Below are 57671 nucleotides of genomic sequence, written 5' to 3'. Positions count from 1 at the left end.
TATCACCAACGTGCTGCGCGTGGAGCGGGCACTGGATAAATGTGTGGTGCAGCCGGTGCCGCAAAAGGTCTATGACGCGGTGGTGTCGTTTGCTTTCAACGTGGGCACCGGCAACGCCTGCAGCTCCACGCTGGTTAAGTTGCTGAACCAGCGGCGCTGGGCGGATGCCTGCCATCAGCTGCCGCGCTGGGTATATGTCAAAGGTGTGTTTAATCAGGGGCTGGACAACCGCCGCGCGCGGGAAATGGCCTGGTGCTTAAAAGGAGTATAGCGAAATGAAATGGTTAAAAAGTTACTGGCTGCCGCTCTCGGTTCTGGCGCTCCTTGTGATGGTTGATGTGAATTTCCCGGCATCTCATGCGCTTTTCCCGCTGGCGCTGGTTATGTGGTTTGAGTATGCCGCTTTTTCACTGGTTTGTTTTGCTGGTTTGTACTCCTGCACCCTGACGGGGAGTGATCGGCTACGCGTCCGTCAGTTGCTCAGCAGGGTGCTGGGGCTAATGGATAAAGTACCTCTCACCTGGTATCAGCGTCTCGCTCTTGCCTTTGTCATGTTGCTTGCCGGATGGAAGCTCACGGGGATGGTGTGTGTTTTTACAGTAGCCATGAGCTTAGCAATAAAAGATGAGCTAAAGGCACTGCGGGAATGAATCGTTTACTGGCAGTGGTTCTGGCGCTGGTACTTGCGGCGCTGGGCTGGCAGTCGTGGCGGCTTAACAATGCCAGCCACACCATCGAGACGCAGGGCGCGGTGCTGAAAAGCAAAACGCAGGAGCTGACGAAGAAAAACAGCCAGCTGATCGGCCTGTCCATTCTGACCGAAACCAACAGCCGGGAGCAGACGCGGCTTTATGCGGCAGCGGAACAGACCACCGCACTGCTGCGAAGCCGTCAGCGCCGGATCGAGGAACTGAAACGTGAAAACGAGGATTTGCGCCGCTGGGCTGACACTCCTTTGCCTGCTGACATTATCCGGCTGCGGGAGCGTCCGGCCCTCGCCGGAGGTGCAGCTTACCGTGAGTGGCTGTCCCAGAGTGACGCAGTGCCGCCTGGAAAGGTCAGCGCCGAGCAGTAACGGCGATCTGAATGCGGTGCTGGATGAAACCGAGGCCGCCTGGGCGGTCTGTGCTGACAAAGTGGACACAATTATTGCGTGTCAGGAGCGAGACAGTGAACAAACCGCAGTCCTTACGCAGCGCCCTGAATAAAGCGGTTGCCTATGTCCGGGACAACCCGGACAAGCTGCACCTTTTCGTTGATAACGGCTCACTGGTGGCAACAGGAGCCAGTTCCATGTCATGGGAATACCGCTACACCCTGAACGTGGTGATCGAGGATTTCAGCGGCGACCAGAATCTGCTGATGGCCCCAGTCCTGCTGTGGCTCAGTACCAGCCAGCCGGACGCCATCAACAACCCGGATCTGCGCGAAAAACTGTTCACCTTTGAAGTGGATATTCTGCGAAACGATGTGTGCGATATCAGCATGAACCTGCAACTGACTGAGCGTGTGCTGGTCAGCACTGACGGCAGCGTATCGAGCGTTGAAGCGGTGCCGGAGCCGGACGAACCCGAAGAAATGTGGACGGTGAAACGTGGATGAGCTGCAGAAGGTGGATGACTGGCTGACGGCGTTGCTGGCGAATCTGGAGCCTGCCGCACGCAACCGTATGTTGCGGCAACTGGCGCAACAGCTGCGCCGGACGCAGCAGCAGAACATCAGGCTGCAGCGTAATCCTGACGGCAGCGGCTATGAGCCGCGCAGGGTGACAGCCCGTAGCAAGAAGGGACGTATCAAACGCCAGATGTTTGCAAAGCTTCGCACCACAAAATACCTGAAAACCGCCGCCAGTGCGGACTCCGCCAGCGTGCAATTTGATGGCAAGGTGCAGCGCATTGCCCGTGTTCACCATTACGGCCTGCGTGATCGCGTCAGCCGCAAAGGCCCGGAGATTCGATACGCAGAGCGCCGCCTGCTGGGCGTGAATGATGAGGTGGAAACCGTTACCCGTGACACTCTGTTGCGCTGGCTGGCGGGGTGATATTTGTTTCATCGCTGGTACAAGCGCCAGAACTGCCTACCTTTTCCCACTGATGGCAACCTTTCGTTATGAATGCACAACTGACCGAAATTATGCGCCTTATCACCAATCTGATCCGCACCGGCACTGTGACCGAAGTGGATCGGAAGAAATGGCTGTGCCGGGTGAAAGTGGGCGAGCTTGAAACTAACTGGATTAACTGGCTGACGCTGCGTGCCGGTGGTGCCCGTACATGGTGGTGCCCGTCGCCGGATGAGCAGGTGGTGGTGCTGAGCATGGGCGGCAATCTGGAAACCGCTTTTGTGCTGCCTGCCATCTACTCCAATCAGTTTCCGCCGCCGTCGGATTCCGTGGACGGCTGCGTGACGGAGTACCCGGACGGGGGCTGGTTTGAGTACGAACCCGCCACCGGGCGGTGGCATGTTCGGGGTATCAAATCCATGGTGATCGAGGCGGCGGACAATATCACCCTCAAAACCGGTGAGTTTGTGGTGGAGGCTGACACAACACGCATTAACAGCGAGGTGGTGATCAACGGCGGCGTCACCCAGGGCGGCGGCGCAATGAGTTCTAACGGGGTCGTGATGGATAAACACGGTCACACTGGCGTTAAGTCAGGCGGGGATACATCGGGAGGTCCGGTATGACGTTGTATATCGGTATGAGCAGGAATGACGGGCAGGTCATTGCAGATACCGACCATCTGCGCCAGTCGGTGCGGGATATTCTGCTGACGCCGCAGGGCAGTCGTCTTGCCCGCCGGGAATATGGCTCCCTACTGTCAGCCCTGATTGACCAGCCGCAGAACCCGGCACTGCGCCTGCAGATTATGTCTGCAGTCTATGTGGCGCTGAACCGCTGGGAGCCGCGCCTTACGCTGGACTCCATCATCATCAACGGCAATTTTGACGGCTCTATGGTGGTTGAGCTTACCGGGCAGCGCAACAACGGCGCGCCGGTTTCACTTTCGGTAACTACAGGAGCAGACAATGGCAGTCATTGACCTTTCCCGGTTACCGCCGCCGCAGATAGTGGACGTGCCGGATTTTGAGACGCTGCTGGCTGGGCGCAAGGCCGCTTTTGTGGCTCTTTATCCTGTGGATGAACAGGACGCGGTGCGGCGCACGCTGGCGCTGGAATCTGAACCCGTCACCAAGCTGCTGCAGGAAAGCACATACCGCGAAATCCTGCTGCGCCAGCGTATTAACGAGGCTGCGCGGGCGGTGATGGTGGCCTATTCGATAGGAAATGATCTTGAGCAGCTGGCAGCCAACTGCAACGTGAAACGCCTGACGGTAGTGCCTGCTGATAATGATGCAGTACCGCCGGTCGCCGCAGTGATGGAAGATGATGAGGCGCTGCGCCAGCGCATCCCTGCAGCATTTGAGGGACTGTCCGTTGCTGGCCCTACGGGAGCCTATGAATTTCACGCCAGAAGTGCGGACGGACGTGTGGCAGATGCCAGCGCAACCAGTCCGGCCCCTGCAGAGGTGGTACTTACCGTACTGAGCCGGGAGGGTGACGGTACAGCAGTAAAAGACCTGCTGGATGTGGTTGAAAAAGCCCTGAACAGTGAGAGTGTACGCCCGGTGGCTGACCGTCTGATGGTTCGTAGTGCGGAGATCATACCGTACCGGGTGGAGGCTACCATTTTTCTTTATCCGGGGCCGGAAGCGGAGCCTGTTATGGCGGCGGCAAAAGCCAGCCTGCAGAAGTACATCGCCAGTCAGACGAGGCTGGGACGTGATATCCGCCGCAGCGCCATTTATGCCGCGTTGCACGTGGAGGGCGTCCAGCGTGTGGAGCTGACGTCCCCTCTGGAGGATGTGGTGCTGGATAAGACGCAGGCGGCATCCTGTACTGAATGGAGCGTTACCAACGGGGGCACGGATGAATAGTCTGTTGCCGCCGGGTTCGTCGCCGCTTGAGCGCCGACTGGCGCAGACCTGCAGCGGGATTTCCGATCTGCAGGTATCGCTGCGTGATTTGTGGAACCCGGCAACCTGCCCGATCAGATTCCTGCCTTATCTGGCCTGGGCGTTTTCTGTTGACCGCTGGGATGAGAGCTGGACAGAAAGCGTCAAGCGCCGCGTTGTGCAGGACGCTTTTTATATCCATCAGCACAAGGGGACAACCAGCGCCGTGCGGCGCGTGGTGGAGCCGTTCGGCTTCCTGATCCGCATCATTGAGTGGTGGCAGACCGGCGAAACGCCGGGGACGTTCCGTCTGGATATTGGCGTACAGGATCATGGTATCACCGAAGACACCTATCTGGAGCTGGAGCGCCTGATAAGCGATGCCAAACCATGCAGCCGCCACATGACAGGTATGTCTATTAATATGCAGACCAGCGGCCCTTACTGGGTTGGCGCAGCCAGCTACCTTGGCGAAGAAATCACGGTGTATCCGTATATCAATGAAACGATTGTTTCCGGCGGCACCGCACATGAAGGCGGGGCAGTCCATGTTATTGACACAATGAGAGTGAATCCATGAGCGCAAAATTTTATACCCTGCTGACGGAGATCGGCGCGGCGAAACTGGCAAGCGCCGCCGCGCTCGGTGTCCCGCTGAAAATTACCCATATGGCGGTGGGCGACGGTGGCGGTGTGCTGCCCACACCCAGCGCGCAACAGACCGCGTTAGTTGCTGAGAAGCGTCGAGCAGCGCTGAATATGCTGTATATCGACCCGCAGAACAGCAGCCAGATTATTGCTGAGCAAGTGATCCCGGAAACTGAGGGGGGATGGTGGATTCGTGAGGTCGGCCTGTTTGATGAAACCGGCGCACTGATCGCCGTGGGTAACTGCCCTGAGAGCTACAAGCCGCAACTGACAGAAGGGAGCGGACGTACGCAGACCGTGCGCATGGTACTGATTACCAGTAGCACCGATAACATCACCCTGAAAATTGACCCTGCAGTAGTGCTGGCAACCCGTAAATATGTAGATGATAAGGCGCTGGAGCTGAAGGTATATGTAGACGACCTGATGGCAAGGCATCTTGCTGCGCCGGACCCGCATTCACAGTATGCGCAGAAGGACAGCCCGACACTCACAGGGATTCCAAAGGTACCGACGCCAGCGGCGGGTAACAGCACTAAACAGATTGCAAACACGGAATTTGTGGCATCGTCTATCGCGGCAATAGTGGATTCTGCGCCTGCAGCACTGGATACGCTGAACGAGCTGGCAGCGGCTCTGGGGAATGACCCGAACTTTGCCACGACGATGATAAACGCTCTGGCTGGAAAGCAACCGCTGGACAATACACTGACGAATTTAAGCGGAAAAGATGTCGCCGGCCTTCTCGCATATCTTGGTTTAGGCGAAACGATAAATCTGGCCACTGGCGCCATGCAAAAAAACCAGAACGGCGCGGATATCCAGAATACGCCGCTGTTTGTACAAAATATCGGAGCGCTTCCTGCCAACGGTACGGCTGTTGCAGCGAACAGACTGGTATCACGCGGCACGCTTCCCGCACTGACTGGCACAACGAGGGGCAGTGATGGCGGCCTGATAATGGGCGAGGTTTACAACAACGGCTATCCAACGGAATACGGGAATATTTTGCGTCTGACCGGAACCGGTGATGGAGAGATATTAATCGGATGGAGTGGGGTTAATGGTGCTCCTGCGCCTGCATATATCCGTAGCCACCGAGATACCCCTGACGCTGAGTGGTCAGAATGGGCGATGCTCTATACCTCCCTGAATCCACCTCCAGTACCCCCAGATTTGAATCCTGTCGGCGCGGCTATTGCGTGGCCGTCTGACACCATCCATGCTGGTTACGCCCTGATGCAGGGGCAGACGTTTGATAAATCTGCTTACCCGTTACTGGCTATAGCGTATCCGTCTGGCGTTATCCCTGACATGCGAGGCTGGACAATAAAGGGTAAGCCCATCAGTGGACGTGCTGTACTGTCGCAAGAAATGGACGGCAACAAATCGCACAGCCACGGCGCGCGGGCACTGGATACCGATCTGGGAACGAAAGGTACGTCGTCATTTGATTACGGAACGAAGAGCTCTAATACAACAGGCGGTCATAACCATTCGGCGGGCGGCACATACGGTGGTGATTCAATCGGTGGAAAAATTCGCGTCCAGCATGATGGCAATGACCAGTTAACAAGCTGGAATGGCGATCACGCACATACCACATGGATTGGTCCGCATGACCACACTGTATATATCGGCCCACACGGCCACGTCGTTATTGTGGACGCAGACGGTAATGAGGAAACAACGGTTAAAAACATTGCATTTAATTACATAGTGAGGCTTGCATAATGACTTTTAAAATGAGCAGCAAAGCGCGGACAATTACGATTTATAACCTGCGTTCAGATACGAATGAATTTATTGGGGCAGGTGATGCGTATATACCGCCACACACGGGATTACCGGCAAACTGTACGGATATTGCCCCCCCTGATATTCCCGCCAGTCATATTGCTGTATTTGACGCTGAAACCGAAATGTGGAGTCTGCATGAGGACCACCGTGGCGAGACGGTTTACGACACAACAACCGGCAATCAGGTTTATATCTCCTCTCCCGGTCCGCTACCTGACAACGTCACATCAGTTTCACCTGATGGTAAATATCAGAAATGGAATGGTAAGGCGTGGGTAAAAGACGAAGTGGCTGAAACAGCGGCCAGACTTCGTGAAGCTGAAGGGATCAAAAGCCGTCTTTTGCAAACAGCAGCGGAGAAAATCGCGCCATTACAGGATGCTGTTGATCTTGAAATCGCAACAGATGATGAGAAAGTGCAGCTCGACGAGTGGAAAAAATACAGGGTGTTGGTAAACCGGGTGGATACCACGAATCCTGACTGGCCTGATGTGCCTGCAAGCCAGTAATATGACGTTGTGAAAAGACAGGCTGACGTTAATAAAATACGTCAGCCTGAAGTAATATTAAGTTCATCAGGAACTGATGAAACTTAATGACCAGATATACCATCAGTCCTGATATGGTTGTTATAGTTTTCTGTAAAAAATTAACAACCACAAATCTGGCACCACTCCGGTGGCTTAAGAATATCTGGTGGCCATTTGTCACACCATGGTGGGCGAATATATGGGGCAGGCGTTGGCGGCCAGCCACTGGAGGAGTGTTTTGTATTATCTGGTGGGGGTTTTGAATCACTGGCAGCCATCGCCGATGCCGAAAAGGCTGTAGCCGACAACACCAGAAGCAATGGGAAAAATATACGATGTCTCATAATGTCACCCGTGAATATTCAGATTATCCATACTGTTGACTTCCTTCATTTCCAGCATAGTTCACGCTGTATCATCATTGAATAAACAATTAAGTTTATTGAGCGAAAATTTACCTAAAGAAAAAAATAATAAGCTTTGATATTTTTTTTGCAATATTTTAACTCGTACCAAAATAAATGTGTGTAGATGGCCTAAGAAACTGATGAGCAGGAATATTGATAGCCAGTAAATCACTCCCGTGGTAATGAAGGCCACCTGATTGCTGTGAAAGTGGCATCGTCTGAAACGCCAGTTAAGTCCAGCGATTTAAGAATATTGATATAATTCATCCACAGAATTAAAGCTGCTTTATTTTCATCACTGATAATTCCCAACGTTAATTCTGTGCGCCAGTCCTTAATAGCATTACCTGCATTGTTAAGTAATTTCTGTCGGGTGGTTTCGGCCTTAGCCTGACAATCCACCGAAACGGGTAAAATCTTACCATCCCTGTATCACCAGGAGCCATCACCATGGCAACCATCAGGGCAGTCTGCAGCGTCCACTTCCGCGCCGGACTTGCCGCAGCGAGGGCGCAAGGGCGAATCGGTGGCAGGCGTCCAAAGCTCACTCCGGGGCAATGGGAGCAGGCCGGAAGGTTGCTTGCCGCCGGTGAAACTCGTCATCGTGTTGGATTACTTTTTGATGTTAGCATTTCCACTCTTTACAAGAAATTCCCTGTAAATCAGTCGCGTTGAAAGTGGCGATATTGTACCAGCACTGACACATCGTGAAATACGTGCGCCGCACGCCTGGCAACCAGAACATAAGGTATCCCTGTCAACCGGAGAGACTGCCTTATGGCTCAGGATTACCACCACGGGGTGCGCGTTGTTGAAATCAACGAGGGCACCCGACCTATTACCACGGTGAGCACTGCCATCGTGGGCATGGTCTGCACCGGCGATGATGCTGATGCGTCCGTGTTTCCCCTCAATAAGCCGGTCCTGCTGACTGATGTGCTTACCGCCAGCGGTAAAGCGGGGGAGTCCGGCACGCTGGCCCGCTCGCTGGACGCGATTGCAGATCAGGCAAAACCCGTGACTGTCGTTGTGCGTGTGGCGCAGGGCGAAACCGAAGCGGAAACCACCTCCAATATTATCGGCGGCGTAACTTCCGACGGTAAGAAAACGGGCATGAAAGCGCTACTGTCGGCGCAGTCGCAGCTCGGTATCAAGCCACGCATTCTTGGGGTGCCGGGACATGACACTCAGGCCGTTGCTACTGAACTGCTGGGCGTGGCGCAAAGCTTGCGCGGGTTTGCCTACCTTGCTGCTAATGGCTGCAAAACGGTGGAGGAAGCTATTGCCTATCGCGAGAATTTCAGTCAGCGCGAGGGAATGCTGATCTGGCCTGACTTCATCAACTTTGACACCGTGCTGAAAGCAGACGCGACGGCTTACGCCTCCGCCCGTGCGCTCGGCCTGCGTGCCAAAATCGACGAGCAGATCGGCTGGCATAAAACCCTGTCCAATGTGGGTGTGAACGGTGTCACCGGCATTTCCGCTGATGTGTTCTGGGATCTGCAGGACCCGGCAACCGATGCGGGACTGCTGAACAAAAATGACGTCACCACATTGATCCGCCAAGACGGCTTCCGCTTCTGGGGTTCCCGTTGTCTCAGTGACGATCCGCTGTTTGCCTTTGAGAACTACACCCGCACGGCGCAGGTGCTGGCTGACACTATGGCGGAGGCGCACATGTGGGCGGTAGATGGCGTGCTTAATCCGTCGCTGGCCCGCGACATTATTGAAGGACTACGCGCCAAGATGCGCAGTCTGGTCAACCAGGGATACCTGATTGGTGGTGACTGCTGGCTGGATGAGTCTGTTAACGATAAAGACACCCTTAAAGACGGGAAACTGACCATCGATTATGACTACACGCCGGTGCCTCCACTTGAAAACCTGATGCTGCGCCAGCGCATCACCGATCGTTACCTGGTCGATTTTGCCAGCCGTGTCGCTACATAAGGGGGAATCATGGCTTTACCACGCAAGTTAAAACACCTGAACCTGTTCAACGACGGGAACAACTGGCAGGGGATCGTTGAGTCTCTGACCCTGCCGAAATTTACCCGCAAGTTTGAGAAGTATCGCGGCGGCGGTATGCCGGGCGCAGTGGATGTGGACATGGGGCTGGATGACGGTGCACTGGACACGGAATTTTCAATCGGCGGTACCGAGCTGCTGTTATTCAAGCAGATGGGCAAGGCAACCGTTGACGGCATCCAGTTGCGTTTCACCGGTTCCATTCAGCGTGACGATACCGGCGAAGTGCAGACCGTTGAGCTGGTTGTGCGCGGGCGCCATAAAGAAGTGGATTCCGGCGAGTGGAAAACCGGCGAGAGCAGCAGCACCAAAGTCAGCAGTACCAACAGCTACGCGAAGCTGACCATTAATGGTGAGGTGCTCTATGAGGTCGATCTGGTCAACATGGTAGAAATCGTTGGCGGCGTGGACCTGATGGAAGAACACCGTAATGCCCTCGGCCTCTGATTAACCTTAACGGCGCGGGCAGCCGCGCCAGTATTTCATTAACAGGATACGAACATGAGCGACAAGCTGACTGAAAAGACCGTAAAACTGGATACTCCCATCATGCGCGGTAAAGCTGAAATTACCGAAATTGTGCTGCGCAAGCCTCAGTCCGGCGCACTGCGTGGCACCCGTCTGCAGGCCATTATGGATATGGACGTGGGCGCAATGATGACTGTGATTCCACGAATCTCCACCCCGACGCTGACCGCGCAGGAAATGGCAGAGCTGGACCCCGCAGATCTCACCGCGCTGTCGGTAGAGGTGGTGACTTTTTTGTTGAAGAAGTCGGTGCTTGCCGGTTTACCGACAGCCTGACGATTGATGATCTTGTGGCGGATATCGCCACCATCTTTCACTGGTCGCCATCCATCACTGACGTTATGCCGCTGACTGAGGTGCTGGCGTGGCGGTATAAGGCAATTCAGCGAAGCGGGGCCAGCGATGAGTGACAATAACCTGCGTCTGCAGGTGATTCTTAATGCGGTTGACAAGCTCACCCGCCCATTTCGATCCGCGCAGGCCAGCTCAAAAGAGCTGGCTGCAGCCATTCAGCAAAGCCGCGCCCGTTTAAAAGAATTAGATGCTCAGGCGGGCCGCATTGACGGTTTCCGCAAGGCCAGCGCGCAGCTGGCAGTCACAGGTAACAGCCTGAAAGCCGCACGCGAAGAAGCTGCGAAACTTGCCACGCAATTCTCTGCCACCAACCGCCCGACGGCGGCGCAGGCACGGCTGCTTGAGCAGGCAAAGAACCGCGTTACGGAGTTACAGAGCAAATATAACGGTCTACGTCAGTCAGTGCAGCGCCAGCGTCTTGCGCTCAATGAAGCCGGACTGGACACGAAAAAGCTCAGTAGTGCGCAGCGGGAACTGCGGCAGAATGCCGACGAAACCCGGCAGGCCCTGGACCGGCAGCAGAAATCCCTTAAACGCCTGGGCGAACAGCAGGCGCGAATGAACGCCGTCCGCGATCAGTATTCACGCCGTCTTGAGGTGCGGGATCGCATCGCCGGGGCAGGGGCTACCACTACGGCTGCGGGGGTGGCAATGGGCGCACCTGTTGTGGCGGCAGTTAAGAGCTACGCCAGCATGGAAGATGCCATGAAAGGCGTGGCAAAGCAGGTAAACGGGCTGCGGGACGATAATGGCAACCGCACAAAACAGTTTTATGACATGCAGGATGCCATCAAGGCCGCCAGCGAACAGCTGCCGATGGAGAACGGCGCTATAGACTATGCCGCGCTGGTTGAAGGTGGTGCTCGCATGGGGGTGACCAATCAGGACGATCCTTACGAAGAGCAGAAACGTGACCTGCTGGCTTTTGCATCCACGGCGGCAAAAGCGGCAACGGCCTTTGAGTTGCCCGCAGATGAACTGGCAGAAGGGCTGGGGAAAATCGCGCAGCTCTATAAAGTTCCGACGCGCAATATTGAACAACTGGGCGATGCGCTGAACTACCTGGACGATAACGCCATGTCAAAGGGTGGGGACATTATCAACGTCCTGCAGCGTATGGGGGGCGTGGCTGACCGCCTTGACTTCCGAAAGGCCGCGGCGCTGGGTTCAACATTCCTTTCTCTTGGGGCTGCCCCGGAAATCGCCGCCAGCGCCTCTAATGCCATGGTGCGTGAACTGTCCATTGCCACCATGCAAAGTAAACGATTTTTTGAAGGCATGAGTCTGTTGCAACTCAATCCGGCGGAGATTGAAAAGCAGATGACCACCGATGCCATGGGCACAATTCAGCGGGTTCTGGAGAAGGTCAACCATCTGCCGCAGGATAAACGCCTGTCAGCCATGACAATGATTTTTGGCAAAGAGTTTGGCGATGATGCGGCAAAGTTGGCTAACAACCTGCCGGAGCTGCAGCGCCAGCTGAAACTCACATCAGGTAGTGGTGCTAATGGCTCCATGCAGAAAGAATCCGACATTAACAAGGATTCATTGTCTGCGCAGTGGTTGCTGGTTAAGACGGGCGCGCAGAACGCTTTCAGCAGCCTGGGGGAAACGTTGCGCCAGCCGCTGATGGATATTATGGGCATGGTTAAGCGCGTGACCGGGGCGTTGCGTCGCTGGGTTGAGCAGAATCCCGTGCTGGCTGGCACGCTGATGAAAGTGGCGGCAGCTACGGCAGCCATTACTGTTGGGGTGGGGGCGCTGGCAGTGGCGGTGGCTGCTGTGCTGGGACCGCTGGCGGTTATCCGGTTTGGCCTGTCCATGCTGTCAGTTAAAGCGTTACCTTCTGCAGCCGCCGCTGCCACACGTACAGGTAGCGTGCTGCGTTTGTTGATCTCTGGTCCGCTGGCTTTGCTGCGCGTGGCATTATTTGCTGTTGGTAGCCTGCTGGGTGCACTGCTCAGTCCTGTAGGGCTGGTTGTGGCTGCACTGGCAGGCGTGGCGCTGGTTATCTGGAAATACTGGCAGCCCATCAGTGCATTTCTGGGGGGCGTGGTGGAAGGGTTCAAAGCCGCTGCTGCGCCCATCAGCGCCGCCTTTGAGCCGCTCAGACCCGTGTTTCAGTGGATTGGTGACAGGGTGCAGGCCTTGTGGGGCTGGTTCAATGATTTACTCACCCCGGTTAAATCCACTGCCGAAGAACTGAACAGCGCAGCTGCAATGGGGCGTCGGTTTGGTGAGGCGCTGGCGGAAGGTCTGAATAGGGTGATGCACCCACTTGAGTCACTTAAATCCGGTGTGTCATGGCTGCTGGAAAAGCTCGGTATTGTCAGTAAGGAGGCGGCAAAGGCGAAACTACCTGCGCAGGTTACGCAGCAGCAGTCCGCCACAGTGAACAGTGACGGCAAAGTGGTGCTGCCGCCAGGCGGGTTCCCGGCTTACGCGGGGATGTACGACACGGGCGGGATCATTCCACGCGGGCAGTTTGGCATTGTCGGAGAAAATGGCCCTGAAATTGTGAACGGACCGGCAAATGTTACCAGCAGGCGGCGTACTGCTGCGCTGGCCTCTGTCGTTGCTGGCGTGATGGGGGTAGCTGCGACACCTGCAGAAGCGGCTCCGCTTCATCCGTTCAGTTTGCCTGCGAGGGCATACCAGCCCCCGCTTGCTAAGACAGATAGCCCGCCGCCGGTTATTCGTTATGAGATAAATGCGCCCATTCATATTGTCGCTCAGCCTGGGCAGAACGCGCAGGATATTGCCCGTGAAGTGGCACGCCAGCTTGACGAACGGGAGCGCCGGGCCAGGGCAAAAGCACGCAGCAATTTCAGCGATCAGGGGGGGTATGAATCATGATGATGGTACTGGGTTTATATGTATTTATGCTGCGCACTTTCCCTTATCAGGAACTGCAGTATCAGCGCAGCTGGCGACACGCCGCCAACAGCCGGGTGAACCGCCGCCCGTCAACGCAGTTTCTTGGCCCGGATAATGATTCACTGACACTGTCCGGGGTTCTGCTGCCGGAAGTGACCGGAGGCAGGCTGTCATTGCTGGCGCTGGAGTTGATGGCAGAGCAGGGCAAAGCGTGGCCTTTGATTGAAGGCAGCGGAACCATTTACGGCATGTTTGTTATTGAAAGTCTGAGCCAGACAAAGACGGAGTTTTTTGCAAGCGGAATGCCCAGGCGCATTGAGTTTACGATCACCCTCAAACGGGTTGATGAATCGCTGTCTGACATGTTCGGGAGCCTGAGTGACCAGCTCAGCAACCTGCAGGACTCTGCTGCCTCTACGATTGGGGGGATTAAGAACACGGTAGGAGGATTGCTGCAGTGAACGTTAATTCTGATCTTCTGAATCTGAACAGCAAAAGCCCGGCTTTCAGTATCACCATCGAAGGCAAAGACGTGACGACGGTGATGGACGCGCGCCTGATGAGTCTGACACTGACGGATAACCGGGGCTTTGAAGCGGACCAGCTTGATCTGGAGCTGGACGACGCCGACGGGCAGATCGTTCTGCCGCGCCGTGGTGCTGTTATTCATCTGGCGCTGGGCTGGAAAGGCCAGCCGCTTTTCCCTAAAGGGGCTTTTACCGTAGATGAAATTGAACACAGCGGAGCCCCTGACCGGCTGACCATCAGGGCGCGTAGCGCAGATTTCCGTGAAACCCTCAATACACGGCGCGAAAAATCATGGCATCAGACAACGGTGGGGGAGGTGGTAAAGGAAATCGCCGCCCGGCATAACCTCAAAGTGGCGCTGGGTAAAGACCTGACGGATAAGGCGCTGGATCATCTGGACCAGACCAATGAAAGCGATGCAAGTTTTCTGATGAAACTGGCGAGACAGTATGGGGCGATTGCTTCCGTTAAAGACGGGAATCTGCTGTTTATCCGGCAGGGACAGGGAAGAACGGCAAGCGGCAAGCAGTTGCCGGTTATCATCATCACGCGCAAAGCCGGTGACGGTCATCGGTTCACCCTTGCTGATCGTGGTGCCTATACCGGTGTTATTGCCAGCTGGTTGCATACGCGTGAACCCAGGAAAAAAGAGACAACCCGTGTTAAGCGTCGTCGAAAGAAAGCCACCACACCCAAAGAGCCGGAAGCAAAACAGGGAGATTATCTGGTGGGAACGGATGAAAACGTGTTGGTTCTTAATCGTACCTACGCCAACCGGAGCAATGCAGAGCGCGCAGCAAAAATGCAGTGGGAACGTCTGCAGCGCGGGGTTGCTTCATTTTCCCTGCAGCTCGCTGAGGGGCGGGCTGATCTCTATACGGAAATGCCGGTGAAGGTGACGGGATTTAAGCAGCCTATTGATGATGCAGAATGGACCATTACCACCCTGACGCATTCTGTCAGCCCGGATAATGGATTTACGACCAGCATGGAGCTTGAAGTAAAGATTGATGATCTTGAAATTGAATAATTGGTTCTCAACATTGAATGATGATGTATCATTATTGCGATTACGGCAAAAGTGGTGGGATAACAGCAATGATGAACTGTCCAGAGTGCGGTCATGCAGCACATACCAGAAGCAGCTTTCAGGTATCAGCTACGACAAAAGAACGTTACAACCAGTGCCAAAATATAAATTGTGGCTGTACGTTCGTTACTCATGAAACGTTTGTACGGCACATTATAAAACCGAATCTAATTTCTTCTGCGCCACCACATCCGGGAAAAGGTGGTCAAGGCCACATGAGTTTCTGAACAGAACCCGCTTTAATGGCGGGTTTTTTGTTGCCGCCAGTCCGACACGCTGTCGCCATTTTGCCGCCACTACCAAAGAAAAAGGGGCTACGTTTTCACGTAACCCCTTGTTTTATTTGGTGGAGCTGGCGGGAGTTGAACCCGCGTCCGAAATTCCTACATCCTCGGTACTACATGCTTAGTCAGTCTTTACATTCGCCTGGCACCTGCGGACGGACACGCCACTACCAGACTAGCCTGATTCGTTTTAACGCTTCAACCCCAGGCAGGGCATCCGCGCGATCTCTTTTGGGTTTGACCTCTCTTGATCCCCGTCCTAAGAGCGGAGGCTAGGGAGAGAGGGCTCTAAGCAGGTTATTAAGCTGCTAAAGCGTAGTTTTCGTCGTTTGCGACTATTTTTTTGCGGCTTTTTACGAGGCCAACCGCCCCTCGGCATGCACCTTGGGTTTCGCAAATCCCGTCGAATCCAGAATCAGCCCCAATGTGTAAGGTAAGTATAACAGACTTGTGACACGCGTGACCAGCCCCCGTATCTTCTTATCTTCAACGATTTACCGCTCGCGCAGCGCTTCTTTCGCGCGATTAAACGGTTTGATTAAATAGTCGACAATGGTTTTTTCACCGGTTTTGATATCCACCGTGGCGATCATGCCTGGAACAATCGAAAAACGGCGTCCTGATTTATTTTGTAGATAGTCCTGGTGGGTGCGGATAAACACGCGATAGTAGAAAATTTCCGGTTTCACTTTATCCTGAATGGTGTCCGGTGAAATGGTCTCCACCACGCCGTCAAGCCCGCCGTAAATGGCGTAATCGTAAGCAGTAATTTTAACCAATGCGCGTTGGCCGGGATGAATAAAGGCGATATCACGCGGCGAAAGGCGGGTTTCAATCAGCAGACGATCGTCTACCGGCACTATCTCCATCATCTCGCCGTTAGGCGGGATCACGCCGCCAATCGTCGTGACCTGGATATTTTTAACAATGCCGCGTACCGGCGAACGCACGGTAAGGCGGGTGACGGAATCCTCGCGTCCTTTTAAAATGGCGGAGAGCATATCGACCTCAGCGTTCGCTTTCGATAACGCTTCGCGTGCCTGCACATAATATTGTGAGCGCAGATCGGTAATTTTTAAGCCTAAATCGCTTTTTTGTCGTTGCAGGCGTAGCACTTCAACATGACTGGCCGCGCCGCTTTTCTCCAGCCGCTGGGTAATGGTCAGCTCTTTATTAACCGACGCCAGCGCATCCCGTAGCTCGGCTTCGGTATCGGCCAGCTGCGCGCGGCGGCTTTTATAGAGACGCGTCTCTGCGGCAATCAGATCCGGCCAGCCGTTCAGCTCAGCGGGAAAGGCGAGAGGTAAGTCGCTGACTTCCGCAGTTAACCGTGCGCTGGAGGCGAGTGAAGCGCGATATTTTGCCGCACTTTCACCAACATTGGACGCCAGACGCGTCGGATCAAGCCGGGCGACAATCTGGTTAGCCTGAACTCTGTCGCCTTCCCGCACCGTCAACTGCGCCAGAATGCCGCCATCCAGCGACTGCAGAACCTGTTCGCGTGAACTGGGGATCACTTTCCCGTTGCCGGTGGAAACCTCATCCAGCCGGCCAAACCACGCCCAGATGCCGAGAATGAGAAATAACAGTGAGCAGATCAGAACAATACGACTCGCGCCGGAAAACGCCCGTTCACGCTGAATATCGAAATCGTCCATCGCGGCATCATGCTGATTGATTTTCATTTTTCCACTCCCGACGGTGACTTTGCATTCGATCCGCGTTAAGCGCCTGCGCTTTTGGCGCATCCATCACCAGTTGTCCTTCTTTCAGGACAATGACACGCTCAACCAGCTCCAGTATTGGTACCCGGTGCGTCGCGACGACCAGGGTACGGTTGCCAAGCCACTGATGTAACCGCTGAATAAACTCTCGCTCCGTATGCTCGTCCAGCGAGGCGCTGGGTTCGTCAAGTAGCACAATATTGGGGGAGCGCAGCAGCATTCTCGCCAGCAACAGGGACTGACGCTGCCCGCCGGACAGGCCGTTACCACCCTCCATAATGGGATGATCCAACCCTTTTGCCAGCCGCCTGACGAAGACGGCGCCGCCGCTGACTTCGAGCGCGTCAAAAATCTGTTCATCGTTGGCGTGCGGCGCGCCGAGCGTCAGGTTCTCTCGTAGGGTGCCGAAGAAAAGCCGCGCGTTCTGGCTAAGAAAGCCGATGTTGCGGCGTAAATCCGCCATATCGATGTGCGACAAGCTGAGATTATCAAGCCGGGCATCTCCCTGAATCATCTCCAGGCCACCCGCCATCGCCTGTAAAAGTGTGGATTTACCCGCACCGTTACGCCCCAGTATCGCAATCCGCTCGCCTGGCATGATCTCCAGACGCACGAGGCGCAACGGTATGCGTTGATCGTCGTTATGGTAACGAAACTGAGCGTTTTCAAAGAGGTAATGCCCGTGGAGGATGTCGCGGTGTATCAGGCTATCGTCATGCTGTGTTTCGGTGGGCAGTTGCATAATGTTGTCGAGACCCATCTTCGCCGCTTTCACCTGCTGCCAGCGCGCCAGCACGCCGCACAGGTTAGCCATTGGCGCGATCATCCGCGAGCCGAGCATCGACGCGGCGACCACGGCGCCGGTAGTCATACTGCCTTCAATGATCATCGGTGCGCCGAACATAATCACTGCGGCATACACCAGACTTTGTACCGACATCCCCCAACTGATAAGCCCTTGCGTGAGTTTGCGGGTGCGTAGACCCGACTCGCCGGTAATACGGATATAGCTATTCCACTGCTGAAGAAAGCGGTTCTCCGCCTGCATCAGTTTAATATCTTCCAGCCCCTGAACGCTTTCGACCAAGACTGCATTGCGTAGCGTCGCTTCGTGGGCGGCCTGGTTGGCGAGGACAGACAGTCTTTTTTGCAGTGCGACGCCCGGCAGGATCATCAGCAGAGCCGCCACGGGCGCTATCCATGCCAGCGGTGGGGCAATAATCGCTAGGACTATCATAAACAGGAAAAAGAAAGGCAGATCGACAATGGTCGCCAGCGTTGAAGAGGTAATCATCTCGCGGATCTGCTCCAGTTCGCGTAACTGCGAGATAAAACTGCCGGTGGAACGGGGGATAGCGCTGTTGCGCAGCCTTAACGCATGACCGAATACCCGATCGGAAATGCGCATATCGGCGCGTTTACCGAGCACGTCCATAATGTGCGTACGCGCTTCACGCAGGAGAAAACCGAACAGCACCGCTACCAGCACGCCGAAGGAGAGCACGTACAGGGTAGGATATGACTGAGCGGGGATCACTCGATCGTAAACCTGCATAGAGAACACAATCCCGGCCAGCGACAGCACGTTAATCAGAAAGGCGGCGACCATTACCGGTAAATAAGGGCGAATATCCTGCAGAACCAGCTCGCGCATCCAGTCGGGTTTAAAGCGGGAGATATAGCGATCGACGCGGCTATCCTTGAGCGCCGATAGCGGGCGTAGCGCGGCAACATAGAGGATCTCCGGCAATAACTCGCTGAGCGTCAGGCGGTTACGCTGACCCTCTTCTTCAATCACAAAAACGTCTACCGCATCTTCGCCATTAACATGCTCGATGACCAATAACTGCCTGTCCCGGAGCTCGACAACCAACGGCAATCGCCACTGACTAAATGCCGTTTTGTCTATGTCCGGCGCATGAAAGGATAAACCCGCCTGCCGCGCGAGCTGCGTTAAGGCGGTCGTTCTGCTTTTACCCCTAAACCACGGGGCGTTGGCCTGAATTGAACCGGGAGAACAGGCAACGCGATAATGACCGGCGACATAGCTGATGGCCTGCGCCCATTGGCTTAGCGCGCGCTCACTGAGTACCTCTTCTACATCGGGGGCGGCGCGGGTCATGGCTGGATCTCCACGGATTGAATGCTGCGATGATTTAACGCGAACGCCTGACGAAGCGCGCCGGTGTTATACAGACAGTTCAGTTGCAACTGATGCAACTGGCTTTCCGTTTGCAGTTCGGCAAAACGCGCCTGGTAAACTTCCTGCTCCGCATTAAGCACGTCGAGCAGCGGGCGGGAACCGAGGTCAAGGTATTGCTGCTGATACAGTTCGCGCGTGCGTTCGCTAAGCTGCTGTTGCCGACGAAGGATTTGTAACGCGCTGGCAAGACTCATTGCCTGGCTGCGCGCCTCCATCAGTTTCTGGCGGACATCAAGCCGGGTGCGCTGAATGGTCGACTGAGCCGCGTCTACCGCATGGCTGGCGGCGTTGCGTCGGGCAGTCAGCCCTCCGCCCTGGTAAAGCGGCATCTCAACTTTCACCCAGGTGGAATACTGGGTTTTATCCAGCACTTCATGACTGGGATATTTATCATTAAGATAATGTTGTACGGAAGGTTCGAGCGAAATCGTCGGCGTCATTTGCGCGCTGGCATAGTCCAGATTCGCCCGCGCAACGTTGGCCTGTGCCCAGGCGGCCAGTACCGCGGGCACCAGTCGATCGTCGGGCGTCGCCGTCTCACAGCTGCGAGCGAGTTTCGCCGGGAAGTCATTATTGATGCCGTTAAGCGAATTCCAGCCCAGCCAGCTCATCAGTGAGGCTTTCGCACTGTCGAGATTGGCCTGATACTGCGCCAGTTGCGAGCGGGCGGATTCGATTCTGGCTTCGGTTTGCACTACGTCAGATAGCGACGTAGCGCCTTCATCGCTGCGCTGCCGGATAAGTTTACCGATGCTGTCCAGCGCGACGAGCTGTTCTTCCGCCGCTTCTACCATTTGCTGCCAGCTCTGCGTTTGTACAATGGCGTTGGCGGTTTCGTGCGCGACGGTATCAATACTGAGCAACACATTGGCCTGTTGCTGTGCTGCGCCTGCGGTTTCGGCGCGAACCTGGCTTGCCACTTTGCCGAAGTCATAAAGCATTTGCGATACCGACAGCACCAGCGAGGGGCTATACCCGTGATCGGTGTAGGTATTGCTGTACCCATTGTTCACGCCAGCGCTGACTTGCGGATAATATTTCGATTTGGCGACCTCTATTTGTTCATTCTGTGCGAGCAGTTTGCCGACGGCTTCGCGAATAGAAGGATGCCAGTTAACGGCGCGATTAACCGCGTCATTGAGCGTCAGGTTGCCCGGCGCGGCGGCGCTGAGCGGCAACTCAGCGACGGAGCCATCCAGCGAAGGAAGCATCTGATCCGTTGCTAATCCTTCGGATGTAATAATTGGCGGCGCTTCTGCGCCCCGGGGCTGGTGATGAAACAAAGCAAATGCCAGTACGATGGCGACAGGCGCGACTCTTCCCATAGTTTATCCCTTTTAAATATCACCGCTTGTTGCCCCGAACGTCGTGGCGTTCGGGGCTTTTTTATCAACCGCCGGTTATCAGGTGGTTGTTTTGCAAAAGATCATTTAGCGTGAGCTGCACATTCTCCAGAGTGACAAGGTCAGTGGATTTAAACGCGCTGCCGACGCCGTCGCGATCGACGGATATCACCGTATTGGCGCCGCTGGTATGAACCTGAACAAAGTTACCCAGCGTCGCCGCCTGATGATCCCAGCCGGTCAGCAGTTCGTGGATATCGATCTTGTCGCCCTGCGCGGTGGAGAAGTTTTGCCAGCGATCGGCGCCATTGCCGCCGGTCGCGTCCGCGCCGTTTAACAGGTGGTAAATCAGCGTATCGCCATAGGCGGAGCCGATGAGAACATCGTTTTGGTTGGTACTGACGATTTGCGGCGCCATATCAATGGTCAATGTGGCGCTATCCGTATGACCCATCTTGTCATCCAGTTGATAGGTAAAGACCTCTTTACTGGTGATGGACGACATCGCGACGCCATTATTCAGGGTGTAGGTGTAAGCGCCATCGAGGTTAATTTGCAATGTGCCGTAATGTCCCTGAATCGTGGCGCTGGTGGTATTCGCCGCGGCGTCCAGCGTGGCGGCGCTGCCGTTATACCCGCTAATGCTCAGGCGGGTATTCACCGTATTAAGCTGATCCATCGCCCCCGCCGCATCGCTGCCGTCAAAAATATTGCCGAGAACGGTATGCGTTCCGGACGTTTCAAAATTATCCAGATCGACGGTGGTGCCGATGACGCGTGGCGTGATCGTCGCCGCCCCGGCCAGGGTATTGGTGCCGGTAAAGTTAAGCGTGTACGTTCCGGCATCCAGCTCCAGGCCGCTCAGGTTGACGGTCACCGTCGCGCTGCCCAGCGTGATATTCGCCACCGGAACGGTTCCGTTGCGTATGACTGTTCCGTTCTCCTGAATGGCCCAGCTAATATTCAGATTGCCCAGCGTAATGAGCGTGGAGACATCAAAGACCAGTGACGCGCCTTTAAGTACGGTGCCCGTTGCAACGTCAAAGGTGCCGCTCCCGCTGCCCGATTTGCCGAGTAGCCCCCAACTGGCGCTGCCGACGCTGGAGTCCAGCCAGGCAGAGGTATCCTGAAGCGTGGCGACGCTAAGGGTATCGCTGACATCATTAATCGCATCCAGCGCCCTGGCGGTTGGCGTGATATTGAGCGAGGCCGTATCGGTATCGCCGTTTGGCGCTTTGACCGTATAGATAAAGCTGTCCGGCGTTTTAATGCTGTCGGCGCCGACGCCGTTCTTCAGCGTGTAGGTATAGTTGCCTCTTGCGTCAATGATGAGCGAGCCATACAGCCCGTTTACCTCCGTCGTGCCGGTCGCCGCAATCGCCACGCCGTTTACTTCAGTGAGGAGGGCGTCCGTAGGGGCGACATCATTGGTCAGTACGTTGCCGGTGGTGTTGGCGGTGATACTGTCAACGGCATAGGTGTGGTCCTGGGAAATCGCCAGCGTATAGCCAGTGAGGACGCTAATGCCGCTGGCGGTATTCAGCACGAACAGGTATTCGCCGCCAGGCAACGTCAGGGTCAGCGGCTGGGACTGTCCGGCTAACAGCAGGGTGTTAATCCAGCCCTTTTGCACCCGGAACTGCTCATATTGCTGAATGGCATCGTTGAAGCGATAAACGTACAGATCGAACGTGGAAACCAGTGAGACGCCGCCGACGGTTCCCTGTAACGTCATGGTTCGCGTAGCGCCTTCTTCAACGTTAAATATGATCGGATTAGTCATATCATCAAGCAGATTCGCGTTCAGTACATTACCAAGTCCGACGCTTAATACCGTGACGCCGCTTTGTGTCGAGGGACCGTTGTTGACGTAGCTAACGTGAGTATCAAAGACCAGTGAGGCGTTATTGTCTGTCGCTATCACGCTGCCCGGTACAGGCGCGGGACCCAGATTGATAACCAGTTGCGCGGCGCTGCTACCGACGCCATTCTGGGTAATGGTGTAGGTGAAGCTCTCTTTATGTCCGTATCCCGCCGTGGGCTTAGTCAGCGTGTAGGTGTAACTGCCATCCTGATTAATGTGCAGCGTGCCGTATTGCCCCTGGATATCCACGCCGCCCGCGCCGACCGGCGTACTGACACCGTTGGCGTTGGTGATGGCGGTGACCGTGGTGCCCGTCGGCGCGGTATCATCAGCCATGACGTTGCCGGTACTGATGGTTGGCCCGCTAATAATACCTGCGCTGGTCTGGTGTACATCGACATCCAGGCTGGTATATGACCCGGTGGCGAGCAGACTGGTGTTATAAGTGAGTACCCGGTACTGGCCTTCGCCCAGGCCGCTCAGGTTCAGAGTAACGCCGCTCCCGGTCAGGGTAAGCAAATTCGCGAAGTCGCCAACGGCGGTGTTGACGATCGTCGTCCAGGCGCCGAGGCTGGTGTCGTAGCGCTGTACCACAATCTCCTGAGTACTGAGCAGCGAAAGCACGATTCCCGTTGCGGCGGCATCAATGGTGACGTCGCCCGTACCACCTTCAGCAATGGTGAACTCAACCTGAGCGGTATCGTTACCCAAAACCGAGGCGACATTGCCAAGCGCGCCAACCAGCAGCAGGCCGTAATCCGAATAGTTTTGCGTGCTGGTGACGGCGGTAGAGGTCAGATCAAGACTGGTGATGTTATCCCTTGCCGCCAGCGGCAGAATCGGCGCGGTAATGCCTAACGTGCCGGAGGCGTTACCCGCAGCGTCAGTGGCCGTCACGTTAATGAGTTGACCTTCAATTTGTTTTGTCGGCAAGGTGAGAGACCATGCGCCGTTGCTGCCGGCGGTGGTGGTGAGCGTCACGCCGCCCGCCAGCGTGACGGTTACGGTGCTGTTTGCCTCTGCCAGCCCGGAAAGTGAACCGCCGTCGGCGCTGAGCGTACCTGACGGCGTACCGGGCGCCAGCGTATCGACAATCACCGTCGCGGCGGTGGAGACGCTGCCTGTACCGTTGGCGTTAGTCGCGGTGGCGGTGAAGGCGTGGCTGCCTTCGGTCAAATTGCCTGTCGGGGTAAAGCTCCAGTTTCCGCTGGCGTTCGCCGTGGTGGTGCCGAGCAGCGCCCCGTTGTTATAAATGCTCACCGTGGCGCCCGCCTGAGCGGTACCATTCAATGTGGGTTGTGCGTCATTAGTGACCTGACCGTTGGCGATAGCGCCGGTATAAATACCCACATTATCCACTACGTTGGTGATGATCGGTGCTTCCGGCACGCGCGTATCGGGCGCGGTAAATCCGGCGGCAATGCCAGTGTTGCCTGCTTTATCCTGGGCAAATGCCAGTAGCGGCTGACCATTGGTCTGCGCGGGCGTGAGTGTGGCGGTGAAGCTGCCTGTACCGTCGGCGGTGGCGGTTCCCAGTACCACACCAGTCTCAGAGGTAATTGTCACTGTACTGCCTGCTTCCGCGGTGCCCGTCACGCGATTACCGGTAGCATTGATGATCAGGTTGCCGGGCGCGCCGGGCGCAATGGTATCCACGATAATCGTTGTCGATGGCGAAGCGGCGCTAACGTTGCCAGCCGCATCGGCGGCGCTAACGCTATAGGCGTGACTTCCCTGGCCGAGCGCGGCGGTTGGCGTCCAGCTCCAGTTGCCGCTGGCATTGGCGTTCACGGTCGCGACCAGCGCGCCATTATCGAAGATGCTTACCGCGCTGTTGGCTTCCGCGGTACCGTTGAGCGTCGGCTGTGTGTCGTTGGTCGATTGTCCATTGCCAATGGCGCCGGTATTGTTCGGGACATCATCAACGATGCTGGTTATAAGCGGAACCGTTGGCGCAAGGGTATCGACCACGATAGTAAAACCGCTGGTGGCCGGGCTAACGTTGCCTGCCGGGTCGGTGGCGGTCACTGTTAATGTGCGCGTGCCGTCGTTTAACCCTGTCGTCGGCGTGAAGCTCCACGCGCCGCCCGCGTTAGCCGAGGTGATGCCAAGCAGAGTGTTGCCATCATAGATACTGACCACGCTGCCCGCTTCGGCAGTGCCGTTCAGCGTGGGGCGGTTATCATTGGTTATCTGACCATTAGCGAGATTTCCTGTGACCCCACCCGCGACGTCATCCACCACGGACGTCAGGATTGGCGTTTGCGGCGCGGTGGTATCGACCGTCAGGGTGAAAGCCGTACTGTTCGGGCTGCTGTTTCCTGCGGCATCGGTGGCGACGGCGGTGATGACGTGCGTTCCGCTTGCCAGCGTTGAGGTGGAGGCGCTCCACGCGCCGTCAGGCTGAGCCGTTGTCGTGCCAATGACCGTGCCATTTTCATAGAGCGTAATCGTGGCGCCGGCTTCTGCGGTGCCGCTGAAGGTTGGCGTAGGATCGTTGGTATTTTGGCCGTTCGCGATCGTGCCGAGGCCTGGCGCCTGATCGTCACTGACTGATGTGATTACCGGCGTCAGCGGCGGCGTGGTATCGACGACGAAATTAACGCTGTCTGAAACGGGACTGGCGTTGCCTGCGGCATCAACGGCAATGACGGTAATTACATGGTTGCCCGTCGCCAGAGAGGCATCGGGCGTGTAGCGCCAGCTATTGCTATTGTCGGCGGGAATTTCAGCCAGCAGCGTGCCGTTATCGTAGAGACGAATAGTTGTGTTGGCTTCACGGGTGCCGCTAATGACAGGGCGCGCCTCGTCTGTGATCTGCCCTGAACTCAGATTGCCGGTAATGGGGCCCGTACCGTCGTAGACCGTATCAATAACAGGCGCGGCGGGAGCCGTGGTATCAATAGTAAACGAGCGTATTTCGGACGCGGCGCTGGTATTGCCTGCCGCATCGGTTGCTGTCGCCGTCAGGTTCCAGACGCCCGCGCCCAGCGAGGTAGACGGCGTAAAGCTCCAGCTACCGTTGGCCTGAACTTGCGCCGTGCCGACCAGCGCGCTGCCATTATAAATCGAGATGGTTGTACCCGCCTCACCGGTACCCGAAAGTGTTGGTCGGGTTTCGTTCGTCGAGCCGCCGTTGGGGACGATGCCCGTCACCGGCGCCGTATTGTCTGCCACGCTGGCGATAACTGGCGCGGCGGGCGGTGTGGCGTCAATCGTCAGCACAAATCCGCTGGACACCGCGCTGCTATTACCCGCCGGATCGGTGGCGCTAAGGGTGAACGTGTGGCTACCGTTTGCAAGCGGCGTCTGCGGCGTGAAACTCCACGTGCCGTCGCTATTCACCGTCGTGGTACCGATGGACGCGGGATTACCGTCAAGATAGACATTAATCGTCGCGCCTGCCTCTCCGCGCCCGTTCAGGGTGGGCGTCGCATCGTTCGTTAGCTGCCCGCTTACCAGGTTGCCGGTAATACCGGGCTGGTCATCCACGACGGAGGTGAGAACCGGGATCGCCGGAGGCGTAATATCGACCACGATCGTCCACGGCGCGGAGACCGCGCTGGTATTGCCCGCCGGATCGGTAGCGCTAACCGTCAGATTATGGCTTCCCTCTGACAAATTGCGGGGCACCGGGAAGGTCCAGCTACCGTTTTCGCCTACCTGAGCCGTGCCAAGCGGCGTACCGTTATCAAAAATGGTGATTGTCGCGCCAGGTTCGCCAGTTCCGTTCAGTATTGGCTGCCGATCGTCGGTGGATTGCCCCGGTAACACCGGAACGGTCGGTTGATTGTTATCGTCAATCACGGACGTGATAACCGGCACATCTGGCGCCTGCGCGTCAATGCTCAGCGTAAAGCCGTCCGAAGGCTGGCCGCTATTGCCGGCGGGATCGGTCGCCACGGCGGTAAAGATGTGTGCGATGCTCTCCAGCGGCGCGTTCGGGGTGAAGCGCCAGTTGCCGCTTTGATCTACCGTGGCGGAACCGATTTCTACGCCGTTATCCAGAATACGGATGGTGGCGCCTGCTTCTCCCGTTCCGTTGAGCGTCGGGCGTGAATCATTGGTGAGCGCGCCGTTATCCAGCGTACCGGTCATGTCGGGGACATCATCCGTTGCGCTGGTAATAACCGGTTGCGCCGGCGCGCTAAGATCGACAGTGATCCCGACCGGTGCGGACAGGCCGCCCTGGCCATTCGCATTGGTTGCCTGGACGGTGAAGTAATGTGTACTTTCGCTTAATGGCGTCGCGATCTCAAAGATCCAGTTCCCGCTGGCGTCAACGGTGGCAAAGCCTGCCGAATCGCCATCAATGAAAACTTCAACGGTAGAGCCGATATCCGTGGTGCCGTGCAGCGTTGGCGTGGTGTCGTCCGTGGCGCCGCCCGCCGCAATATTCCCCTGTACGCTCCCGACATTATCTTCAATCGCCGTGATGGCCGGGACGGCGGGCAGACCGCTGTCGGAAGCGGGAAAATTCGTAGCCGGGCCGTTATTCCCCGCGCGATCGATAGCAATTGCCGTCAGCGTACCGCCATCGGTTTGCGCCGGACTGAGCGTAACGACGAATTCACCGGTGCCATTAGCGACAGCGCTGCCGACCAGGGTGCCATCGGCATGATGAATTTCAACGGTAGCGTAAGGGTCGGCAAGTCCGGCCACGCGCGTGCCATCGTCGTCCACCGTCTGGACTGTTGGCGCGGGCGGGGCGGTGATATCCACGGTAATGGTGATCGGTTGGGTTTGCGCCGTGGTATTTCCAGCATCGTCAGTCGCGCTGAAGGTTAGCGCATGGCTGACTTCTGATAATTCGGGCGTATTGAATGTCCAGACCCCGTCGGTGACGAGCGCCGTCCCGATTGCCACGCCATTGTCGTAAATCGTGACGGTGCTGCCGTTTTCGCCGCTGCCGTTGATAGTCAGCGTCCGATCGTTAGTAAAAGCGCCATCGGTTAATGGCCCGGTCACTGGCGCAACATCGTCAAGGATCTCATTGACGACGGGCGGCAGCAACGGAACGGTGTCGACGGTGAAGGTAAAGCTGTTCGATACGCCGCTGCTGTTTCCGGCGGCATCGGCGGCAATGGCGGTCAGGGTGTAGACGCCATCCGGCAACGCGCTGGTCACCGGCAGCGTCCAGGTGCCGGTCTCATCGACGGTGACTACGCCTAAAACGCTGCTGCCATTATAGAGCGTAATAATGCTGCCGATGTCGCCAGTGCCGTGAATGACCGGTGTATTGTCGTCAGTGGTTGCGCCGCTGACAATAGTATCCTGGACTTCGCCGACGTTATCTTCGGCAAAAGTGATAACCGGATTGGCGGGCGCAGTGGTGTCTAGCGTAAAAGTGACTGAGGCGGAAGGTGGACTGATATTGCCCGCTATATCGGTTTCCGTGACGGTAATGGTATAGGTTTCTGGCGTCAGTGCCGCAGGCGTAAAGTCCCAGCTACCGTTATCGCCTACCGTTGTGCGACCAATTTCACTGCCATTATTGTAGAGAATTATCGTGCTGCCGATCTCTCCCGTGCCGCTGAAGGTCGGCGTGGTATCGTTCGTTGCGCCATTATTGCCGATGTTGCCGATAACCGGCGCGACGTTATCGCTGATTAGCGGCGCGTCAGGCTGCGCTGGAGGCTGGGTATCAAGGGTAACGGAGAAAACGCCGGAGGTGGGGCTACTATTGCCTGCGGCATCCGTGGCGGTGGCCGTCAGGATGTTTAACCCTTCGCTCAGATTACGGGTTAGCGGATAGGTCCAGCTACCCTGTGGATTGACCTGGACGGTAGCCAGTTCTACGCCGTTATTGTACAGGGTGATGATGGCGCCGGGTTCGCCGGTGCCGCTGAGGGTCGGCATACGCTGATTGGTAATACTGCCGTTTGCCAGTAGCACCTCGCCTTCTCCGCCTGTGATGGCGGCTGACACGATCTGCGGCGCATCCGGCGCCTGGGTATCGATGCGTAGGGTAAAGCTGATGGATTCGGGACTTTCGTTCCCCGCCGGATCGTTGGCGCGAGCGGTCAGAAGGTGGTCGCCGTCGCCCAGCGCGGCAGGCGGCGTAAACTGCCAGCGCCCGTCCGTGCCGACCAGCACCTGACCTATGGCATTGCCGTTATCGTAAAGGATGATTATGTCGCCTGCGGTGCCGCTACCGCTCAACCGGGGCTGGGATTCCTGGGTAATCTGATTGGTATCAATCGTATTTCCGTCGCCGTCAGTTACGCCGATAACGCCGGGGGCGGCAGGGGCCTGGGTATCAATGGTAATCGTAAAATCGGTCGAAAAAGGCGTGGTGTTGCCGTTACTGTCGCTGGCCGTCACGGTAAAGGTGTAGGTGTCGTCCGCCAGTGGCGAGGCCGTGGTGTAGGCGTAGCTCCAGACGCCGGAATTACCGACGATAATATCTGCTATCCGGGCACCATTCTGATACAGGTGTACTGTGGAACCCGGTTCACCTGTACCGTTAATCGTTGGCGTGCTGTCGTTAGTGAGCCCCAGATGCGCGACGCTACCGAGAATACCCGGCGCATCATCTGTAATGAAGGTGATTACCGGTTGCTGCGGCGATTGCGTATCGACCACCAGGTCGAATGACGCGGCCGGACTTGCATTGCCTTTAGCGTCGGTTGCGATTACGGTCAGTCGATGCGCGCCTTCACCTAAATTTTGCGACGGCGTAAACGTCCAGCCGCCGTTGGGCTGTAGCGTGGCGAGTCCCAGCGAAACGCCGTTATCAAAGACTTCGACACGCGCGCCGGCCTCCGCCGTACCGCTAAGGGTAGGACGGTTGTCGTTGGTGGTTTGTCCGTTAACCAGCGGCCCGGTGAAGCTTTCAACATCGTCCAGCACCTGAGTGATAATGGGCTTATCCGGGGCGGTGATATCGGGCGCTTGCGCTGTGGTTGGCGGGCTGACGTTGTTGGCGTTGTCGGTGGCGGTGACGGTAACCTGTTCGCCGTTGGTCTGTGCGGGGACGAGGGGAAGGGTAAAATGACCTTCGCCATCTGCTTTGCCGCTGCCGAGCGGCGTGCCATCCGGCGTGGCGATCGTGATGGCGCTACCCGGTTCGGCGGTGCCGCTGATACTAGTGCCATCCTCACTAATTACCACGTTTTTTGGCATTTCCGGCGCGGTACTGTCCGGCGCGATAACCGTCGCGGCGGCGCTTTCGTTTTTCGCGACATCGGTGGCGGTAGCGATAAGCGCCTGGCCGTTAGTCTGCGCCGTATTCAGCGGAACGATAAATTGTCCGTTGCCGTTAGCGACGGCGCTGCCAAGTACGGTGTTGCTACTGTCGCGGATAGTGACCGTTGCCCCGGCTTCCGCCTGACCGCTTACGGACAGACCGTCGGTCGCCACGATAAGACCGTTCGGTGCCGCAGGCGCAGTTTTATCCGGCGCGTTCAGCGTTTCTACCGGACCGCTATTCGCGGCTTTATCGGTAACGCTAATGCTTAATGTTTCGCCGTTAATTTTCGCCGGGCTAATACCTATTGAGAAGGTGCCGTCGTCGCCTGCCGTTCCACTACCGAGCGTATTTCCCAGGCTGTCTTTGATAACCACAGTACTGCCAGCTTCCGTAGTGCCGGTAAGTCTGTCGCCGACGTCGCTAACCGCCAGGCCTTCCAGCACCGGCGGCTGCGTGTCGATATCAATGGTAAAGGAGGCGGACTGCCCGCTGGTGCCGCGATCGTTGGTCGCGGTAGCGGTAAAGACATGGTCGCCATCGGCAAGTGCCAGCGAGGGGGTAAAGCTCCATTTGCCGTCAGCGTCAGCGACAATGGGCGGAAAGGTCGGTACAGGAAAGCCATTATCGTTAATCGATATCGTACTGCCTGGTTCAGCAGTACCGCTGAGGGTTGGGCGGTTATCATCTGTGGCATCGCCATTTTTCAGCAGCCCGGTAACGGTGCCAGCGTCATCCGTCACGGTAAGGATAGTCGGCTGGGCAGGATACTGTGAGTCAGAAGCGGTAAACTCCGTGGCGGGGCCGATGTTACCAACGGCGTCCTGAATACGCGCTTCCAGACGCTCGCCGTGGGTCTGGGCCGGATTCAGCGTGATGCTGAAGTGGTTATTTTCTCCGGTAATCGTGGAGCCCAGGTAATTTCCCGCCGGGTCATAGATCGACACGGTACTGCCAGCTTCAGCGGTACCGCTAACGGTTGTGCCGTCTTTCGCGACATTATCAATGATAGCGGCGTCAGGCGGCGTGGTGTCCACAATGATAGTAGGCGTTGTCGTCACGCGGCTCACGTTTCCGGCTTTGTCGCTTTGTTCGACGGTAAAGGTATGTTCGCCATCGCTTAACGGTGTAGTCGGCGTAAAGGTCCAGCGCCCATTTTCGTCTACGGTAGCGCTGCCGATAACGGTTGAACCCTCTTTAATCGTGATGGTATTGCCAGCCTCTCCCTGCCCGGAAAATAGCGGTTTTGCCTCGTCAGTCCGGTCATTATTCTGTAGCGGCCCGGTGAGCAAACCGGTGTTATCGGCAATCAGTTCAACGCGTGGGGCATCGGGGCTGAGTGTGTCGATAGTCAGCGAAAAGCGGGCTGATTCGCTACTTTCGCCTTTAACGTTAGTCGCAATGGCGGTGAAATGATTTTCCCCATCCGCTAGCGCGCTGGTAATGGCAAAATGCCAGTTTCCGCTGCTATCAACCGTTGTTGAGCCTATTTCCTGACCATTGGCGTAAATATGGATGACTGTGCCTGCGCTGCCGGTTCCCTCCAGAGTGGGGGTATTGTCGTTCGTAAACTGGTTATTGCTCAGCGTGCCGGTGAGGGGAGCGGCATCATCGATAGCGGCGGTGATAATCGGTGTATCGGGGAGAGGAATGTTGGGCGCATCAATGGTTGCGGATGGGCCGGTATTGCCGGCATCGTCAGTCGCGGTCACGGTAAGTTGTTCGCCGCTAAGCTGTGGCGCTGTCAGATCAATACTAAATTTACCGTCGCTATCCGCTTTGCCCTCGCCAACGACGTTACCTGAAGGATCTTTGATGGTAATGGTACTGCCCGCTTCGGCCTCGCCGCTCACCGTTTTTCCGTCCGCTGAAATCAACAACTTGCCGGGAGCGAGAGGCGGGGTAGTATCTACAGGATTACTGCTACCTGGAGTATTGCCGTTAGGGTTACTGCCGCCGGGATTGCTGTTATCAGGGGGATTACCGTCAGGATTGGTGCTATCGGGGGGCGGATTATCGCCATCCGAATGATGGTGGGAATCGCCGCCGCCGGAAGACGCGATAGCGGCAATGCCGCCAGCCGCCACCGCGCCAGCCAGTACCCACGGCCAAACGGCGCCGCCTGCTTCATGGGAAGCGCCGGAAGTGACCAGCAGTTCATTAATATCAGCGATTTGTTCAAAATGTAGCCCGGCTTGCGGATTTTCTACCCACCATAACGTGCCATCATTTTCCGCCAGTACCAGCTGGCTTGCGCCCAGATCGTTGGTAACGTAAAAGTTTTTAATCGTGATCGTTTCGCCGGAATGGAGCGTCACCACCAGATCCTGATTAATGCGCGTAAGTTGACTAATTTCTTCCCGGGCCACTGATAATTTAACAATTGACGGGGCGTTAAGAGTGACCGCTGAGGATTCCACAGTGGTGGAGACGCCAGTCAATTTCGAAACCACGGCGAGTAGACGCATAAATTAGCTCCTGATGGATTTGCTCTGTGTATTAATTAACGGGCACGACGTTCAGGGCAAAATGCGTAGACGAGCCTTCCCGTTCATCGTGAGAGATGAATTTCCGTAGCCATATTCTTTTTTATGAGCGTAGGTGAAGGTCTGGTTTTCTCGCCGAATAACCCTTTGTTTTTTGTGCCTGACTAGTGCTTTCGTATTAGATGATATAGTCAGAAAAAAATCTTTCTGCAAATTAAGATCTATTGATAAAGGTGTTAGTGCGTCTGAAATATAACGGAGTTTGTGTTAAGGAGAGGTGGGGTGGGCTAACAACGCATGATGATTTTTTATTTATCTTTATGTTTTATAATGAATTTTAATTTCTTCGTCTTTTTCTTTTTTAACATAAAAACAATACCTTTTGTGAAGGTATTCAGCATTATTAAATTTTATAAAAATCATTTGAAGTATTGTGTTATTAGGCTATAAAAATTTTTTAAACAAAGAATATATTCTTGTTGTGGTATTTATTGCTATTGATAAGCGTCAGGCACAGAGAATATATTTTCGAGGCATGCATGAGATATGAATATTGACCAGCTTCATACTGAGAAGCTGGTCACAAAAAATGTCTATTATCGGCCTGCATTTTTCATAATGCGTGCTTTATCCAGTTGCCACTCACGTTCTTTAAGATCGGAACGTTTATCATGTTGTTTTTTACCTTTCGCCACGCCGATCTTCACTTTGCACCAGGCATTTTTCCAGTACAGAGAAAGCGCGACGACAGTATAACCTTCACGATTAATACGGCCATACAGCGAATCAAGCTCACGCTGATTTAACAACAGTTTGCGGGTTCGGGTTGGGTCGCATACGACATGTGTCGAGGCGACCGCCATCGGCGTAAAGTTTGCGCCAAACAGCCAGGCCTCGCCATCTTTGAGGATAACGTAACTGTCGCCGATATTGGCTTTTCCTGCGCGCAGAGATTTTACTTCCCAGCCTTGCAGGGCGAGACCAGCCTCGAACTCTTCTTCGATAAAGTATTCGTGCCGGGCGCGCTTATTCAGCGCGATGGTGGCTGAGCCCGGTTTATGTGCTTTTTTCTTCGTCATAAGTGTCGTGAATTCATAGGTAATCTGATATCGAAAACACCCCATTACGTCCTGATGAGGTGCAAAAATCTATCTTAGCATGAGTTGGGCTATGCACGCACAATTAAGGCATGACGGTTGGGGACAGCATTTTTTTTACTCGCTGATAAGTGGTATTATTTACACGATTTATGTTGATGGGAATTGCTATGCCTCAGATTAGTCGGACTGCTTTAGTCCCCTACAGTGCGGAACAGATGTATCAGTTAGTGAATGACGTGCAATCGTATCCCCAGTTTTTGCCTGGGTGTGTTGGTAGTCGCGTCCTGGAGTCATCGCCAGCACAGATGACGGCGGCTGTTGACGTGTCGAAGGCGGGTATCAGCAAGACGTTTACGACGCGTAATCAGCTAACGCGTAACCAGAGCATTCTGATGCATCTGGTGGATGGCCCCTTTAAAAAGCTGATCGGCGGCTGGAAATTTACCCCGCTCAGCCCCGAGGCGTGCCGTATTGAGTTTCAGCTTGATTTTGAGTTTACCAATAAACTCATTGAGCTGGCGTTTGGTCGTGTATTCAAAGAGTTAGCGTCCAACATGGTGCAGGCGTTTACGGTTCGCGCCAAAGAGGTTTACCGTGCCGGATAAACTTGTGGTTGAAGTGGCTTATGCGCTGCCGGAAAAGCAGTATTTGCAGCGCGTAACGCTGGAGGAGGGCGCGACGGTCGAAGAGGCGATTCGCGCTTCCGGCTTGCTGGAATTGCGCACGGATATCGATCTGGCGAAAAATAAAGTGGGCATCTATAGTCGTCCGGTAAAACTCACCGATACGGTGCAGGATGGCGATCGGGTTGAAATTTACCGTCCCTTAATCGCCGATCCAAAAGCATTACGCCGCCAGCGCGCCGAAAAATCGGCTGGCAGATAATTAGCCTCTTTTGCCGGATAACGGTGTGAAAGCCGTACCACACCTGAAGCACAGGTGTGCCTGTAAGCCAGATGAACGTAGCGCCATCAGGCAAATTCGTACCAAATGGCGGGGGAGAGGTTTGCAGGCCTGATGAACGTAACCTCATCAGGCGGTATCACAAAATTACTTCGTCAACGCCGGTTTGTTATCAATATTGGTTAACACGCCGCTGCTGTTAAAGGTGAGCGTCAGAGTCTGCTGCGTCACGTTCTCATGTCCTGGCTGCTGGCGGAAGACATAAAACCAGGTGTTCGTACCAAAAGGATCGGTCATCATCGGCGTGCCTAAAGCATACGCAACCTGTTGTTGCGTCATACCAACACGCACTTTGGCGACATCCGTAGGTGTAAGATAGTTCCCCTGATTGATGTCAGGTCGGTAAACCACTCGCTCCAGAGTGGAACAGCCTGCGGTCAACATCAGGAGTACTGCTGCGGCAGCAGTCAGCGTTTTACAGCGCATAGTGATTGGGTTCCTTTTCGGGCCTGAGCAGTACGTGGCTCATATTAATATGCCGATGATAATAGACCTTTCATCACTTTAAAACCTTTTGCTGTCGGGTCTTACGGCGTTTTTGTTGTGAACTCAGACCTTCGGGAGATAAAAAAGTTTACGCCGCCAGCAGTTCTTTTGCGTTTGCCAGCGTATTACGCGTAACTTCACTTCCTCCCAACAGGCGGGCCAGTTCCTGTAAACGCGCACGTTTATCCAAAGGTTGCATATGGGTTTCGGTCATTGCCCCGTCGGTTTCTTTACTGACAAAGAAGTGCTGGTGACCGCACCCGGCTACCTGTGGCAGGTGAGTGACGCACATCACCTGAGTGGATTCGCCAAGCTGACGCAGGAGTTTACCGACCACGGCGGCAGTTGGGCCGCTGATGCCAACATCGACCTCGTCAAAAATTAGCGCCGGCGTTTCCATTTTGCGCGCGGTAATTACCTGAATAGCCAACGCAATGCGCGACAGTTCACCGCCAGACGCGACTTTAGCGATAGGTTGCAGCGGCTGACCTGGGTTTGTCGTCACTTTAAACTCCACGCGATCGGCGCCGTCGTTGCTCAGATGATGCTCATCAAATTTCACGTCGATAGTAAACAGACCGTGCGGCATTGAAAGTAAATGCATACTTTCAGTGATCAACTGCCCCAGCTCCTGAGCGTAAAACTGACGCTGTTGATGCAGCGCTTGCGCCGTTTCCAGCGCTTGCTGGTGATGCTTATTAACCGCCAGCGTCAGCGTTTCCAGCGAATCGGCCTGATCGTCGAGCTGCTGCTGTTCTTCGAGCAGTGACTGATAAAGCTGCGGCAGCGCTTCCGGGCTGACGTGATGTTTTCGCGCCAGCGAAATTTGTTTAGCGATGCGCTGTTCAAGTTCAAACAGGCGATTGGGGTCTAAATCCAGACGCTCGCAATAATGGCGTAATTCATCGCTGGCTTCGGTGAGTTGAATAGTGGCTTCTTCCAGCATATCCAGGATGCCGGAAAGCTTGCTGTCCATACCCACCAGCTCGCTAACCAGTTGTTTTGCGCTATATAACTGGCTTTGCAGGTTAACGTCTTCGCCGTCCGCGAGTAGCGCCAGAGCGTTCTGGCTGGTCGTAAGCAACTGTCCGCTGTTGGCCAGCCGTTTGTACTCTTCGTCAATTTGCTCGAATTCGCCGGCCTGCGGGTTAAAGTCGTTCAACTCTTTTAACTGATATTGCAGCAGTTCCGCGCGCGCGGCGCGTTCCTGGCTTTGTTGCTGGTGATGGGCGAGATCGCGGCAGCTTTGATGCCATAATTGGTAGCGGGCAGCCATCTGCTGCGCTAAAGCGGCTTCGTTGGCATAACTATCCAGCAGCGATTTTTGCTGTTCGGGTTTGGTAAGCTGCTGGTGCGCATGTTGACCATGAATTTGAATCAGCAACTGACCGAGCTCGCGCAATTGAGACAGGGGCACAGCGGTGCCGTTAATAAAGCCCCGTGAGCGGCCATCGCTGCTGATAACGCGGCGAAGTAAGCATTCGCGACCTTCTTCAAGCTGGTTTTCTTCCAGCCAGCGCAATGCCGCAGGCGTGTCTTTCAGCGCAAAGCGGGCACACAAATCGGCGCGGGTCGCTCCGGTACGAACCATATCGGCCTCAGCGCGACCGCCCAGACACAGACCCAGGGCATCAATCGCAATAGATTTACCCGCGCCGGTTTCACCAGTAATGACGGTCATTCCGCTCTGAAAATCGATCTCAAGCTCACGAACGATAGCAAAATTGCTGATGGTCAGTTGCGCCAACATAGCTGTTTTCCTGTATGAAAAACCATGACTGTAATTAAATACAGTATAAACTGGTTTTTTATACAGTAAAGAGGCTAACGTAAAATTAGAATAATTTTTTTGACCAACCGAGTTTTGTGCTTAATGTATTGAAATAGCTATAGTCTTTGGGATGTATCAGGTTGAGGTGGTAGTCGCAGCGGCGAATCAGCACATCTTCTCCTTCCTGAATAGGCAGCGCTATCTGGCTGTCGCAGCTAATTTCCAGATCGCTACGGCGATGCGAAAAACGCAGACGAATCGTGCTACTGCTGTTAATGACTAACGGGCGCGCCGACAAGGTATGCGGGAACATCGGCACCAGGGTGATGGCATCCAGTGAAGGGGTCAGAATAGGGCCGCCTGCGGAGAGCGAATAGGCGGTGGAGCCTGTCGGCGTAGAAATGATCAGACCATCAGATCGCTGTGAAAAAGCGAAGGTTTCATCAATATAAACCTCGAATTCGATCATATGCGCCACTTTTCCCGGATGCAGCACCACTTCATTAATGGCTGTGCTGATACGCTTCTGGCGGTCCTGTTGGCAGACCTGCGCTTCCAGCAGAAAACGTTTTTCGGAGATATAGCGCCCTTCCAGCACATCAGATAATTGTTGCAGGGCGTTGTCCGGATCGAGATCGGTCAGGAAGCCAAGATTACCGCGGTTAATGCCAATCACATTGATGTCATAACGCGCCAGCGTACGCGCTGCGCCAAGCATATTGCCGTCGCCGCCCACGACTACCGCCAGATCCGCCTGTTGACCAATTTCCGCCAGCGTGCCGGTTGGCACATTTTTTAGCTGTAATTCGTGGGCGATTTGTTGCTCCACAATGACCTCATAACCCTGATCGCATAGCCAACGGTAGAGCATTTCATGTGTCGTGAGTGCGGTGGGATGACGCGGATGCCCCACAATGCCGATACACTTGAAATGATTATTCATTTTTCTGAGGTCCTTGTAGCGAAGATTGATGACAATGTGAGTACTTCCCTTGAAACCCTGAATCTGATCCCCATAATAAGCGAAGTTAGCGAGATGAATGCGAAAAAAACGCGGAGAAATTCATGAGTAGTAAAGAACAGAAAACGCCTGAGGGGCAAGCCCCGGAAGAAATTATCATGGATCAGCACGAAGAGGTTGAGGCAGTTGAACCAAACGATTCTGCTGAGCAGGTGGATCCGCGCGATGAAAAAATTGCGAATCTGGAAGTTCAGCTTGCAGAAGCCCAGACTCGCGAACGCGACACCGTGTTGCGCATCAAAGCGGAAATGGAAAACCTGCGCCGTCGTACTGAACAGGACATCGAAAAAGCGCATAAATTCGCTCTCGAGAAGTTCGTCAACGAATTGCTGCCGGTAATCGATAGCCTGGATCGCGCGCTGGAAGTCGCAGACAAAGCCAATCCGGATATGGCGGCAATGGTCGAAGGGATTGAGCTGACGCTGAAGTCTATGCTGGATGTGGTGCGTAAGTTCGGCGTGGAAGTGATTGCTGAGACCAACGTGCCGCTGGACCCGAACGTGCATCAGGCGATTGCGATGGTGGAGTCGGAAGAGGTTCCGGCAGGCAATGTGCTGGGTATTATGCAGAAAGGCTATACGCTGAACGGTCGTACCATTCGCGCGGCGATGGTGACTGTAGCGAAGGCGAAGTAAAAGTCTGATGGCCGATGTAAAGTCGGCCATTTTTTTAGCTTAAAAAATCCTGTACTTCGAGCCATGGAGTGTCGAAGTCAGCTATTTGTTCGTACTCATCCATAGGTAAAACAAATATATTATAGGCATCAGTGCCTTCATTGAGACTGGCTATCTGAAAGCCACGTTCGTTGAGCTGGCTTTGAATGCGCTCAAATATCTCATCGACGTAACGGTCGCCTTTTTTGCAGACTTTGCCTATTTCATCATATCTGGTGAGTGCCAGTAGTCGCGTTTTTAGTTCATCTGTACTGGCAAAATCTTTTGTCAGGTCATAATAACGATTGGCCGCAAAAGTGGCGAGCAGACCTTCTTCACCCTCCCCCTTGTAATCGATTTCTTCAATAACGCCTTCAGTACGTAGAACCTGCATGAATGCCTGTAACAACGCACGATTGTCTAAATCACCGCCACTGCAATCAAGCACTTCCACCATCCCGTAGTCATCGTCCTCGTCGTCTTCAAAACTGGCAGGATCGCTGGCGAGGCGGGAGACGATATTGGGCCATAAATCTGGCGTTTCCTTTAAGAAAATGCTGGCCAGCTTTTTTAAATATTCAGCAAACGCCAGATCCCATTCAACAACGTAATCATCGTACATAGTATGGTTTTCCTTTCCATTAATAAGTTTTTATTGTGTCACTATTCCGGAGAGGAGATGAATGAATAAAATCTTAATTAACAAGGAAAACGGCAAACCATTGGCTGCCGTTTTAAGAAAGGAGGAGGGTTATTCAAGAATACTCTCGCGCAGCGGTTTTACCGGTACAACCTTTACCTGCTTAATCATATTTTCCTGTACATCGAGAATATCGATATCGTACTGCTCAATGCGCACGCGCGTGCCAGCAACCGGAATTTCCTCCAGCGCCTCCAGAATCACCCCGTTGACGGTGCGCGCGTCATCTTCCGGCAGGTGCCAGTTAAACGCTTTATTGATTTCCCGGACGTTGGCGGTACCGTCAATAATGACCGAACCGTCGTTTTGCGGCGTGACCTCTTCCGCCAGTGTCGGCGACATCGATGTGGTGAAGTCGCCAACGATCTCTTCGAGAATATCTTCCACGGTGACCAGCCCCTGGATATCGCCATATTCGTTGACGACCAGTCCGACTTTCTTTTTATTGCGCTGAAATTTGATCAGTTGCGTACTGAGCGGCGTACCTTCCGGGACGTAATAGATTTCATCGGCGGCGCGCAGCATCATCTCTTTGGTGAACTCTTTTTTCTCGGCCATTAACCGCCAGGCTTCGCGCACGCGCAGCATACTGATGGCGTCATCCAGCGAATCGCGATAGAGCACTATGCGTCCGTGCGGGGAGTGGGTAAGCTGCCGCTCGATAGATTTCCAGTCGTCATTGATATCGATCCCGATAATTTCATTACGCGGCACCATGATGTCATCCACGCTGACTTTTTCCAGGTCGAGAACCGACAGCAGCATATCCTGATTGCGGCGAGAGATTTGCGAACGGGATTCATGCACGATAGTGCGTAATTCCTCTTTGCTTAACGACCCGCTGACCACGATGTCCGTTTTAATTCCCATCAGACGCATCAGCAGGCGGGTGATGGTGTTAAGTAACCACACCAGCGGCATCATCAGTATCTGTAACGGCGCCAGCAGGAAGCTGCTGGGATAGGCCACTTTTTCCGGATAGAGCGCGGCGATAGTTTTGGGCAGGACTTCGGCAAAAACTAACACGACAAACGTCAGTACCCCGGTGGCGATAGCCACGCCGGCGTCGCCGTAAAGCCGCATACCCACAATCGTGCCGAGCGCCGAGGCAAGAATGTTGACCAGGTTATTGCCGATCAGCACCAGGCTTATCAGTCGGTCGGGTTTACGCAGTAATTTTTCTACCCGTTTTGCCGAGCGATTACCTTGCTTCGCCATATGGCGTAAACGGTAACGGTTTAGCGTCATCATTCCAGTTTCGGAACCGGAAAAATAGGCCGAGATGACCACCATGATGATTAATATGATAATCAGCGTGGTGGTGGAGATGTGTTCCAGGGGAAACTCCTTTAAAAGCTTAGCTTACAAATTGCTGTAATATGCGGCTACCAAAATAGGCCAGCGTCAGAATACCCGCGCCTGCGACGTTAAACCACACGACCCGCCGACCCCGCCAGCCTTCATGGTAATGCCCCCACAGCAGAACGATATAAACAAACCATGCCACGATAGAGAGCACGGCTTTATCAATATTTTCAGTACTGAACAGGTTATGCATGTAAAACAGGCCGGTACACAGAGTAAGGGTCAGCAGTACGACGCCAATCTGCGTGATATGAAACATTTTGCGCTCAATACTCATCAATGGCGGCATTTCATTACTAAACGCCAGCTTTTTGTTCTTCAACTGATAGTCGATCCACGCCAGCTGTAGCGCATACAGAGCGGCGATTATCAGCGTCGCGTAAGAGAAAAGCGACAGACCGATGTGCACCATCATGCCTGGGGTCGCTTCCAGATGCGTAATATATTCATTAGGCATGAACGTGGCGAAGGCCAGGTTAATCAGCGCAAAAGCATAGACAATGGGCAGAAGTAGCCAGCCGCGATTACGCGACGCGACAATGGTCATCACCGTGCAGATCATCAGGCTGACCAGCGAACCGACATTCAGCAGGCTCAGGTTTTGTCCACTGTCGCCGCCGGGCAGAATACGCGATTCCAGCGCGACAGCATGGCACACCAGCGCGATGACCGCAGAAAGAATAGCCATACGCCGCCAGCCGCTGTTTTTTTGCAACAGTCCGGGAACGATCAGCGCGAGGCTGAAGGAGTAGGCGACAAGGGCAAGTAAAGCAAAAACGGGCATAGTTGTGTCGACAGTTGACCAGTGAGAAAGAGAAGCAGTATAGCGTTACGTGACCGCAGCTCCAACCGTTGCATAACAACAAAGACGGCTTCATGGTATACTGTGGCGAAATTCTGTAACTGTGTCGCTGCGGCGACCAACCGTTTCCACCCCAGGCGAGAGACAATGTTTGATAATTTAACCGATCGTTTGTCGCGCACGCTGCGCAATATCAGTGGCCGTGGGCGCCTTACTGAAGACAACGTTAAAGAGACGCTGCGCGAAGTGCGCATGGCGCTGCTGGAGGCTGACGTTGCGCTGCCGGTAGTGCGTGAGTTCATCAATCGCGTAAAAGAGAAAGCGGTTGGTCATGAAGTTAACAAGAGCCTGACCCCAGGGCAGGAGTTCGTCAAGATTGTCCGTAGCGAACTGGTTGCGGCGATGGGCGAAGAGAACCAGACGCTGAATTTAGCTGCGCAGCCGCCAGCCGTAGTATTGATGGCGGGTCTGCAGGGGGCGGGTAAAACCACCAGCGTCGGTAAGTTGGGTAAATTCTTGCGCGAGAAGCACAAGAAGAAAGTGCTGGTCGTCTCTGCCGACGTCTATCGCCCGGCGGCGATCAAACAGCTCGAAACGCTGGCTGAGCAGGTTGGCGTGGATTTCTTCCCGTCTGATGTCGGCCAGAAACCGGTTGATATCGTCAACGCCGCGCTGAAGGAAGCGAAGCTCAAATTCTACGACGTGCTGCTGGTGGATACCGCCGGTCGTCTGCACGTTGACGAAGCGATGATGGACGAAATCAAACAGGTCCACGCTTCTATCAAGCCAGTAGAAACGCTGTTTGTCGTCGATGCGATGACCGGTCAGGATGCGGCGAATACCGCAAAAGCCTTTAACGAAGCGCTGCCGTTAACCGGCGTGGTGCTGACCAAGGTCGATGGTGATGCGCGTGGCGGTGCGGCGCTCTCTATTCGTCATATCACCGGCAAGCCGATTAAATTCCTCGGTGTCGGCGAGAAAACCGACGCGCTGGAGCCGTTCCATCCAGATCGTATCGCCTCGCGTATTCTCGGCATGGGCGACGTACTGTCTCTTATCGAAGACATCGAAAGCAAAGTTGACCGCGCGCAGGCTGAAAAGCTGGCGACCAAACTGAAGAAAGGCGACGGTTTCGACCTGAACGACTTCCTGGAACAGCTCAAACAGATGAAAAACATGGGCGGTATGGCCAGTCTGATGGGCAAATTACCGGGCATGGGGCAGATTCCGGACAACGTTAAATCGCAGATGGATGACAAAGTGCTGGTGCGTATGGAAGCGATCATCAATTCGATGACGCTGAAAGAGCGCGCGAAGCCGGAAATCATCAAAGGTTCCCGTAAACGCCGTATCGCACAAGGCTGTGGGATGCAGGTGCAGGACGTTAACCGCCTTCTGAAACAGTTCGACGACATGCAGCGCATGATGAAGAAGATGAAGAAGGGCGGGATGGCGAAGATGATGCGGAGTATGAAGGGGATGATGCCGCCAGGCTTCCCTGGCCGCTAATTTCCCGGCCTGGCTCACTTGCTATTTCGGCACCGGGGTGTGCTAGCCATCCTCACGTACTGCGTGTACGCTGCGGTGGCTGCGCGCACGCCGGCACCGAACTCGCTGCGCCGCCGACGGCCTTCTACAGCAGAGTTATTAACTGTTGATTGCAATTTTCCCAGAAATCAGTAAAATTTTCGGGCTTTTAATATGACGCCGGGCTCCGTTCCTCGATGGGGCCCGGTTGTTTTATTCACACAAGAGGATGTTATGGTAACTATTCGTTTAGCTCGTCACGGCGCTAAAAAGCGTCCGTTCTACCAGGTTGTTGTCACCGACAGCCGTAATGCACGCAACGGTCGCTTCATTGAGCGCGTTGGTTTCTTCAACCCAATCGCTAGCGAAAAAGAAGAAGGCACCCGCCTGGATCTGGATCGCATCGCTCACTGGGTTGGCCAGGGCGCAACCATTTCCGATCGCGTTGCGGCGCTGATCAAAGAAGTAAAAAAAGCAGCTTAATCTGTCACGGTGGTCATGATGAGCAAGCAACTCGCCGCACAAGTACCCGCTGAACCGGTTGTACTGGGGAAAATGGGTTCTTCATACGGTATCCGTGGTTGGCTCAGAGTGTTTTCCTCCACTGAAGACGCCGAAAGCATTTTTGACTATCAGCCTTGGTTTATCCAGAAGGCGGGTCAGTGGCAGCAGGTACAGCTGGAAAGCTGGAAGCACCACAATCAGGATCTGATCATCAAGCTGAAAGGCGTTGACGATCGAGATGCCGCGAATCTTCTGACCAATTGCGAAATTGTCGTGGATTCCTCGCAACTTCCTGCGCTTGAGGAGGGAGACTACTACTGGAAAGACCTGATGGGTTGCCAGGTAGTCACCGCTGAAGGCTACGATCTCGGTAAAGTTATCGACATGATGGAAACCGGGTCGAATGACGTTCTCGTCATTAAGGCGAACCTGAAAGATGCATTTGGTATCAAGGAACGACTAGTACCGTTCCTCGATGGGCAGGTTATCAAGAAAGTCGATCTCGCTACTCGTACTATCGAAGTAGACTGGGATCCTGGTTTTTAAACCACCGAATAAACGGTAATAAATGGCGTTATGGGGATTGGCTTGTGTTTATTGGCATAGTTAGCCTGTTTCCTGAAATGTTCCGCGCAATTACCGATTACGGGGTAACTGGCCGGGCAGTAAAAAAAGGCCTGCTGAACATCCAAAGCTGGAGTCCTCGCGACTTCACGCATGACCGGCACCGTACCGTGGACGACCGTCCTTACGGCGGCGGACCAGGGATGTTAATGATGGTGCAACCCTTGCGGGACGCCATTCACGCAGCAAAAGCCGCGGCAGGTGAAGGCGCTAAAGTGATTTATCTGTCGCCTCAGGGACGCAAGCTTGATCAAGCGGGCGTTAGCGAGCTGGCCACGAATCAGAAACTTATTCTGGTGTGTGGTCGCTACGAAGGCGTAGATGAGCGCGTAATTCAGACCGAAATTGACGAAGAATGGTCAATTGGCGATTACGTTCTCAGCGGTGGCGAACTACCGGCAATGACGCTGATTGACTCCGTCGCCCGGTTTATACCGGGAGTTCTGGGGCATGAAGCATCAGCAATCGAAGATTCGTTTGCTGATGGGTTGCTGGATTGTCCGCACTATACGCGCCCTGAAGTGTTAGAGGGGATGGAAGTACCGCCAGTATTGCTGTCGGGAAACCATGCCGAGATACGTCGCTGGCGCTTGAAACAGTCGCTGGGCCGAACCTGGCTTAGAAGACCTGAACTTCTGGAAAACCTGGCTCTGACTGAAGAGCAAGCAAGGTTGCTGGCGGAGTTCAAAACAGAACACGCACAACAGCAGCATAAACATGATGGGATGGCATAGGCCCCCGAATATCAGTTTACCCAGGATAAGAGATTAAATTATGAGCAACATTATTAAGCAACTTGAACAAGAGCAGATGAAGCAGAACGTACCTTCCTTCCGTCCGGGCGATACCGTGGAAGTGAAAGTATGGGTTGTTGAAGGTACCAAGAAACGTCTGCAGGCATTCGAGGGCGTGGTTATCGCTATTCGTAACCGCGGTCTGCACTCTGCATTCACTGTTCGTAAAATTTCCAACGGCGAAGGCGTTGAGCGTGTCTTCCAGACTCACTCTCCGGTAGTTGACAGCATTGCTGTTAAACGTCGTGGTGCTGTTCGTAAAGCTAAACTGTACTACCTGCGTGAGCGTACTGGTAAAGCGGCTCGTATCAAAGAGCGTCTTAACTAAGAACGCGCTTTCGCAACATCCGAAAGCTTGTAGAAAAGAAGGGGCTGGCATTACGCTGGCCCCTTTTTTTATGGGTTGCTCCACGCCATAGACGGTTGCATGATTAGGCCGGGTCTGTGGTCTCAACGCTGAGTCAGAAACGGCCAGGCCCGTTCCTTAGTTTAGCGAGCGTTCCGCACGCCGGTGTTTAGCCTGATACATATTTCGATCGGCCAGTTCTTGTAGTTTTTCGGCAGTGGCATGTTCCCATGTCAGCGCAAAGCCAATACTCAGGGTCATCGTTATCCGCTGGCCGTTATGCAGTTCAAAAGGTCGATTAAACGCCTGGGATAGCGCTGCGCAAATACGTTGTACTTCATATTCCGAATGTACATCGTAAAGCACCATCGCAAATTCATCGCCGCCGAGTCGGTAAGTCTGATAACGGCTACCACCGAATTCCGCTAATCTTTTGGCAACCTCTATAAGTACCCGGTCGCCTGCCGCATGTCCCCAGGTATCATTAATATATTTAAAGTTATCGCCATCCAGAAATAACAATGCCGAACTGCTACGAGCGGAATTGTCCTTCATCAGCGCGTTAATACAGCTGCGAAATGCTGCGCGATTGGCAAGCCCCGTCAGCGGATCGTGCAGCGCGGTACGTAGTAACTGGGCATTTTTAGCCTGAAGCCGTAGCTGCCATTCTTCCATCTCATCCAGAAGGCTATTGAAATCCTGCGCAAACAGGTGAAATTCCGCAATACGCTCATCAGGTACCCGGCGTGAAAAATTTCGGTTAGTGCGAACGTCGTGTACAACTTCAGTAATATTTTGCAGCGCATCCACAACGCCATTGTGTAAATAACGCGTGAGCAGCAGGGCAATGCCGGATGCCAGCAGAATACATCCTGTCAGCACTGCCAGCGATAGCCAGATAAAATGACCAATAAGGCTGTCGCGGGCGACAAGCCGTACTTCGCCGATGGCCCTGCCGTTGTGCCAGACGGGTTGCGATACCGGCAATGGAAAAAGCCAGTGGCTAATTAAGCCAATGAGCTTATCGTCTGCGGCTCGCGCATCATAGCGCCATGAGGCGATAATACGGCCATTTTTATCGCGGACCTCCGCCGCTGAAAATTGTCCCTGGCGTCCCAGTGTGGCGAGCGTTTCCGCTGCGGCCGTGTTATCGGAAAATACCAGTGCCGCTTCAAGGCTATGGGCCATTGTGGCGGCGGTCAAATCGAGATTCTTTTGCGCATACTGTTTGAGCGTAAGGACAGACGCAACGCAAATTAATAGCCAGATCAATGTCATCGTAAGCAGCACGCTGATTATACTAATCCGCCGTAGTGTGCGTTTAAATGTTGGTCTGGACAGAGAAAATTCCTTATTCATGCTTTTGATTCCGTGCAAGCATTAATACTTCTGGATTCACTCTCACGCCGCTATGCGCGAGGGAGTCCAGGTTGACGGAAAATTTGACTTCATCATTGTTAATGATCAGACAAAATGCGCTGCCAATAATACATTCGGTATTTTGCTCGGCAATTAATAACAAGGCATTAACTGGATAATGACGCGTTAACTCCACCTGATAAGCTGGCGATTCATTGCCAAAGTAAAAACCATCACAGTGGGCGCTCAGGGCTTCTTGTGTGGTACGGATGACAAGCGGTTGATAAGGGAAAGCCCAGTCAGCCTCTTCGCTAAGTACCCTGACAAAACGCGCAGATGAAAATATGCATAGCCTTGGCGGCCCGGATAACGCCGGCCAGTGTGTATAACTGACGATACCGGAGACGATGGCGCGTACGGATTTCTCTTCTTCCGTGACGCGTTGAGCATACAGAGGCAAGCTTGCTAATAATAGCGATAACAGAAGGATAAATCGGTGAGAAAAACGCATTAACAAGTCCCCACCATCTTCAGTCGTAAAGCATTAAAATACATCCGTGATTGTTTGTAGCAAAATAACATTATTTTGCCATATCGTCATTATGTCTTATTGATAATATGAATAATTTAAGTGGCGTCCCTGATATTAAATTCTTGTGATAATGGTATTAATCACCCTATATCAGAAAGTAAAAATATGTGTGCGGAGAAAAAATAATCAAAAAATAGCGAGCATCGCTCATTTTACCGTTTTTCTGAGGCTGGGAATAAAATAATTCACTTGTTGTGTAAAGTTTTTGATACGAAATGAAGGGGTTTAATCGACGATTGCGTGTGGTGTAAAGTTTATTTTACGTAATATGGATTGAAATATTTACTTTTTGTGGTATGGTTTAAACATCCTCGTGGAGGATCAACTATCGCAAACAAGAAAAGACAGGATCGCCATCATGCAAAAAGACGCGCTGAATAACGTACGTATCACCGATGAACAGGTATTAATGACACCGGAGCAGCTTAAAGCGGCCTTTCCGTTGAGCCTGGCGCAGGAAGCGCAGATAGCGCAGTCCCGGGGAATCATTTCTGACATTATTGCCGGGCGCGATCCGCGTCTGTTGGTGGTATGCGGTCCTTGTTCTATTCACGATCCTGAAACCGCTCTGGAATATGCCCGTCGATTTAAAGCCCTTGCCGCAGAGGTCAGCGATAGCCTCTATCTGGTAATGCGCGTCTATTTTGAAAAGCCGCGGACTACCGTCGGCTGGAAAGGGCTGATTAACGATCCTCACATGGATGGCTCATTTGATGTGGAAGCCGGGTTGAAAATAGCGCGTCAGCTACTGGTGGAACTGGTGAATATGGGGTTGCCATTAGCGACCGAAGCGTTGGATCCGAACAGCCCGCAATACCTGGGCGATCTGTTTAGCTGGTCGGCGATAGGCGCGCGCACAACCGAATCGCAAACCCACCGCGAAATGGCGTCTGGTCTTTCTATGCCGGTCGGCTTTAAAAACGGCACGGATGGCAGCCTGGCGACAGCGATTAACGCCATGCGCGCCGCTGCGCAACCTCATCGTTTTGTTGGCATTAACCAGGCCGGTCAGGTTGCGTTATTGCAAACCCAGGGAAATCCGCATGGCCATGTGATTCTGCGTGGCGGCAAAGCGCCAAACTATAGCCCGGCAGATGTCGCTCAGTGTGAAAAAGAGATGGAACAGGCGGGACTACGTCCTTCGCTGATGGTAGATTGCAGTCATGGTAACTCCAATAAAGATTATCGCCGCCAGCCAGCCGTTGCCGAATCTGTGGTTGCGCAGATTAAAGATGGCAATCGTTCAATCATTGGCTTAATGATTGAAAGTAATATTCATGAGGGGAATCAGTCTTCCGAACAGCCGCGCAGCGAAATGAAGTATGGCGTTTCCGTCACCGACGCTTGTATTAGCTGGGAGATGACCGATGCCCTGTTACGTGAAATTCATAAAGATTTGAGCGGCCAGCTGGCGGTGCGCGTCGCATAAGAGGTTGTTATGGTTGCTGAATTGACCGCATTACGCGATCAAATAGATGATGTCGATAAAGCGTTGTTGAATTTACTGGCTAAGCGCCTGGAACTGGTTGCCAAAGTCGGCGAGGTGAAAAGCCGTTTTGGCCTGCCTATTTACGTGCCGGAGCGTGAGGCCTCTATGCTGGCTTCACGACGGGCGGAAGCGGAAGCGATCGGTGTCCCGCCCGATCTCATTGAAGATGTCCTGCGCCGGGTAATGCGTGAATCTTACTCCAGCGAAAATGATAAGGGGTTCAAAACGCTTTGTCCTTCTCTGCGTCCGGTCGTCATTGTGGGCGGCGGCGGACAGATGGGGCGTCTGTTTGAAAAAATGCTCACGCTGTCGGGCTATCAGGTCCGTATTCTGGAACAGCAGGACTGGCCGCGCGCCAGGGACATTGTTGCCGATGCCGGAATGGTGATCGTCAGCGTGCCGATTCATGTTACTGAACAGGTCATAGCGCAACTGCCGCCCTTGCCGTCCGACTGTATTCTGGTCGATCTGGCATCGGTGAAAAGCGGTCCGTTGCAGGCAATGTTGGCGGCCCATGATGGCCCCGTGTTGGGCTTGCATCCGATGTTTGGTCCGGACAGCGGGAGTCTGGCGAAGCAGGTGGTGGTCTGGTGTGATGGGCGTCAACCGGAAGCGTATCAGTGGTTCCTTGAGCAAATCCAGGTGTGGGGCGCGCGGTTGCACCGAATTAGCGCTGTCGAGCACGATCAGAACATGGCTTTTATCCAGGCGCTGCGCCACTTTGCTACCTTCGCTTATGGGCTGCATCTGGCGGAAGAGAACGTCCAGCTTGAGCAGCTTCTGGCGCTATCATCGCCGATTTATCGACTGGAGCTGGCGATGGTCGGGCGTCTGTTCGCCCAGGACCCGCAGCTGTATGCGGACATTATTATGTCGTCGGAGCGCAATCTGGCGCTTATCAAGCGTTACTATAAACGTTTTGGCGATGCGATCGGGTTACTGGAACAGGGTGATAAGCAGGCTTTTATCGACAGTTTTCGCAAAGTTGAACACTGGTTTGGCGATTATGCCAGACGCTTCCAGAATGAAAGCCGTGTGTTATTGCGTCAGGCGAATGACAGCCGACCATAATGATGACATCTATACTAAAAGCCAGCTTTGCTGGCTTTTTTCGTTTAAGGAACCGTTATGACTACGCCGCACGTTTTATTTGATTATGTCGGACATCTACCAGAATGCCCCACATGGAGCGAGGATGAAAGCGCGCTGTATTGGACCGATATCCTGGAACAGGAGATCCATCGTTACCATCCGGCGAGCGGGACGCATAGCGTGCTGGCGTTTCCGGAAGAGGTGGGCTGTTTTGCCTTGCGTGAGCAGGGCGGATTTATTGTGGCCATGCGTCATGCTATCTGGCTGGCCGATAAAAATGGATTATTGCAGCGTAAGGTTTGCGACAATCCCTCTAATACGAAACTGGCGCGTTTCAACGATGGCGGCACTGATGGCGATGGACGTTTTTATGCCGGAACGTTCTGGGCGCCAGGTGACTATAATGGCGCGTTGCTGATGCGGATCGATCATGACCTGACGGCAAAAGTGATCCAGTGCGATATCCAGGGACACAACGGCCTGGCGTTCAGCCCGGATAACCAGTGGATGTATACCTCCGATACGCCGAATGGCGTGATATACCGCACGTTACTTGATAAGCATGGCGAACCGGGCAAGCGTGAACTTTTTCGCCATTTTGGCGAAGGAGAAGGACTTCCCGACGGCGCGGCGATGGATAGTGAAGGGTGCTACTGGAGCGCGATGTTTGACGGCTGGCGCGTGGCGCGTTTCTCACCGCAAGGAGAGCAGCTGGAAGAGTACCGGTTGCCGGTACGTTGTCCGACGATGGTTTGCTTTGGCGGCGCAGATATGAAAACGCTGTTTATTACAACTACCAGAGAAAATATGTCTGCTCAGGAAGTGGCGGATTATCCGCTCTCCGGCGCCATCTTCACCCTGCAGGTAGCCGTCGCAGGGATGAAGAAAAGCCGTTTTATTGAACGTCAGGCAGGTTCTACCGGCACGACGTTTTCGCTGGGATAGCAGCCAAGCACTTTCATTGAGCGCGTGATCTCGCCCAGCTCTTTTAGCGCGCTTTGCATTACCTGCGACTCCAGGTTCGCCTGAATATCGAGATAAAACATCTCTTCCCACGGATTGCCGTGAATGGGGCGCGACTCCAGTTTCGTCATGATGAGATTGTGGTTACGCAGCACCAGCAGCGCTTCGACCAGCGCGCCAGCCTGCTGCCCGGTGGCGATTAACAGAGTGGTTTTTGCCGGAACCTGATCGGAAACGTTGATGGCTTTGCGCGCCAGTACCAGAAAGCGGGTGATATTCTGCGTCTGGTTTGCGGCGATGCGTTCCAGCACCTGTAAACCGTGCAACATGCCGCCTGCCTCGCTGCCGAGCGCCGCGACGCGCGGAGAGTTCGCCTGCGCGACTTTTTCCATCGCGGCCGACGTACTCTCGGTATAGTCGATTTTCCAGTGCGGATAGCGGCTCAAAAATTTACTGCACTGCTGGAACGGCTGCGGATGGCTGTACACCGTTTCGATGGTATTCAGATCCGTAGCGCCGGAAACCAGCACGCAGTGATCGATAGTGACGGTCATCTCACCGACAATTGACAGACTGGTGTGTTGCAATAAGTCGTACACATCGTTGATAGCGCCGGAGCTGGTGTTCTCTATCGGAACCACGGCGTAATCGGCCTGGCCGGTTTCGACCTGATGAAAAATATCGGTGAATTTTGCGCAACCGCTCTCAATAAATTGCTCAAAATGACGTGCGGCATACTGGCGCGCCGCGAGATGAGAATAGGAGCCTTTCGGCCCAAGAAACGCAATACGTGCCGAATGAGGGTGAGTATTATTCAGATGTTGTTGCAGCAGCGCCTGCTGAGTAAGCACGGAGTCTTCAATGATAAGCTGGAACAGACGGGTAATGTAGTGTGCGTCGAGATGGTGGGCTTTACCGAGATGGATGAGCCTGTCCAGCAGCGCGCGTTCACGATCGATATCCCGAACCGGACGATGCGACAGTAGTTTTGCTTGTCCCACTTCAATCGCCAGCGCGCGTCGTTTTGCCAGTAAGGCCAGTAACTCTTCGTCTAAGGCGCTGATTTTATCTCGCAGCGCCAGTAATGGGTTTTCCGATGTCATAGTGTTGCCTTTTTTGTTATCAATAAAAAAGGCCTCCCGGTGGGGGAGGCCTTCTTGTTCGTCTTCGCATTCTTTATCACATGACGAAACGCCTCCCGGTCAGGGGAAGATAAAAAAGAATGCGAAGAAAAACCGGGTTAGCTTCATAACTGTTTCCTTTGTGTACGTAAGTACAGTACTCGTACTGTTTTAATCCTGTCAACAAAAAACGCGCCCGAAGGCGCGTTGGCGATACACTCAATGTAAGGGACTACTCTTCTTCTGCTTCGACGAAGCTGGCATCTTTCACCGATGCGGTGGCACGACGGGCTTCGCCTTTGTGCTGCACTTTATTGAGCTGCCGTTCCAGCTTGTTGATCAATTCATTAATAGCGGTATACATATCTTCGTGTTTTGCGCTGGCGACCAGATGTCCGTTCGGTGTATTAATGGTGGCGTCAGCAATAAAGCCCTGTGGCTCTTTAGACAGAATGATATGAGGATTAATCAGGTGAGTTTGCCATTTTTCCAGTTTGGCGAGACGGTCTGCGACATGTTGGCGGATTGCCGGAGTAATTTCCATTTGTTTACTGGTAATGTTCATTGTCATAAATTTTACCTCTTGTCTTTCCCGTCTTGGTGATTCCAGCATACCGTTCTTAATGTCAAAATGTGTGATGTAAATCACATTATTTTGTCACTTTTTGTCAAGGCGAACTTTTTGTGAGGCATCGCAGGAAGAAGCGATCTTTTACTTGAGGAATGGCTGAAAGCAGGCCATATTTGACTGGATGCGTTGCAGTGAAATCATTTCTGTTGCATCAGATACCGAATAAAAAAACGGCAGCCGGAAGGCTGCCGTTTTGCTTGTTGGTATTGCTTCAGGTGTTTTTGCTGTTAGCGGCAATAATTTTCGCGACTTTGTCAGCCTGCGCATTCAGCTGCATCTGACGATAGGCGTTTTCCATCAGCGGCAACGCATCGCGCGTGGCCTGCGTATCAGGATAATTGCGTAGCATACCTTCTACCCGGTTTACGACCGCAACCCATGCGCCGCGCGCGGTATAGTACTCTGCGACGGAATATTCATATTTCGCCAGACGGTCTTTCAGGAATACCAGACGCTTAGTGGCATCGGTGGTGTACTGGCTATTAGGATAGCTGCGTACCAGTTTCGAAAAGTCATTGAACGCCGCCCGAGCATGTTGCGGATCGCGATCGCTGCGATCGACGCCAAAGAAACCTTGCAGCGCGCTATCATCCAGCGCCATGTTCGTCAGGCCGCGCATGTACATGACATAGTCAATATTAGGGTGCGTTGGATTAAGACGCATAAAACGATCGATGGCGGCCTGCGCTAGCGGCAAATCGGCGTTTTTGTAATAGGCGTAGATAAGATCCAACTGCACCTGCTGAGAATACGGTCCGAATGGATAACGATTATCTAACGCTTCCAATTGCGTTATTGCCTGTTTCCAGTTACCGTCCTGCAGCTTTTGCTGAGCAGTCGCGTAGATTTCATTCGGCGGATTATCGGGCACCTCTTCCTTTGAACCCGAGCAACCCGCCAGAAACAGGCTCAACGTGGCTGCTGCCACCAGATATTTCATGCGCGTCATGACGTTTTGACTTTCCTCAAAATGTTTTACGGGAGATTCTCTGTTCCTGCTCCCGGTTAAGACCAGCTACAATAGCACACTATATTAAACGGCAAAGCCGTAAAACCCAACGTTAAACGAAGAAGCTGTATATGGCACAACGAGTACAACTCACCGCAACGGTCTCCGAAAACCAACTCGGTCAACGCTTAGATCAGGCTTTGGCCGAAATGTTCCCGGATTATTCACGTTCGCGTATAAAAGAATGGATTTTGAATCAGCGCGTGTTGGTCAATGGTCAACTTTGCGATAAGCCAAAAGAAAAAGTGTTAGGCGGCGAGCGGGTGGCTATTGATGCGGAGATCGACGAAGAGATTCGTTTTGAAGCGCAGGATATCCCGTTAGATATTGTTTATGAAGATGACGATATTCTGGTTATCAACAAACCACGCGATCTGGTGGTACATCCTGGCGCGGGTAACCCGGACGGTACGGTACTGAACGCGTTGCTACATTATTATCCGCCGATTGCGGATGTTCCGCGCGCGGGCATTGTGCATCGTCTGGATAAGGACACGACGGGGCTGATGGTGGTGGCCAAAACCGTTCCGGCGCAAACGCGCCTGGTGGAGTCTTTGCAGCTGCGCGAGATCACCCGCGAATATGAAGCGGTCGCGATCGGACATATGACGGCGGGAGGAACGGTGAATGAACCCATCAGTCGTCACCCGACCAAACGTACCCATATGTCGGTGCATCCTATGGGCAAACCGGCGGTGACCCACTACCGCATTATGGAACATTTCCGTGTGCACACGCGTCTTAGGTTGCGTCTGGAGACCGGGCGTACGCACCAGATCCGCGTGCATATGGCGCATATTACGCATCCGTTAGTGGGCGATCAGGTCTACGGTGGTCGTCCACGTCCACCGAAAGGCGCATCGGAAGAGTTTATTTCCACGCTGCGTAAGTTTGACCGCCAGGCGCTTCATGCAACGATGCTGCGTCTCTACCATCCTGTATCGGGTATCGAAATGGAGTGGCACGCGCCGATTCCACAAGATATGGTGGACCTTATCGATGCGATGCGCGCCGATTTCGAAGATCATAAAGATGATGTGGACTGGTTATGAATGCACTGATTGTCCCGCAGTGGCCGCTGCCGAAAGGCGTCGCAGCCTGTAGTTCTACCCGTATTGGCGGGGTGAGTTTACCGCCTTACGACTCGCTGAATCTGGGCGCGCATTGCGGCGATAACCCGGAGCATGTTGAAGAGAACCGCAAGCGTCTGTTTGCGGCGGGCAATCTGCCTTCGAAACCTGTCTGGCTTGAACAGGTTCACGGTAAAAATGTGTTGAGGCTTACCGGGGAACCTTATGCCTCCAAACGTGCGGATGCGTCTTACAGCAATACGCCAGGAACCGTCTGCGCGGTAATGACGGCAGACTGCCTGCCTGTGCTATTCTGTAACCGTGAGGGAACAGAAGTGGCGGCGGCTCATGCGGGCTGGCGCGGATTATGTGAAGGCGTACTGGAGGAAACTGTCACCTGCTTTGCTGACAAACCAGAAAATATCATCGCCTGGTTAGGTCCGGCGATCGGCCCGACCGCGTTTGAAGTGGGGCCGGAAGTGCGTGACGCATTTTTAGCAAAAGATGCGCAAGCCGATAGCGCATTTTTGCCGCATGGGGAAAAATTTCTGGCGGATATTTATCAGCTTGCACGCCAACGTCTGGCGAATACCGGCGTTGAACATGTCTATGGCGGGGATCGCTGCACCTTTAGCGAAAGTGAGGCTTTCTTCTCTTATCGTCGCGACAAGACGACAGGTCGTATGGCAAGTTTTATTTGGCTGATATAACCTAAAGAATCAAGACGATCCGGTACGGGTAACTTTCTTTTCACATAATTCAGGTCATTCACCTTGAATAATTGAGGGATGACCTCATTTAATCTCCAGTAGCAATTTTGACCTGTTATGGGAGGAGTTATGCGTCTGGATCGTCTTACTAACAAATTCCAGCTTGCTCTTGCCGATGCCCAGTCGCTCGCGCTGGGGCACGACAACCAATTCATCGAACCTCTTCATTTAATGAGCGCCTTGCTGAACCAGGAAGGGGGATCGATACGTCCTTTATTAACCTCCGCCGGCATTAATGCTGGCCAGTTGCGCACCGCTATCGATCAGGCGCTGAGCCGTTTACCGCAGGTGGAAGGCACCGGCGGCGACGTACAGCCTTCTTCGGAACTGGTACGCGTACTGAACCTTTGCGACAAGCTGGCGCAAAAACGGGGGGACAATTTTATTTCGTCAGAGCTGTTTGTTCTGGCGGCGCTTGAGTCTCGCGGCACGTTAACCGATCTGCTGAAATCAGCCGGTGCGACCACGGCCAATATCACTCAGGCAATTGAACAGATGCGCGGAGGTGAAAGCGTGAACGATCAAGGGGCTGAAGACCAACGTCAGGCCTTGAAAAAATATACCGTCGATCTGACCGAGCGCGCCGAACAGGGCAAGCTCGATCCGGTTATCGGTCGTGATGAAGAAATTCGCCGCACCATTCAGGTGCTGCAACGTCGTACTAAAAACAACCCAGTGTTAATCGGTGAGCCAGGGGTCGGTAAAACGGCAATTGTTGAAGGGCTGGCGCAGCGCATTATTAATGGTGAAGTCCCTGAAGGCTTAAAAGGTCGCCGCGTACTGGCGCTGGATATGGGCGCGCTGGTGGCCGGGGCGAAATATCGCGGCGAATTTGAAGAGCGTCTGAAAGGCGTGCTGAACGACCTCGCAAAACAGGAAGGCAACGTCATCCTGTTTATCGATGAGCTGCACACCATGGTTGGCGCAGGTAAGGCCGATGGCGCAATGGACGCCGGGAATATGCTGAAACCGGCGCTGGCGCGTGGTGAACTGCACTGTGTGGGCGCCACCACGCTGGATGAATACCGTCAGTACATTGAAAAAGACGCGGCGCTGGAACGTCGTTTTCAAAAAGTGTTTGTCGCAGAACCCTCAGTGGAAGACACCATCGCTATTCTGCGTGGCCTGAAAGAACGTTACGAGCTGCACCACCATGTGCAGATCACTGACCCGGCGATTGTGGCGGCGGCAACATTGTCTCACCGCTATATCGCCGACCGTCAGTTGCCGGATAAAGCTATCGACCTCATCGATGAAGCGGCATCCAGCATTCGTATGCAGATTGACTCTAAGCCGGAGGAGCTGGACAGACTCGACCGCCGCATTATTCAGCTCAAACTGGAACAGCAGGCGTTGATGAAAGAGTCTGACGAGGCGAGTAAAAAACGTCTCGATATGCTCAACGAAGAACTGGACGACAAAGAGCGCCAGTATTCTGAGTTAGAAGAAGAGTGGAAAGCGGAAAAAGCGTCGCTCTCTGGTACGCAAACTATTAAAGCGGAGCTGGAGCAGGCGAAGATTGCCATCGAGCAGGCGCGTCGCGTTGGCGACCTGGCGCGAATGTCTGAATTGCAGTACGGCAAAATTCCGGAGCTGGAAAAACAGTTGGAAGCCGCGACCCAGTCGGAAGGTAAAACCATGCGTCTGTTACGTAACAAAGTAACGGATGCGGAAATTGCCGAAGTGCTGGCGCGCTGGACCGGTATTCCGGTTGCCAGAATGCTGGAAGGCGAACGTGAAAAACTGTTGCGTATGGAACAAGAGTTACACAGCCGTGTGATCGGGCAGAATGAAGCCGTTGAAGCAGTATCGAACGCCATACGTCGTAGCCGCGCGGGGCTGTCCGATCCGAATCGTCCGATTGGTTCCTTCCTGTTCCTGGGGCCGACGGGGGTCGGTAAAACCGAACTGTGTAAAGCGCTGGCTAACTTTATGTTCGACAGCGACGACGCGATGGTGCGTATCGACATGTCTGAGTTTATGGAGAAACACTCCGTGTCTCGTTTGGTCGGGGCGCCTCCAGGATATGTCGGTTATGAAGAAGGCGGTTATTTGACGGAAGCGGTGCGCCGTCGCCCTTATTCCGTCATCTTGTTGGATGAAGTGGAAAAAGCGCATCCGGATGTATTCAACATTCTGTTGCAGGTGCTGGACGACGGTCGACTGACTGACGGGCAGGGGAGAACGGTCGACTTCCGTAATACGGTGGTCATTATGACTTCTAACCTCGGTTCCGATCTCATTCAGGAGCGCTTTGGCGAACTGGATTACGGTCGAATGAAAGAGATGGTGCTGGGTGTGGTTAGCCAAAACTTCCGTCCGGAATTTATCAACCGTATTGATGAAGTTGTGGTATTCCATCCGTTAGGTGAACAACACATCGCTTCTATTGCTCAGATCCAGCTGCAGCGTCTGTACAAACGTCTGGAAGAACGTGGTTATGAAATCCATATCTCCGACGAGGCGCTGAAACTGTTGAGCGCCAACGGTTACGATCCGGTCTACGGGGCGCGTCCGTTAAAACGTGCTATTCAACAGCAGATCGAAAACCCACTGGCGCAGCAAATCCTGTCTGGTGAACTGGTTCCTGGCAAAGTGATTCGCCTTGAAGCCAATGATGATCGTATTGTGGCAGTGCAGTAAGTCACAAATTTGAATAAAACGGGCCCTGACGGGCTCGTTTTTGTTTAAAAACCAGGCGAAAATAGGCTTTTGGTTCAAATGTTGTTTGAAAAGTGAACGGTTGAGCTTTTTTTTGCATTTAGGTCTTGTCAGGCTCTAATAACTCCCTATAATGCGCCACCACTGACACGGAACAACGGCATACAGGCCGCCGGGTCAGAAAGGCTTCGTTAAGAAGTCTGTGAGGAAAGCGAAAATAAACGCTTGACTCAAAAAGAGGAAAGCGTAATATACGCCACCTCGCGACGGTGAGCTGAAAGCCGCGTCGCGCCTGCTCTTTAACAATTTATCAGACAATCTGTGTGGGCACTCGAAGATACGGATTCTTGACGTCCTCGGACGAAAAATGAATACCAAGTCTCAAGAGTGAACACGTAATTCATTACGAAGTTTAATT

Annotated in this window: 51 protein-coding genes, 1 other RNA gene, 2 pseudogenes and 1 other annotated feature (1 of these 55 running past the window's edge); of the genes and pseudogenes, 35 read left to right on the top strand and 19 right to left on the bottom strand. The window is 54.0% G+C overall.

From position 1 onward, the window contains the following. From J4645_RS10005 to J4645_RS09955, 12 genes are all read left to right on the top strand, one after another. Positions 1 to 271 carry the 3' portion of a lysozyme gene (locus J4645_RS10005; RefSeq protein ID WP_058108880.1) on the top strand. The gene continues 239 nt to the left of window position 1, outside the view, so 271 of the gene's 510 nt are visible here — the last part of the coding sequence; its start codon lies beyond the left edge, outside the window; the stop codon is at positions 269 to 271. A 4-nt stretch (positions 272 to 275) separates the two neighbouring features. Further along, the gene (locus J4645_RS10000; protein ID WP_000871620.1) at positions 276 to 650 is read left to right on the top strand and encodes a DNZ54_00345 family protein; all 375 of its coding nucleotides are present in this window, start codon (positions 276 to 278) and stop codon (positions 648 to 650) included. Further along, positions 647 to 1075 (top strand): Rz-like lysis system protein LysB, encoded by a 429-nt coding sequence (lysB, locus tag J4645_RS09995; protein ID WP_079812715.1) that lies wholly within the window; start codon positions 647 to 649, stop codon positions 1073 to 1075. Before J4645_RS10000 ends, lysB begins: the two co-directional genes overlap by 4 nt. After that, positions 960 to 1208 (top strand): Rz1-like lysis system protein LysC, encoded by a 249-nt coding sequence (lysC, locus tag J4645_RS22225; RefSeq protein ID WP_223149275.1) that lies wholly within the window; start codon positions 960 to 962, stop codon positions 1206 to 1208. Before lysB ends, lysC begins: the two co-directional genes overlap by 116 nt. After that, on the top strand, positions 1171 to 1602 hold the full coding sequence (locus tag J4645_RS09990) for a phage tail protein (RefSeq protein ID WP_001039961.1): 432 nt from the start codon (positions 1171 to 1173) through the stop codon (positions 1600 to 1602). Before lysC ends, J4645_RS09990 begins: the two co-directional genes overlap by 38 nt. Next, a complete protein-coding gene (locus J4645_RS09985) occupies positions 1595 to 2041 on the top strand; it encodes a phage virion morphogenesis protein (protein ID WP_208208965.1) in 447 nt (148 codons plus the stop codon). The genes J4645_RS09990 and J4645_RS09985 overlap by 8 nt, the downstream gene beginning before the upstream one ends. 68 nt (positions 2042 to 2109) lie before the next feature. Further along, positions 2110 to 2688, top strand: a complete 579-nt coding sequence (locus tag J4645_RS09980) for a phage baseplate assembly protein V (RefSeq protein WP_072600520.1) — start codon at positions 2110 to 2112, stop codon at positions 2686 to 2688. After that, entirely contained in the window at positions 2685 to 3044 is a 360-nt protein-coding gene (locus J4645_RS09975; RefSeq protein ID WP_000177404.1) for a GPW/gp25 family protein, read from the top strand. Before J4645_RS09980 ends, J4645_RS09975 begins: the two co-directional genes overlap by 4 nt. After that, a complete protein-coding gene (locus tag J4645_RS09970) occupies positions 3031 to 3939 on the top strand; it encodes a baseplate assembly protein (protein ID WP_063314688.1) in 909 nt (302 codons plus the stop codon). Before J4645_RS09975 ends, J4645_RS09970 begins: the two co-directional genes overlap by 14 nt. Beyond that, positions 3932 to 4537 carry a phage tail protein I gene (locus J4645_RS09965; RefSeq protein WP_001086806.1) on the top strand — a complete coding sequence of 202 codons (606 nt, stop codon included), beginning with the start codon at positions 3932 to 3934 and terminating at the stop codon, positions 4535 to 4537. Before J4645_RS09970 ends, J4645_RS09965 begins: the two co-directional genes overlap by 8 nt. Further along, complete coding sequence (locus J4645_RS09960) at positions 4534 to 6339, top strand: phage tail protein (protein WP_208208964.1); 1806 nt, start codon at positions 4534 to 4536, stop codon at positions 6337 to 6339. Before J4645_RS09965 ends, J4645_RS09960 begins: the two co-directional genes overlap by 4 nt. Continuing rightward, on the top strand, positions 6339 to 6914 hold the full coding sequence (locus J4645_RS09955) for a tail fiber assembly protein (protein WP_208208963.1): 576 nt from the start codon (positions 6339 to 6341) through the stop codon (positions 6912 to 6914). Before J4645_RS09960 ends, J4645_RS09955 begins: the two co-directional genes overlap by 1 nt. Before the next feature lie 596 nt (positions 6915 to 7510). Here J4645_RS09955 and J4645_RS09950 read toward each other — a convergent pair. Next, positions 7511 to 7837: pseudogene (locus J4645_RS09950) on the bottom strand (tail fiber assembly protein); the annotation flags it as partial. On the opposite strand from J4645_RS09950, the pseudogene fin reads away from it, so the two are divergent. From fin to J4645_RS09905, 9 genes and pseudogenes are all read left to right on the top strand, one after another. After that, positions 7829 to 8017 (top strand): annotated as a pseudogene (gene fin / locus J4645_RS09945) (serine-type DNA invertase Fin); the annotation flags it as partial. The pseudogenes J4645_RS09950 and fin overlap by 9 nt on opposite strands. Positions 8018 to 8119: 102 nt before the next feature. Then, the gene (locus tag J4645_RS09940) at positions 8120 to 9292 is read left to right on the top strand and encodes a phage tail sheath protein (protein ID WP_000046105.1); all 1173 of its coding nucleotides are present in this window, start codon (positions 8120 to 8122) and stop codon (positions 9290 to 9292) included. 9 nt (positions 9293 to 9301) lie between these two features. After that, a complete protein-coding gene (locus J4645_RS09935) occupies positions 9302 to 9817 on the top strand; it encodes a phage major tail tube protein (protein ID WP_001207654.1) in 516 nt (171 codons plus the stop codon). 54 nt (positions 9818 to 9871) lie between these two features. Further along, complete coding sequence (locus J4645_RS09930; RefSeq protein WP_001280962.1) at positions 9872 to 10174, top strand: phage tail assembly protein; 303 nt, start codon at positions 9872 to 9874, stop codon at positions 10172 to 10174. Between the two features lie 14 nt (positions 10175 to 10188). Further along, positions 10189 to 10308 carry a GpE family phage tail protein gene (locus J4645_RS09925; RefSeq protein ID WP_000763317.1) on the top strand — a complete coding sequence of 40 codons (120 nt, stop codon included), beginning with the start codon at positions 10189 to 10191 and terminating at the stop codon, positions 10306 to 10308. Further along, complete coding sequence (locus J4645_RS09920; protein WP_208208961.1) at positions 10301 to 13108, top strand: phage tail tape measure protein; 2808 nt, start codon at positions 10301 to 10303, stop codon at positions 13106 to 13108. Before J4645_RS09925 ends, J4645_RS09920 begins: the two co-directional genes overlap by 8 nt. Then, positions 13105 to 13590 carry a phage tail protein gene (locus tag J4645_RS09915; RefSeq protein ID WP_208208960.1) on the top strand — a complete coding sequence of 162 codons (486 nt, stop codon included), beginning with the start codon at positions 13105 to 13107 and terminating at the stop codon, positions 13588 to 13590. The genes J4645_RS09920 and J4645_RS09915 overlap by 4 nt, the downstream gene beginning before the upstream one ends. Beyond that, positions 13587 to 14687 carry a phage late control D family protein gene (locus J4645_RS09910; protein ID WP_208208959.1) on the top strand — a complete coding sequence of 367 codons (1101 nt, stop codon included), beginning with the start codon at positions 13587 to 13589 and terminating at the stop codon, positions 14685 to 14687. Before J4645_RS09915 ends, J4645_RS09910 begins: the two co-directional genes overlap by 4 nt. Before the next feature lie 68 nt (positions 14688 to 14755). After that, on the top strand, positions 14756 to 14974 hold the full coding sequence (locus tag J4645_RS09905; RefSeq protein WP_000980498.1) for an ogr/Delta-like zinc finger family protein: 219 nt from the start codon (positions 14756 to 14758) through the stop codon (positions 14972 to 14974). Positions 14975 to 15091: 117 nt separating this feature from the next. Here the strand turns inward: J4645_RS09905 and ssrA are convergent. From ssrA to smpB, 6 genes are all read right to left on the bottom strand, one after another. Then, positions 15092 to 15454, bottom strand: a transfer-messenger RNA (tmRNA) gene (gene ssrA, locus J4645_RS09900). 71 nt (positions 15455 to 15525) lie between these two features. Beyond that, the gene (locus tag J4645_RS09895; protein ID WP_072101562.1) at positions 15526 to 16689 is read right to left on the bottom strand and encodes an HlyD family type I secretion periplasmic adaptor subunit; all 1164 of its coding nucleotides are present in this window, start codon (positions 16687 to 16689) and stop codon (positions 15526 to 15528) included. Between the two features lie 7 nt (positions 16690 to 16696). Beyond that, on the bottom strand, positions 16697 to 18877 hold the full coding sequence (locus J4645_RS09890; protein ID WP_023214806.1) for a type I secretion system permease/ATPase: 2181 nt from the start codon (positions 18875 to 18877) through the stop codon (positions 16697 to 16699). Then, positions 18874 to 20283: a TolC family outer membrane protein gene (locus tag J4645_RS09885; protein WP_023214807.1), complete on the bottom strand. Its 1410-nt coding sequence runs from the start codon at positions 20281 to 20283 to the stop codon at positions 18874 to 18876. The genes J4645_RS09890 and J4645_RS09885 overlap by 4 nt, the downstream gene beginning before the upstream one ends. A 64-nt stretch (positions 20284 to 20347) precedes the next feature. Then, a complete protein-coding gene (bapA, locus tag J4645_RS09880) occupies positions 20348 to 31822 on the bottom strand; it encodes a biofilm-associated protein BapA (protein ID WP_023215382.1) in 11475 nt (3824 codons plus the stop codon). A 614-nt stretch (positions 31823 to 32436) separates the two neighbouring features. Further along, complete coding sequence (smpB, locus tag J4645_RS09875; RefSeq protein WP_001518569.1) at positions 32437 to 32919, bottom strand: SsrA-binding protein SmpB; 483 nt, start codon at positions 32917 to 32919, stop codon at positions 32437 to 32439. A 188-nt stretch (positions 32920 to 33107) separates the two neighbouring features. On the opposite strand from smpB, the gene J4645_RS09870 reads away from it, so the two are divergent. Both J4645_RS09870 and J4645_RS09865 read left to right on the top strand, forming a co-directional pair. Continuing rightward, positions 33108 to 33545 (top strand): type II toxin-antitoxin system RatA family toxin, encoded by a 438-nt coding sequence (locus J4645_RS09870; RefSeq protein ID WP_001543334.1) that lies wholly within the window; start codon positions 33108 to 33110, stop codon positions 33543 to 33545. After that, positions 33535 to 33825, top strand: a complete 291-nt coding sequence (locus J4645_RS09865) for an RnfH family protein (RefSeq protein ID WP_001112990.1) — start codon at positions 33535 to 33537, stop codon at positions 33823 to 33825. Before J4645_RS09870 ends, J4645_RS09865 begins: the two co-directional genes overlap by 11 nt. Positions 33826 to 33990: 165 nt before the next feature. Here J4645_RS09865 and bamE read toward each other — a convergent pair whose 3' ends face one another. The 3 genes from bamE to nadK all read right to left on the bottom strand — a co-directional run bounded on the left by bamE (position 33991) and on the right by nadK (position 37103). Then, on the bottom strand, positions 33991 to 34329 hold the full coding sequence (bamE, locus tag J4645_RS09860) for an outer membrane protein assembly factor BamE (RefSeq protein WP_001203445.1): 339 nt from the start codon (positions 34327 to 34329) through the stop codon (positions 33991 to 33993). Between the two features lie 148 nt (positions 34330 to 34477). Then, on the bottom strand, positions 34478 to 36139 hold the full coding sequence (gene recN, locus J4645_RS09855) for a DNA repair protein RecN (RefSeq protein ID WP_000880965.1): 1662 nt from the start codon (positions 36137 to 36139) through the stop codon (positions 34478 to 34480). Between the two features lie 85 nt (positions 36140 to 36224). Further along, positions 36225 to 37103, bottom strand: coding sequence for an NAD(+) kinase (nadK, locus tag J4645_RS09850; protein ID WP_001059155.1), 879 nt, complete (start codon positions 37101 to 37103; stop codon positions 36225 to 36227). A gap of 122 nt (positions 37104 to 37225) precedes the next feature. Here nadK and grpE point away from each other — a divergent pair, with 122 nt between their 5' ends. Beyond that, positions 37226 to 37816 carry a nucleotide exchange factor GrpE gene (gene grpE, locus J4645_RS09845; RefSeq protein ID WP_001518875.1) on the top strand — a complete coding sequence of 197 codons (591 nt, stop codon included), beginning with the start codon at positions 37226 to 37228 and terminating at the stop codon, positions 37814 to 37816. Positions 37817 to 37850: 34 nt separating this feature from the next. On the opposite strand, the gene J4645_RS09840 is transcribed toward grpE, so the two are convergent. The 3 genes from J4645_RS09840 to J4645_RS09830 form a co-directional block, all read right to left on the bottom strand. Next, a complete protein-coding gene (locus J4645_RS09840; RefSeq protein ID WP_023214808.1) occupies positions 37851 to 38456 on the bottom strand; it encodes a hypothetical protein in 606 nt (201 codons plus the stop codon). A gap of 129 nt (positions 38457 to 38585) precedes the next feature. Continuing rightward, on the bottom strand, positions 38586 to 39872 hold the full coding sequence (locus tag J4645_RS09835; RefSeq protein ID WP_127908301.1) for an HlyC/CorC family transporter: 1287 nt from the start codon (positions 39870 to 39872) through the stop codon (positions 38586 to 38588). 19 nt (positions 39873 to 39891) lie between these two features. Beyond that, positions 39892 to 40683 carry an inner membrane protein YpjD gene (locus J4645_RS09830; RefSeq protein WP_001537507.1) on the bottom strand — a complete coding sequence of 264 codons (792 nt, stop codon included), beginning with the start codon at positions 40681 to 40683 and terminating at the stop codon, positions 39892 to 39894. 165 nt (positions 40684 to 40848) lie between these two features. On the opposite strand from J4645_RS09830, the gene ffh reads away from it, so the two are divergent. The 5 genes from ffh to rplS all read left to right on the top strand — a co-directional run bounded on the left by ffh (position 40849) and on the right by rplS (position 44478). Next, positions 40849 to 42210 (top strand): signal recognition particle protein, encoded by a 1362-nt coding sequence (ffh, locus tag J4645_RS09825; RefSeq protein ID WP_000460052.1) that lies wholly within the window; start codon positions 40849 to 40851, stop codon positions 42208 to 42210. A 252-nt stretch (positions 42211 to 42462) separates the two neighbouring features. Continuing rightward, positions 42463 to 42711 (top strand): 30S ribosomal protein S16, encoded by a 249-nt coding sequence (gene rpsP / locus J4645_RS09820; RefSeq protein WP_000256453.1) that lies wholly within the window; start codon positions 42463 to 42465, stop codon positions 42709 to 42711. An 18-nt stretch (positions 42712 to 42729) separates the two neighbouring features. After that, a complete protein-coding gene (rimM, locus tag J4645_RS09815; protein WP_000043266.1) occupies positions 42730 to 43278 on the top strand; it encodes a ribosome maturation factor RimM in 549 nt (182 codons plus the stop codon). Between the two features lie 44 nt (positions 43279 to 43322). Continuing rightward, complete coding sequence (gene trmD, locus J4645_RS09810; protein ID WP_000469807.1) at positions 43323 to 44090, top strand: tRNA (guanosine(37)-N1)-methyltransferase TrmD; 768 nt, start codon at positions 43323 to 43325, stop codon at positions 44088 to 44090. A 40-nt stretch (positions 44091 to 44130) separates the two neighbouring features. After that, the gene (gene rplS / locus J4645_RS09805) at positions 44131 to 44478 is read left to right on the top strand and encodes a 50S ribosomal protein L19 (RefSeq protein ID WP_000065257.1); all 348 of its coding nucleotides are present in this window, start codon (positions 44131 to 44133) and stop codon (positions 44476 to 44478) included. A 156-nt stretch (positions 44479 to 44634) separates the two neighbouring features. Here the strand turns inward: rplS and dgcN are convergent, their stop codons facing one another. Together dgcN and J4645_RS09795 are read right to left on the bottom strand one after the other, a co-directional pair. Next, positions 44635 to 45855, bottom strand: a complete 1221-nt coding sequence (gene dgcN, locus J4645_RS09800; protein WP_023214809.1) for a diguanylate cyclase DgcN — start codon at positions 45853 to 45855, stop codon at positions 44635 to 44637. Beyond that, a complete protein-coding gene (locus J4645_RS09795) occupies positions 45848 to 46366 on the bottom strand; it encodes a YfiR family protein (protein WP_001212375.1) in 519 nt (172 codons plus the stop codon). Before J4645_RS09795 ends, dgcN begins: the two co-directional genes overlap by 8 nt. A 439-nt stretch (positions 46367 to 46805) precedes the next feature. Between J4645_RS09795 and aroF the strand changes: the two genes are divergently transcribed. The 3 genes from aroF to J4645_RS09780 are packed head-to-tail and all read left to right on the top strand — an operon-like array spanning position 46806 to position 49973. After that, a complete protein-coding gene (gene aroF, locus J4645_RS09790) occupies positions 46806 to 47876 on the top strand; it encodes a 3-deoxy-7-phosphoheptulonate synthase AroF (protein ID WP_001168062.1) in 1071 nt (356 codons plus the stop codon). 9 nt (positions 47877 to 47885) lie between these two features. Beyond that, positions 47886 to 49007, top strand: a complete 1122-nt coding sequence (gene tyrA / locus J4645_RS09785; RefSeq protein ID WP_000225191.1) for a bifunctional chorismate mutase/prephenate dehydrogenase — start codon at positions 47886 to 47888, stop codon at positions 49005 to 49007. A 57-nt stretch (positions 49008 to 49064) separates the two neighbouring features. After that, complete coding sequence (locus J4645_RS09780) at positions 49065 to 49973, top strand: SMP-30/gluconolactonase/LRE family protein (RefSeq protein ID WP_000210991.1); 909 nt, start codon at positions 49065 to 49067, stop codon at positions 49971 to 49973. On the opposite strand, the gene pheA is transcribed toward J4645_RS09780, so the two are convergent. From pheA to bamD, 4 genes are all read right to left on the bottom strand, one after another. Next, positions 49934 to 51094, bottom strand: coding sequence for a bifunctional chorismate mutase/prephenate dehydratase (gene pheA, locus J4645_RS09775; RefSeq protein ID WP_000200080.1), 1161 nt, complete (start codon positions 51092 to 51094; stop codon positions 49934 to 49936). The two genes, J4645_RS09780 and pheA, sit on opposite strands and share 40 nt — an antisense overlap. A gap of 22 nt (positions 51095 to 51116) precedes the next feature. Continuing rightward, positions 51117 to 51242, bottom strand: a sequence feature (Phe leader region). Next, complete coding sequence (gene pheL, locus J4645_RS09770; protein ID WP_010989056.1) at positions 51194 to 51241, bottom strand: pheA operon leader peptide PheL; 48 nt, start codon at positions 51239 to 51241, stop codon at positions 51194 to 51196. It overlaps the preceding feature by 48 nt. 102 nt (positions 51243 to 51344) lie before the next feature. Further along, positions 51345 to 51683 carry a ribosome-associated translation inhibitor RaiA gene (raiA, locus tag J4645_RS09765; RefSeq protein ID WP_000178449.1) on the bottom strand — a complete coding sequence of 113 codons (339 nt, stop codon included), beginning with the start codon at positions 51681 to 51683 and terminating at the stop codon, positions 51345 to 51347. Between the two features lie 271 nt (positions 51684 to 51954). After that, positions 51955 to 52692: an outer membrane protein assembly factor BamD gene (gene bamD / locus J4645_RS09760; RefSeq protein ID WP_000197660.1), complete on the bottom strand. Its 738-nt coding sequence runs from the start codon at positions 52690 to 52692 to the stop codon at positions 51955 to 51957. A 131-nt stretch (positions 52693 to 52823) separates the two neighbouring features. Here bamD and rluD point away from each other — a divergent pair, with 131 nt between their 5' ends. From rluD to clpB, 3 genes are all read left to right on the top strand, one after another. Next, positions 52824 to 53804 carry a 23S rRNA pseudouridine(1911/1915/1917) synthase RluD gene (gene rluD, locus J4645_RS09755; protein WP_000079130.1) on the top strand — a complete coding sequence of 327 codons (981 nt, stop codon included), beginning with the start codon at positions 52824 to 52826 and terminating at the stop codon, positions 53802 to 53804. Further along, positions 53801 to 54532: a purine nucleoside phosphorylase YfiH gene (gene yfiH / locus J4645_RS09750; RefSeq protein WP_023214810.1), complete on the top strand. Its 732-nt coding sequence runs from the start codon at positions 53801 to 53803 to the stop codon at positions 54530 to 54532. The genes rluD and yfiH overlap by 4 nt, the downstream gene beginning before the upstream one ends. Positions 54533 to 54661: 129 nt before the next feature. Continuing rightward, on the top strand, positions 54662 to 57235 hold the full coding sequence (gene clpB, locus J4645_RS09745; protein WP_001235092.1) for an ATP-dependent chaperone ClpB: 2574 nt from the start codon (positions 54662 to 54664) through the stop codon (positions 57233 to 57235). Positions 57236 to 57671: the final 436 nt, after the last annotated feature.

This window comes from Salmonella sp. 32082101201600294FB01SM01 (genome assembly GCF_017572865.1).
GTDB classification, from domain to species: Bacteria; Pseudomonadota; Gammaproteobacteria; order Enterobacterales; family Enterobacteriaceae; genus Salmonella; species Salmonella enterica.
This window is presented reverse-complemented; position numbering and strand designations above follow the sequence as displayed.

What these genes read in the sequence shown, in the direction of transcription:
- J4645_RS10000 (WP_000871620.1), top strand. Translation starts at nt 276, where the DNA reads ATGAAATGGTTAAAAAGTTACTGGCTGCCGCTCTCGGTTCTGGCGCTC.
- recN (WP_000880965.1), bottom strand. Translation starts at nt 36,139, where the DNA reads ATGTTGGCGCAACTGACCATCAGCAATTTTGCTATCGTTCGTGAGCTT.
- J4645_RS09890 (WP_023214806.1), bottom strand. Translation starts at nt 18,877, where the DNA reads ATGACCCGCGCCGCCCCCGATGTAGAAGAGGTACTCAGTGAGCGCGCG.
- J4645_RS09895 (WP_072101562.1), bottom strand. Translation starts at nt 16,689, where the DNA reads ATGGACGATTTCGATATTCAGCGTGAACGGGCGTTTTCCGGCGCGAGT.
- J4645_RS09905 (WP_000980498.1), top strand. Translation starts at nt 14,756, where the DNA reads ATGATGAACTGTCCAGAGTGCGGTCATGCAGCACATACCAGAAGCAGC.
- rplS (WP_000065257.1), top strand. Translation starts at nt 44,131, where the DNA reads ATGAGCAACATTATTAAGCAACTTGAACAAGAGCAGATGAAGCAGAAC.
- ffh (WP_000460052.1), top strand. Translation starts at nt 40,849, where the DNA reads ATGTTTGATAATTTAACCGATCGTTTGTCGCGCACGCTGCGCAATATC.
- J4645_RS09980 (WP_072600520.1), top strand. Translation starts at nt 2,110, where the DNA reads ATGAATGCACAACTGACCGAAATTATGCGCCTTATCACCAATCTGATC.
- J4645_RS09780 (WP_000210991.1), top strand. Translation starts at nt 49,065, where the DNA reads ATGACTACGCCGCACGTTTTATTTGATTATGTCGGACATCTACCAGAA.
- J4645_RS09885 (WP_023214807.1), bottom strand. Translation starts at nt 20,283, where the DNA reads ATGGGAAGAGTCGCGCCTGTCGCCATCGTACTGGCATTTGCTTTGTTT.
- J4645_RS09930 (WP_001280962.1), top strand. Translation starts at nt 9,872, where the DNA reads ATGAGCGACAAGCTGACTGAAAAGACCGTAAAACTGGATACTCCCATC.
- bamE (WP_001203445.1), bottom strand. Translation starts at nt 34,329, where the DNA reads ATGCGCTGTAAAACGCTGACTGCTGCCGCAGCAGTACTCCTGATGTTG.
- J4645_RS09955 (WP_208208963.1), top strand. Translation starts at nt 6,339, where the DNA reads ATGACTTTTAAAATGAGCAGCAAAGCGCGGACAATTACGATTTATAAC.
- J4645_RS09840 (WP_023214808.1), bottom strand. Translation starts at nt 38,456, where the DNA reads ATGTACGATGATTACGTTGTTGAATGGGATCTGGCGTTTGCTGAATAT.
- bamD (WP_000197660.1), bottom strand. Translation starts at nt 52,692, where the DNA reads ATGACGCGCATGAAATATCTGGTGGCAGCAGCCACGTTGAGCCTGTTT.
- lysB (WP_079812715.1), top strand. Translation starts at nt 647, where the DNA reads ATGAATCGTTTACTGGCAGTGGTTCTGGCGCTGGTACTTGCGGCGCTG.
- rimM (WP_000043266.1), top strand. Translation starts at nt 42,730, where the DNA reads ATGAGCAAGCAACTCGCCGCACAAGTACCCGCTGAACCGGTTGTACTG.
- pheA (WP_000200080.1), bottom strand. Translation starts at nt 51,094, where the DNA reads ATGACATCGGAAAACCCATTACTGGCGCTGCGAGATAAAATCAGCGCC.
- aroF (WP_001168062.1), top strand. Translation starts at nt 46,806, where the DNA reads ATGCAAAAAGACGCGCTGAATAACGTACGTATCACCGATGAACAGGTA.
- raiA (WP_000178449.1), bottom strand. Translation starts at nt 51,683, where the DNA reads ATGACAATGAACATTACCAGTAAACAAATGGAAATTACTCCGGCAATC.
- J4645_RS09970 (WP_063314688.1), top strand. Translation starts at nt 3,031, where the DNA reads ATGGCAGTCATTGACCTTTCCCGGTTACCGCCGCCGCAGATAGTGGAC.
- bapA (WP_023215382.1), bottom strand. Translation starts at nt 31,822, where the DNA reads ATGCGTCTACTCGCCGTGGTTTCGAAATTGACTGGCGTCTCCACCACT.
- smpB (WP_001518569.1), bottom strand. Translation starts at nt 32,919, where the DNA reads ATGACGAAGAAAAAAGCACATAAACCGGGCTCAGCCACCATCGCGCTG.
- J4645_RS09915 (WP_208208960.1), top strand. Translation starts at nt 13,105, where the DNA reads ATGATGATGGTACTGGGTTTATATGTATTTATGCTGCGCACTTTCCCT.
- J4645_RS09965 (WP_001086806.1), top strand. Translation starts at nt 3,932, where the DNA reads ATGAATAGTCTGTTGCCGCCGGGTTCGTCGCCGCTTGAGCGCCGACTG.
- grpE (WP_001518875.1), top strand. Translation starts at nt 37,226, where the DNA reads ATGAGTAGTAAAGAACAGAAAACGCCTGAGGGGCAAGCCCCGGAAGAA.
- J4645_RS09960 (WP_208208964.1), top strand. Translation starts at nt 4,534, where the DNA reads ATGAGCGCAAAATTTTATACCCTGCTGACGGAGATCGGCGCGGCGAAA.
- J4645_RS09935 (WP_001207654.1), top strand. Translation starts at nt 9,302, where the DNA reads ATGGCTTTACCACGCAAGTTAAAACACCTGAACCTGTTCAACGACGGG.
- J4645_RS09920 (WP_208208961.1), top strand. Translation starts at nt 10,301, where the DNA reads ATGAGTGACAATAACCTGCGTCTGCAGGTGATTCTTAATGCGGTTGAC.
- J4645_RS09975 (WP_000177404.1), top strand. Translation starts at nt 2,685, where the DNA reads ATGACGTTGTATATCGGTATGAGCAGGAATGACGGGCAGGTCATTGCA.
- dgcN (WP_023214809.1), bottom strand. Translation starts at nt 45,855, where the DNA reads ATGAATAAGGAATTTTCTCTGTCCAGACCAACATTTAAACGCACACTA.
- J4645_RS09870 (WP_001543334.1), top strand. Translation starts at nt 33,108, where the DNA reads ATGCCTCAGATTAGTCGGACTGCTTTAGTCCCCTACAGTGCGGAACAG.
- clpB (WP_001235092.1), top strand. Translation starts at nt 54,662, where the DNA reads ATGCGTCTGGATCGTCTTACTAACAAATTCCAGCTTGCTCTTGCCGAT.
- rluD (WP_000079130.1), top strand. Translation starts at nt 52,824, where the DNA reads ATGGCACAACGAGTACAACTCACCGCAACGGTCTCCGAAAACCAACTC.
- yfiH (WP_023214810.1), top strand. Translation starts at nt 53,801, where the DNA reads ATGAATGCACTGATTGTCCCGCAGTGGCCGCTGCCGAAAGGCGTCGCA.
- nadK (WP_001059155.1), bottom strand. Translation starts at nt 37,103, where the DNA reads ATGAATAATCATTTCAAGTGTATCGGCATTGTGGGGCATCCGCGTCAT.
- tyrA (WP_000225191.1), top strand. Translation starts at nt 47,886, where the DNA reads ATGGTTGCTGAATTGACCGCATTACGCGATCAAATAGATGATGTCGAT.
- rpsP (WP_000256453.1), top strand. Translation starts at nt 42,463, where the DNA reads ATGGTAACTATTCGTTTAGCTCGTCACGGCGCTAAAAAGCGTCCGTTC.
- J4645_RS09830 (WP_001537507.1), bottom strand. Translation starts at nt 40,683, where the DNA reads ATGCCCGTTTTTGCTTTACTTGCCCTTGTCGCCTACTCCTTCAGCCTC.
- J4645_RS09795 (WP_001212375.1), bottom strand. Translation starts at nt 46,366, where the DNA reads ATGCGTTTTTCTCACCGATTTATCCTTCTGTTATCGCTATTATTAGCA.
- J4645_RS09940 (WP_000046105.1), top strand. Translation starts at nt 8,120, where the DNA reads ATGGCTCAGGATTACCACCACGGGGTGCGCGTTGTTGAAATCAACGAG.